Below are 57,671 nucleotides of genomic sequence, written 5' to 3' on the forward strand. Positions count from 1 at the left end.
TATTGGTAGGTGGTGTAGCATCATAGATTATTTGCAATTCATTTGAAGCTTTATTGAATGCACCACTACTATTCGCAACAACTTTTTCGGGAATTTTAATTTTCACAGCTCCATCTGCAATCGGTGATATTTGTGCCGTATATGTGGTACCGCTTCCTGATAGAGATATAGCATTTCCATTTGTAACAGCTATATCATCCACCGTAAAGCCTGTTACTGACTCACTGAATACCGTCGTTATAAGAATTGGATTGCTATTAGTTGGGCTAGTCTTATTTGATGAAATGGTCACGTTAGGGCGTGCTTTGACAATAAGGTTCATCGTATAGACACCGCTATCATTCATACCATCGCTTACCTTAAATGCAAACGTTGAAGCAGTACCATTGTCGGTAATGTATTTTAACTTACCTGCATCTAAGTCAACTTTACTAACTGTCATACCATTTGGAATGGCTTCGGCAGCATCGAACTGCCCATTCAGATTGCTATCAAGGAAAAGTTGGCCACTAGTTGGGATTGCAGAGATTTGAATCTGTTTTAACGTGTCGCCAGCATCTTCATCAGAAAAAGCAAAAGAAGTAGAATTAAATGTATACACTTGACCTTCATTAACATTTACCGTTCCATTACTGGATGTAGGTGGTTTATTTAATGTAAGTGTTGTGACCTGCTGCATCGAATAGGCACTCTTGGAGCCATCAGCATCTTTGACAATAACATTGAAATAATAGTTTGTATTAGCAGTAAGTCCTGTAACATTATAGGACGTAATATCTTTAGCATAACCGCTTCCTAAAGCTGTTCCATTGGATTCAATGGCACTAACCGTATCAATATTATTACTACTAGATTGATAGACGCGGTATTCTAAATCACCTTGAGCTGTTAAATCGTCAGATGCTTTCGCCCAGTCCAACTGTACTCCTGATGCAGTGATAGTTGAAGGCGTAATTGCGCTATTGGTAACGGTTGGCGGATTATTAGGAATATCGATTGTAAAGTGTGTAAATGTTACATCCCATATCCCCGCCTGTACAGTACCTATAAACTGTACACTCACAGTAATGACAAATGAGTGAATGCCCTCTAAATTTACTGGAATATCATAAATTGGTTCATGAAAGGCAACGGTCTTAAAGGTTACGGGACTTCCTTTTGGGTTTCCGTCTTGATCATATCCTTGAATCGTTAAACTTAGCGCATCGTTTGCGTTATGTTTATTAATCGTATTAATCTTTAATGATTTTAAATTAAAGACACCGCCCGCAAAGTTTTCGCCAGCGGAAATTCGAATTGATTTTGGTGGCGAATATTCATCTGCATCGATATAATAACCAGCAGGAAATTGTGTCCCATCACTATACTTTAATAAATCAAAACCATCATCACCAGTACGACTTACTACAAAGCCATTATTCGTATCAGCTAGCCATGTAGGTAGTGTTAAATCTTGTGTACACTTAGGAAAATTCGGTGTATCACAACTAGCCGCCTCTACTTGAACAGGTGACAAAAAACTAATCCCAGTCAATTGGCTAAAAGTAATCAACAGCAAACATAGCATCATTATAAAAATCTTTTTTCCCATTTTGGTTCTCCTTTTTAGTTGATTCACACCCTTCGCCAAAATCATTCCTAGTTTCTAGAAGGAAACTCTCCAAATAAACAAATAATGAAATTCAACCCTAAATACGGTTGCATATTATTATGTGGTTGACTTCCACCTGCTTGATCGATCGTCATCGCATTCATGGTTGTATTTCCTGAAACTGAATAAGCAGGGAGTGAGCCCCTACCTTGCTGTTCGGTCCAAATTGCTCCCGTTGGCTCATTACTTGTTGTTGGTACATTGTTACAAGCGGCCAGATGATGATGACTTGGCATTTCTGTTGTTAGTAATGTAACAGTAGCAGAACCTCCAGTTGTTCCGATATTTCTTGGCGTTAATCCTGCACCTGTTCCTTGATGAATCGCTGCCCTCCCACTTAAATTGGGTAAAGCAAAGGTTGTCTTTCCATCTCCTCCATAAGTATTACCTATGATGGCAAATAACGTACTATTCGAAGCTATGCTTAGTAACTGACCATTACAAAATGCCCAATTTTGTGGCGCAAAATTACCACCAAATATTCTAATTTCTCCCGTGTAGGCTTCTGACATGATTTCTTCACTTCCTTTTTCTTTAATTTCTTGGTGGATAAATGCCAACTAAAGCTATGCAATAATTCGCCACACTGTATGGCTGCATATTTTGATGCGGCTGTGAATTGCCAGATAATGATAAAGCTTGTGCATTCATATTCGTATTTGGTTGATTAACTGAATAGACATTATCAGTGGATGTGCCCCATACATTACCAGTAGGCGTTTTCAATGAAGTATTTTCCGAACTAGCCGTGACAGCATGGTTATGCGTCGGCATTTCATTCAAGGTTAACATATGTGTTTCTTGTCCAGCTTTTTGTCCTCTTGTCACACCATTACCTACATGAACTGGAACCCTGCCTCTTAAATCAGGTAAGGCAAATGTTCGAATGCCATCACCTCCATAAGTTGTGCCCAATAAGGAGTATAAGGCTTGATTTGAATTAATTTGTAATAATTGCCCATTACAGTATGCCCATCCATTTGGTACGCCTGCAAAGCTAAATAATTTGATTTCACCTACAAATGCTTCAATCATCTTTTCTTCCTCCTAATTAAATGATGGGTACATACCGTAAAGAGCGATGATATAACTAATGGTTAAAAAGGGCATTACATTGTCATGAGGCGCATTTCCGCCAACACTTGAAATGCTTGTTGCCTTCATTGTGCTATTTGGTAGTTGTGTCGAATATTGTATGTTTTTCGCCCAAACAGCATTTTCTGGACTAGGTGTTGTACCAGCAAGAGAAGAAGCTTTCACTAGGTGCGTATGAGCTGGAAGTTGGGATGTACTTAAAGTAACAGTCTCTGTTCCCCCCATTTGTCCCATTATATAATTAGTCCCAGTTATTGGGTTATGTCCTTGGTGAACAACGACTCTACTTTGATAATTTGGCAAAGCAAAATTCGTTTGTCCATCCCCTCCATAAGTCGTACCAATTAAAGAAAAGAGCATTTCATTTTCTGCAATAGGTAAGAGCTGGCCATTGCACAAGCTCCATCCTTGTGGAGCATAGTTACCTGCAAACATTCGAATTTCTCCGACATATGGTTCCATCTAAAACACCATCCTTTAAAATTTTTTAACTTCAAACATTACATTACTGTAAAATAGATTAATTTGGTTAAAATTTTAGAATATTTACATAAAATAATATAATATACCTATAATTAACATTTTAATTTCAACCATATCGATTAGCCTATTATGTAGTGATGATTTATCACTCCTTCATGGCAAAAATTAAAAATGTACGTATATAAACGACAATGCAAGCCTGCTAAGGTTGACAGCATGCCATTGCAAGATACTAATTTTCTCTCATATAAATACATTCAAATTAAAAATACTAAAAAAAGAAACTACCTAATACTGACAAATGTTAATAGTTAGAAAATTAACATTAAAAAATAGATGATCTATGACCTATACATAATGAAAATGCTATGAGAACAACTTCAGGTTGTATAACTTGTAATTTTTGTAAAACCTATTATCTTTGTATAACATTTGAAATGCCATACATACTACAGTGAGATTCATTTATCCTCATCCCACTTCTAAAGGAGGTTTTACAAGACGATGTACGATGCAGATAATATTGATGTCAAGCTAAAGCAGGGATTTCAATCATTATTCCCTGAATATGCTACCTTGTTAAATCAAGCTACTTCTCAAGAACAAATAATTAGTTTGCATAATTCTTTTATTGAAGAAAGAAAAAAAGCATTAGCAACAGCTATAAAGGCAACCAATATATCAGACAGTAGGAATCCTAAGTCCCCCATTGCGTTAACACAAGAAGAATATGAAAACCTAATTAATGCAACAGGTGATGATATTAAATACCGAATTCAAGCTTTGCTTGATGGTCTTCAACGATTAAAGGGCATGGAGAATGATCAAATAGAACATGTAGCCGCACAAATGATTGTCACAGGTATATTAGGCATTGGCGTAGAATCCACTACAGCAGCACTAGCGATTGCAGGCGGAGGGGAAATCATTGAAGCTTACATTGCTCTTGCAGCCCTTACATCTACTACCGTAGCAGTAGTTATTGCTGTCGTTTGTCTTGTGATTATTGCCATTATTATTCCACTTATTTATTTTATGGAGAAGCCCGCAAATGCACTTATACTATTAATTAATGAATTGGACAAACCACTTGTATTTGCTAACGATTTTAATGTGCATGGAAAACCCACATATCTCACAGAAACAATTAACAATGCGGTTATATTCCCAGATCGTAAGTTTGTAACAGCAGGATTTATTGGCAGTCAAAAACTAGACAGCGCTTTATATGGCACACAATATGGCTTTACAATGAAGTATGGACTTACAGACACTCAATTTACTTTTGGAGTAGAATGTCCTTTAAGCTCCTTGTATACTGACAATAACTGTTTTTGTGCCTTTGATAAAAATGCACAAGAAGCTGCTGAATTAACGGCTCAAAATAATAAACAGTTTTGGGAAACCGAAAAAGATGGTATTAAATTAAGCATTCGTTGTAATTCAAAAAGTGGCTCATTGGCCTACTACGTCGCTCGCGCCTATCACGTTTAACGATTTTCATCATGCGAATGGATGGACATAACGCACAGTTGTAAACACTTAAATGCCAATGTAACGAAATAAGCCGATGCGCTGCTATCTGATGTCCATCTGTCTAAAAAACTGATAGCAGCGCAATTATTGTGCTGTATTTAAATAAAAATACGCTACTCGTTATAAGTAGCGCAGAATATTAGAGCACATGCTCTTCGTCAAATGTAATTATTTAGTCGTATTAATCAATTCTTTCATTAATGCCTCATTCATTGGCCCTTCAATGATATTTACCATGTTTCCTTTTGTATCAATTATATAAGTCGTTGGCAGCGTAATAACTTGATATTTACTTCCTACAAACCCTTCTTCATCTAACATAATGTCAAAAGTTAAACCATGTTCCTTCACAAATTGAGCAACCACTTCTTTTCCCTTATCTTTATTTGTTACGTTCACTGCTAAAATTTCTACCCCTTGATTTTGATATTCTTCGTAAATCTTTTGCATATGTGGCACTTCTTCTTGACACGGTGGACACCACGTTGCCCAAAAATTTAAAAATACCTTTTTACCTACATAATCGGATAAGTGGACTGTTTCACCTTTTAACGTTTGCAACTCAAAATCGGGTGCTCTATACTCTACTTGATTTTGCGTATCCTCTGTTGCATGCGGAGCACTGGTTTCAGTTTGCGCTGTTTCTTCTGTTTTCATTGTTTCTTTTTCATCGATCGGCTTTTTCACATTAATAGCAACAATGATTATTAAAGTGATAATAATTATGATGGAAATCATATTTTTAACCACAAAAAGTAATACCTCCAATGTAAATAAGGATAATAGATGGCTACATATAATCACACAAAGCGAAAACTCCTATCGTGATTTGTCTCAACAACAAATACGATATTGGAGTTTTCGCTTTCTATTTAGTCTCAATGACAAACGTATATTACGGCGCTATTTTATCAACCTCATATTGATAATTCATGCCCTTATTATTCGTTTTCGTATATTCCATAATATTTTCTAATTTTTCAGCCACTACATGTTCTTTGCTCATACCTAAGTAGTTTGCTGCACTTGATAAATCAGAGAAGTGGAATAGTTTCCATCCCATAATGCCTTTAGCTGTTTCGCTACTATTAAATTTTACCGTTATCGCCTTTTCAACATCAATCCAGTTATTTGTGCGTGGTGCTGTTGCGCCATAATCTCGAACATATTTATTCGTAAATGCTAAACCATTTGAATGTTCTTGATGGTACATACATCCAATTCGACAAAAGTAATGCGGATATCCTTCTTGGTCAATTGCTTTGGCAGCGTACACTTTATTTGGATCAGTATTATGTAGATCCATACGGCAAACTTCACAATGAACCCCCGTTTGTGTTACTTCTGTAAATTCAGAAATGCCATCGATCGTAATTGTTTTTACTGCTTTATTGCCTAATTTATCTTCTGCATATACTGTATAAACGCCATTTTTCAGCGCAATAATTTTATCTTTTTGCTTTTCATTTTGCAAAGTGGCAATTTTTGAACCTTTATCTATAAAGTATTCGACGTCTTTATCTCCATAAGCCCATTTCTGATTTTGGATTTCATTATCATCTGTGGTAAGAACTTGTATTTTTTTACTAACCGCTGTTACATCGCTTTCAGGGATTGACAATGTAATGGTTGGTGCCGCTTTATCAATATTTGTGATTGTTATGGATTTCGTTCTTTTGTTCCCATTATTGTCTATAGCAAAAACCGTATACGTTCCATTTTCACTTACTGTAAATGCGTTCTCTGTGAATGTTGTATCGGTTTCTGAAAATTGATTTGCTGGCTTTGTACCCTTTGCCCACTGTTTCAAGATTACTTTCTCATTATCTGTAACAGCTACATTCACTGTCACATCTGTCGTCGTCGGTGTTGTTTTACTTACATTCAATACAAGGCTAGGTGCTTCTTTATTATATTTTTCCTCAGCACTCGCTTGAATCGTACTGAATTTAACTTTTTTCAAAGTACTATTATTTTTCTCTTTATAAGCCTTAATATAATTATCTGCCGCTACTTCTTTTGCGAAATAAATATTTTTTAATGCATTTAATTTAACGATTGTAACCGAATCTAACGGAACCCATCTTTTTGTACTATAATCCTTTACATTTTTCGTGCGTGTTACCCCTTCATTTAATTCATCATATAATGCTGAAAACACATCTTTATAATAAACGACTTCTCCATCTTTAATCACTTGCACATCAGTCATCGCTGCAAGGGCAGTTGAATGTTGATTACCAGTTAAAAACGCTATTACCATAACACATATAAGCAATCCGAGGCGTAAAATTTTTTTCATTTTTAATATGTTCCTTTCACAATTAAGCTCTTTTCTATAACCTATTGATATTTTTCAATGCTCTCTTTTTGTACGGTTTTAAACGAAACAATTTCTGTATCTGAATGTTTGGCAACATAGGCCTTTGCATCAGATGCTTTTGCAAAACAGATAAACCCATCGTCCATTGGGGATGCTAGCGTAGTTCTAACATACGTCGCCTTTTCAGCTTGCACCCACTTTAGTGTATTGAAATCACGAACATACTTTTTATAAGTTGCTTTATTTTTTACTTCATCATATAAAAGGCACCCAATGTCGTCGTAATAAACTACCTTCCCTTTCTTCTTTATAGCCTGTCCTGAAAAAACACCCATTTTGTCTTTTTTTTGGTACACAACCATATTACAAAATGCACAATTTGTATTATTAGGTACATCCTTTTCTAAACTAGACTTAGCTGCCTCCGCATTCAGGTCGTGCTTATTGTCTATAAAATTGATAGCGAGAATACTTAACAAAATCATTCCTAAAACGACTAGTTTTTTCATTGTTTCCAATCTCCTTTCAATTCACCATGATACGGTAAAAATATGAAATAAGTTGAAAATAACTGTGAAATAAATGAAAAATTTCATCGGAATGGGAGTTTTTAAGGGGATTTCCGTGCATTCAGTTTGCTTTGAAACTTGTTTTGAAGCTAAAAAATAGCCGTTTAGCTGAAAAAAATCAGTTAAACGACTATTCCTTGGGCATAGCTTATTTATTACAGTTTAGATAGTATATTACTATTCTTTTCGGTCAATCTTCCTTCTTCTATTTCAAAAAAACAATTTTACATTCTTTTAATAACTTGTTAAAGCAGTATATAATTCATGCATTGTTTTAATAATAAACTTCGGCTTATAAGAGATGCCTTTTAGTTGTTCTAATGTCGAAGCCCCCGTTAAGACAAAGCAAGTATCAAATCCTGCTAGGTTACCGAGTGAAATGTCTGTTTCAATTCGATCACCAATAATTAATAACTTCTCCCTTTTGACGTCTATCATGCGAACGATATGCTCTGCAAAATACGAAGACGGCTTGCCAACAATAAATTCAATTGTACTGTCAGATGCAACTTCAACTGCTTTGGCAATTGCCATTGTATCTACTTGGAATCCACTCGGCCCTGGACAAGCTTGATCTGGATTTGTAACGATAATTTGCGCGCCATTACGAACAGCAATCATGGCATTATTTAGCTTGTCAAACGTAATTTGGCGATCTAAGCCGATAATAACATGCGTAGCGTGAAGTGGTTCAGTTGTTGTTTGAAGCTGCTTATCTTGAAACTCCTTATTAATAGCAGCTTCACCGACAATATAAGAAATGCTTGTTGACAAATGTTCCAATACATATTGAGCTGTTAAATAAGCTGATGTAATCACTTGTTCGGCCGTTATATGAATGTTGAATTTCCGTAGTTTTTCAACTACATCTTGACGTGTTTGTGTTGGTGAGTTGGAAATAAAGCAGATATGCTTACGTAGTTGCTGTAATTGTGTAATAGTATTAATTACACCAGGAAGAATTTTATCGCCCACATAGATGGTGCCATCTAAATCGAAACAATACGCTTCATACGTTTGGATAGTCTTCAATGTATTAGCCTACTTTCGCACGATTTGCTAATTCGTTTAAAATTAAAGCTTTGCCATCTGCTAATAATTGTAAGTCTATAGCAGGTGCATATTCTAAAATTAATTGACAATCAATATTTTCTTGTGCAATCACGTTGAAAATAGAGGACCAGTCAATCGTTCCTTCACCAATCGGTAAATGATCATCACTGGTTGCTGTGTTGTCATGTAAGTGTAGCGCAAGTAAACGGTCCTTTACATTAAGGATTGTTGAAGTAATGTCCCAACCATTTAAATTGGCATGTCCAACATCAATTAAATATCCAGCTATTTCATCAACATCGTCTAAAAAGTGCTCAAACTCGTCTTTTGTAAATAAGGATGTGCCGTTATAACCTACATTTTCAATTGCTAGTGAGACATTTAATGGTTTTGCAATAGCGCATAGCTCATGAATATATTGCTTCGCGCGTTTTTTTCCTAATTCTTTATTAAATTGTGAGCAAAAGCAAAAACCTGGGTGAATTACAACGTGCTGCGCATTAATCATGCTAGCAAATTCGATTGCTTTACGATATTCGTGGAATGATGCTTCACGAATAGCTTTATTTTCACTCGTAATATTAATATCCCAAGCAGGTGGATGAATCGAGTAGCGCACCGGCAATGCCTTTAATTCTTTTGCCAATGTAGGGAATAATCCTTCCATGTCTCCCCATTTGTCGCCATCCATCATCAATTCAACAACTTCTGCACCAGCAGCGATTAATTTTTCTACATTCCCAATAATATCGTGTGTGAGTAGTGGTAAGTCTGAAAAACAAATTTGCTCTAACATTGTATATCCCCCTTAGTTTAAAGTGATTGATTTGTTTTTATATGCAATTGGGTAGCCAATAGAGTTCGTTGTAGCTTTATCAAATAAATGAATATGTTCCATTTTAAAGCGAACATATACTTGCTGATTAAGAGGCCAGTTTTTATGTGAGCTTAATGCTATCATTTCTTCATTATTAAATGTCAAATAGACAGCGTATTCTGCACCTAAATTTTCAATGGATTTCACTGTTGCATGTAGTACTTGTGGTTCTGTCGATAAATCAATATGTTCAGGCCGAATACCGAAAACTAATTGTGTTGATGCTGCTTCATACACTTTTTTTACCCACTCAGGGGATAGTGAGAAACTTTGCGTACCAAAGTGAATATTCCCATCTTGATACTTCATCGTTAAAATATTAGTCGGAGGTGCACCGATAAACTTAGCTGTAAAAATATTCGATGGATGATGATACACATTTTCAGGTGTATCAAGCATTTGTAAAACACCTTCATTTAAAAGCGCAATACGATGCCCAACAGTCATTGCTTCTATTTGGTCGTGCGTCACATAAACAATAGTTTGTTTATATTTCTCATGAATGTTTACTAGCTCTTTTCTAGCAGATACACGTAGCTGAGCATCTAAATTAGATAAAGGCTCATCTAATAAAAAGTAGTCAGCTCGCTTTACAATAGCACGTGCTAATGCAACACGCTGGCGTTGACCACCTGATAAATCTTTCGGCAAACGTTCTTCTAAGCCGTTAAGTTGAAGCATCTTTAACGCATCCTCTAAGCGTAATTCAATTTCTTTTTTCGGAATCTTCTTCATGCGAAGAGCATAAGTAATATTTTGTTTAACAGTCATATGTGGGTAAAGCGCATAATTTTGGAAAACCATTGCAACGTTACGCTTACCGCTAGGAATATTATTGACGACTTTGCCATCCATAATAAGTTTACCGGAGGAAATATCCTCAAGCCCTGCAATCAAACGTAATGTAGTAGATTTCCCACAACCCGAAGGACCTAATAGAATAAGACGTTCTCCTTTTTCAATTGTCAAGTTGAGCCCTTTTACAACTTCAGTTTGTCCATAGTTTTTTTTGACATCTTCAAATTGAATTTCTTTCATATTATCCACTCCTATTTAATGCCCGATGATATAAATGTCCCTATTATATATTTTTGGAATATTAAATATAATGCTAATGGAAGGATCATTGTTATTACAGAAACTGCCATTGCAACAGTAAAGTTCGTACCCCCTTCCGAGCTAATGTACATTTGAAGTGCTAATGGCAGTGTAAAATTCTCTGTACTTTTTAAAATTAATACTGGCCATACATATTCATTCCATGATGTTATAAAAAACCAAATGCCTGTTGATGTTACAGCAGGCTTTACAAGTGGCAGCACAATATCTTTCATAATGTGCCAATGACTCATATTATCTAGACGTGCAACTTCAATGAGAGAAATTGAAATTGAGCGTAATGCTTGAGTTAATAAGAAAATACCCATGGCATCTGCCAGTTGGGGTAAAATAACACCCCAAATCGAGTTTCCTAAGCCCATTTTTGAAATAACTAAATAGTTCGGAATCATTGTTACAGTAAATGGTAAAAAAATCGTACTAATTAAAATAAAATACAAGACATTTTTTCCTTTGAAAATAAAATAAACAAAGGCATACGCTGCAAGAAATGATGTAATAACTTTAAAAATTGTTACAACCGATGCAATGATAAATGTATTTAATGTAACTTTGAATGCTGGTAAACTTTCGAAGAATACTTTATAGTTCACCAATGTTGGACTTGTCGGAAAAATAGATAGTGGATTATTATACGCATCTTGTAATGTTTTAAATGAAGTTCCAACCGCAAAGATAATTGGAAAAATCAATAAAAATATAATGAAAATTAAAATAATATGCCAAGGTATAGTTACTTTTTTACTTATTTTCATAGTAAATACCTCTTTCTACATATTTAAATTCAACAATTAATAACACTACGAAAATAGCCATTGTTAATATTGATAGTGCAGCGGAGTGCCCAGTACGATATAAGACGAATGCTTCATGATATGCGTGATAAATCGCATTTGAACTAGCATAGTTTGGGCCACCTTGTGCAATGATTTTTATCGGTGTGAACGAAAACTGTAAACCTTGGACAATTGTAATGATGAAAACATAAATACCTGTAGCACTACTCATAGGTCCAACAATATGAAAGAATATTTTCCATAAGGGTACATTGTCTAGTCGAGCCGCCTCAATAATTTCTCGTGAAATACCATTAATTGAAGCATATAGTAAAATAAAGTTATAACCGAAAATTTTCCAAGAAGTAATTAAAGTTATAACAACAATGATCCACCCTTCAGATTTACTCCAAATTGGCATACTAAATCCAATCCACCCCATAACAATCGCAACGGGACCTGAAACAGGATTTAACAACCATGTGAATAAAATAGAACCAACAACTAATGAAATAAATGATGGTAAGAAAAAGGCACTTTTATAAAAACCCTTCATTTTGCCAACAACAAAATTTAATACATAAGCAAAAATGTATGAAATTGTAAAATTAAAGACTAATAAGATGAAGATATATAAAGCTGTGTTTAATAAAACTTTATAGGTGATTGGATCTTTTAAAACATCAATATAGTTTTGCAACCCAACGAAATCTTTTGTTAAACTAATCATATTCCAATCAAAAAAACTTAAATAAATCGTATAAAGAAACGGCCAAAACATAAACATTGCTATTATCGCTACAGATGGGAGTAATAAGCTATAAGCAAGTAAGCTTTGCTTATGCACAAAGCGCTTTTTTGAACTTGACGTCACTACTTGCATGTTGTCACCACTTTCACAATAAGGTCGGTAGGTAAAGGAATTTCAATCCACTGTCTTTTTTCTTTATTTCAACAATTCATTAATAGCATTTTCAGTCGATGTAAGTCCTTCTTCAACGCTTACTGAACCACTAAGAATTTGATCTCGCACGTCTAATAATAATTGCTCTGCTTGTAAACCTGCATCTCCAGGAAAGGAGGTCCAAGGTACAACTCCTGACATTTGATCGATTGCTGCTTTCATCATTTCATTTTCAGCTAAGAATGGCTTTAACCCATTTTCTGCATCCGCTACTCCCTCACGTGCTGGTACATAACCTGTACCTTTTGTCCACTTTGCTACTGATTCAACACTGTACAAGAATCTCATAAATTCCCAAGCTGCTTTTTGTTGTTGTTCCTCTTGTGCAGTAATCGTTAACATGGCACCACCAGCAGGTAACTTTACTTCTTTCCCTTCCCAAGTAGGCGATTTAATAGCTGCTACATCAAATTGGGTATTGTTTTGAATGTTAGAACGCTGTGCAATAGTTGTATAAAGCATCGCTACGTTACCATCAATAAAGCTTTGTATACCTTGGTCCCACCCGATATGTAAAGCTGTCTTATCCTCTACTACCATGTCTCTTAATAATGAATAAGCCTTAATTCCTTTTTCAGAAGCAAAACTTGCTTTTCCATCAGTCATAATTTTCGCGCCATTGCTTTCTAATAAAGCTTGCGTTGCCCAGTTATCAGCAGGTTCTTGCATATAGAAACCGTATTTACCTGTTTTATCTAAAATGACTTTTGCATATTCTTCCAATTGTTCCCACGTTGTAGGACCTGTTGTTGGTAAGCCTGCTTCGTTTAATAAGTCGCGATTAATATAAAGAACTGGTGTACTTAATGAGTATGGAATCCCTACTTGAGAACCTTCGCTATTTTTTGCTAAGTCCATAATATTTGATAAAAAATTATCTTCTAAAAATGTTTTATCTTCTTCAAAATGTGCATTAATAACCTCTTGGGGTGTTACGTAAGAAAAGTTGTTTGAGAAATAATCTAAGAATGCCCAACCAATTTGTACAATTGCTGGTGTAGAACCAGCAGCCACTTCAGCTTGTAAATTTTGCATTAACCCTTTATATAAATCGGGGTTATACTTTGCTACGACTTCCACTGTGTCGCTTTGAGCATTGAATTCTTCCACTAACTCTGCTACTGTTTGTCCGCCTTGTGTTTCAGCATTTACATGCCAATACTCAATTTTTGTTTTACCATCTTTTTTTGAACTGCTGGATTCTTCACTATTTCCACATGCTACCAGTATCAATATAGCAGAAAATAGTAATCCGATTTTTGACCATAACTTCATTTTCTCTCCTCCTCGAATGACAGGGTATAAAAAAGAGACCGCAAAAAGTCAATAAAAAATGACAATTTGCGGCCTCTCTGATATACGCCTATTACTATTTACTTTATGATTCTTACTATAATGGAAAATAATTAAGTTAATATGTCGAGAATATTAATTAATTATTTATCTTTTGTTAATCGGTTTTCTCCACAATTTCACATTCGATGTTGTGACAGCATTTGCGCCATGTGCTAATGCGGCTTCAGCATATTCAACCTTATCTAATAGACCTCCAGTAATAATAGGTTTATCTGTCACCTGAATTAACTTATGTATAAAATCTGGAGCTCGGCATGGCATAATTTCTATCATATCTGCTGCTGTATGATGAATTGATTGTTCAAGCTGATAGTACACCTCTGTATCTATTAGAAAAATACGTTGAATAACAAAAATTTTCTGTTGCTTCGCTCGCTTAATGACATTTGCTTTTGTTGTAACAATCGCAAATGGCTTAACGACTTTACTCACAAAATCAATGCCATATTGATCTAGCTGTAAACCCCCAATTTTTTCAACGTGTAAAATTACTGGTAATCCTGCATCATGAAAAAGTTGTACGTAATGTTTGACATTTAATATATCGCCCATCATTAAAATAACAGCACTAATATTGTCTTTATACTTTAATGCAGCTTCAATCGCTTTTGGCTCTTTAATAGCAGCAACAAGCTGTTTATCAGCAAGTCGATCTTGAAATATTTTATACATCAACTATCCCTCCTCTTAGTAAGCATTATAAAGGTAACAAGATGTCTATAAGCATTTCAATACGTTTCTTTACAAAATATTAAGAAAAATCATACCTCTATTATTCTCAAATTAAAGGATTAGAATTTTATAACCAAGCTAATTAATTCAGTTAAAAGGTTTTTTTATATCGTATAATTATTAAAATCCCGGACTATGTTATCTTTCAAATTGCTAATAAAAAACTGTAGGCAAACTTGAATTTTGTACAAGTTTGTCTACAGTCTTCTGTTTTATTATTACATTTTTTTAAGTTTTTCGTATTCAAGTTGTAGTTTTTCAATACGTTTACGGCCTTCTTCGCGATTTCTTGCTGTTTCTGCTTGAATTTGTTTTGTCTCTTGAATGCCTGCCATAATTGTTTGCCATGTTGTTTCAATCGTTTCAATTTTAATGCTTGGGCTACCTGCGGCACGGGCAATATTGACGCTGTTTTTACTAATGTTTTCAGCATTGCGAACAAGCATTTCATTTGTACGACGATCCAGCTCACTCATAGAATCTGAAATTAGCTTTTGACGCTTTAATGTTACAGCGTGAATTAGACCTTGTTTAAAAATTGGAATTGTTGTAACAAAGGCTGAGTTGATTTTACCGATTAAATGGTTATTACCTTGTTGCATTAAACGAATTTGCGGTGCCGATTGGAATGATACTTGCTGCGCCATTTCTAAGTCATAACGTCGTTGTTCCAATAATTCTACAGCACGTTGCATCGTTTCAAATTCCATAGCTGCTAGTTGGTCACCTGTTTGCGCTTTTTGCTCTAACATAGGTAAGGCTGAACGTACTTCTTCTGCCTTGACTTCAATAGCTGCAATAAATTTACTTAATGTTTGGAAATAGTTTAAATTTTGGTCATATAAATTTTCTAGGTCGATTGTATTTCGTTTCATTTCAACTTCATATTTTTGAATTTCACGGTAAATGACATCGACTTCTTTATTCATGCTGTCATATTTCGATAAAAATCTTTCTAATTGTTCTTTACCTTTACTAAACAGCTTTGTCAGGAAGCCGCCTTTTTTCTCTTCCGCAAAATCTTGCGGGTCAAATTTATCCATTACTTTATTTAAATTATTTAATAAGACACTGGATTCTTCAAGTTTGCTAGCTCTCATTGTTGCCAACATTTTATCTGAAAATGTAGAAATACCATTCGCTGTTTCTTTGCCTAGCTCTAACATGGCGATTTGGTCTTTCACATCAATTTTTTGCGCAAGTGCATGCACTTCAGGATCTTTCTTTAAAGCCAGTTGATTTTGTGCAATTTGTGATAACTCTTGTTCAGAAATAAGTGTCGGTGTTTGTACTGATTCAGCCTGCAACAACGGGTTAGGTTGTAGCAGTGGATTTTCGGTTGCGAATGGATCTTTTGATTTTAACAAGTCGTTGTTCATTTCAGACATAAGTAATACCCCCTGCGATTTATCTCTTTTATTACATACGATTACGAGATGAAAAAGTTTCATCTATCTCAAGCGTTTACGTGAAAGTTAAGTTAGATTGCGACACTTATCGCATCTTCAACAAAATGACTACTCTCCAAATTATAGCTTGTTTGAACTAAAAATTCGACTGATTCTTCATTTCACCTTACATCTTTTCTAAAAATTAGTATATTGATGTCGAAAATAGTCACATCCTAGTAACTATCAGACTGCTGACTACAATAAATATGGTGTATTTTTATGAATGTTCCCTCGTTTACTCTATGTGTAGAAGGAAATTATTGCAGTGAAAAGCATGACACTCCAGCAGGAACAGCACGAGTGGAAAATCCATTTTTGTGGCGTCCGCCGCAAAAATTAGTTGGAGCCGTGCTTGCAAAAAAGGGAGCGCATGGAACGGAAATCAACGTTTTTTATATTATTTAAAAAAGCAGCTACATGTAAATAGCTGCTTTCCATCATTATGTTGTTACTTTTAAAACAGTTTTAAACTTTTGAATTACGCCGCCTGTGCTATACGTTAAGACACTGCGTTTATAGAATGATAAGCTAAATAAATAAGCCACAATAATCGTCATCAATAAAATACCAAGGGACAGTAATGGTTCGATCATGCCAATATCCGTTGCACCAATACGCATTGGCATCACCATTCCAGAAGTGAACGGAATATAAGAGAATACTTTAATAATAATTGTATCTGGATTGCCAATACCTGAAAGCATCACATAGAAACCGATTAATGTAATCATCATTGCAGGCATCAATACTTGACCTGCTTCCTCTACTTTCGATACTAATGAGCCGAATAATGCACCGACTATTAAATATAAAATAATTGTTAATACTAAAAATAGCATCGCATATAACACATAGCCAACTGATAGCTCCTTCACAATGCTTGTCGCCATTTCCCAAATCACACCGTTTTTCGCGAATTTTGCATAGATAAGGAAAACTACTGCAATGATGCCCATTTGCGTCAAAGCTAGTAGCAAAACACCTGCAATTTTCGCTTTAAAATGTGTTGCTGGTTTCACACTTACTAATAGCATTTCCATCGCACGTGAGCCTTTTTCAGAAGCAATTTCAGTTGTAATCATTGATAGGAAAGTAGAAATAAAGAAGTAAATTAAAATACCGACAGCATAGGATACCCAAAGCCCTGATTGCTTTTCTTCCTCGCTTTTTCCGCCAGTAGATTCTGCATTTAAATTTTTATTTGAAATAACCGTTTTTGCTGCCATAATTTGTGCCGCTTGTTCTGAAGTTAGAGATAGCTTTTGCACAGCATAATGCTGACCTGCATATTGCAATAAAGATGATATCGTCGATTGATCATTTAGTTTTAACGGTTGAAATGTTGAAATTTCCGCATGCAATTGACCGTTCTGATCACTTACTTCAATAAGTGCGGCGAGCTTCCCGTCCTTGACTTGTTGTTCCAACTTTTTAATATTTGATTCATCCTGAATAAATGTCATATCGCTATTGGACACAAAAATGCCGCTTAAATCTGCGCTCGTATCATTAACAATTGCAATTTGCTGCGCCTCATCATCGCCTGTAAAAAGCTCCTTAATATCCGACCAAAAAATAGCAACGGACATCGCAATTACATATAGAAGGGTCATTGAGATAAATGATTTGGATTTTAATTTTGATTTGTATAATTGCTTCATTAACAAACTAAACTTCGACAACAGTACCACCTACCTTATCTTTAAAGATTTCGTCCAATGTTAAATAATCTAAACTAAATTTTTCAATATATTTGCCCGCTGACAACTGTTGGAAAATACTTTCTGCAAAACGTTCATCTTCAAGCAATAACACTGTTTGCTCTTTTTCTACACGCACATCTTTCACACCTTCGAGCTGAAGTAATTCCGTAGTAGACCAATTGCTACGCACAGACAGCTTTGTTTTCCCATATTGTTTCTTTAAATCTAATAGACTGCCAGAAAATAAAGATACGCCCCGCTTTAGTAAACATAAATGATCACAAAGTTCTTCCACATTATCCATTTGGTGACTTGAAAATAAAATAGTTGTACCTTGTTCTTTTAGTAGTAAAATAGCATCCTTTAGTAAATCTTTATTGACTGGGTCAAGACCACTAAAAGGCTCATCTAAAATTAAAAATTGGGGTTTATGAATAAAGCTTGCAATCAACTGTACTTTTTGCTGGTTGCCTTTTGATAGTGTTTCTGCTTTATCTTTACGCTTCTCTTCTAACTCAAAACGACTAATCCAAAAATCAATATCTTTTTTAAGCGCTGCTTTTTTCATGCCTCGCAGTTCTCCAAAGAAGTATAATTGGTCCTCTACTTTCATCGTAGGAAAAATCCCACGCTCCTCTGGTAAATAACCAAGTACATCTCGGTTAATCGAATTGACAGGCTTTCCATTCCATGATATCGTACCAGCAGTTGTTTCCTGTAAATCTAAAATCATACGAAAAGTCGTTGTTTTGCCCGCCCCATTTTGACCAATGAGCCCGAAAATTTCACCTTTCTCAATAGTGAAATTTAAATTATCAACCGCTGTAAAATCTTTATATTTTTTTGTGACATGCTGTAATTGTAATGTCATCTTTCATCCTCCCTACCCCTCAAATATATGTAAATCATGTTCCAAATGCTTTTTACGTCTTTGAATTTTTCGAATCGGTACATACATTAGCAGCGCCATCACCATATTCAAGATGCCAAGATTAATAGACATGAACGCTACTGGAGACGCTGTAAATCCCGTAATGATATTAAAAATGCCAATGATAATATTGAGCAACGCAATTGGGATAAACAATCTAGTGATTGATTTTAAATATTGTATTTTAGAAGGTGCGTCTGAGAATAATTCAAAGTCCCCATCGATCGCTTCTTTTCGATAATATGCCCAAACGCCGAATTTAGAAACGCATTCAATATTCATCGATTCCAAAAATTCATAATAATCTTTCTTTTTACCTTCAACTAATTCATTGCGGTAAATATACTTTCCTGGCTCGCCTTGTTCAAATACAAAGAAACTAATTATGTTCTTTTGTAAATGCCATCCTTGTGCAGCCAAATCATTTACCCATGCCTCTTCTTTTTCATAATCTAAAAAAAAGCGAAATTTAATTTTTTTCATGTCAACACCTCCTACATGCAAATGCGCTTTTAAGCTTTTCCATTCGTTATACGGATACCATTGTCAAAAAGTTCCCTTAATCTCAAAATTTCGTAATCAACCACTTTCTTTCCATTTTCTGTAATTATATATTCCTTCTTGCGTCCATCATCTTCTAGTGCCTCAATCCATTGTCGCTCCAACAATGTTTTGATAGCTCCGTATATAGTACCTGCGCCAAGACGAACACGGCCTTTACTCATTTCTTCAACTAATTGCATAATGCCATAGCCATGACGCGCCTCAAATAATGCCAACAAAATATAATAAACACCCTCAGTTAATGGAGGATATTCCTGTGTCATACTAAAACCTCCCTCAATATATCGTCTAACAATATATCGACTGACGATATAATTAAAATATATCAACGTCCGATATAGTTGTCAACAACGATAATAGAATAGTATGGCATAATAATTTAAATACCAACCTCTTTTACAATTTAGCGCTTTATTTTTATTGCCAATCTAAATCGTGCATGGTAGCATGTAAGTAACTACTTGCATAGGAGGACTTAGTTTATTGGCAACAAAAGAAACAGCACAACGCATAATAGATGCAGCCTTACAATTAATTAGCGAAAAAGGTTATACCGCAGCCACAACAAAGGCAATCGCCGACTTAGCACAGGTCAATGAAGTCACTATTTTTCGCCATTTTGGCAATAAGGAGGGGCTCTTAAAAACGATTGTAGACAAATTTTCTTACAACCCAATTTTGCAAAAAACAATGCGTGAAGAGGTTACATGGGATTTAGAAACGGATTTAACCCGCTTTTCAATGCAATATTTCGAGTATATGATGTCTATCAAGGACTTTGTGATGATTGGCTTTAAGGAATCGATGCAATTTCCTGAAATAAATGCTGAAATAGCAAATGTTCCTTTACTCTTTAAAAATGAACTAATACATTACTTTAAGGAAATGCATCATAAAGGAAAAATTCGTGAGGTCAACTTTGAAGCGGCTGCACTATCTCTTATAGCCCTTAATTTTGGTCACTTTATTTCACGCGCTCGATTAGGTACAATCGTTTCTACCCTTCCAACAGAAGAATTAATAAAGACAAGTGTTGCAATTTTTTCTAGGGGCTTAACTTCCTAGAAAAAATTTTTCCCGCTATGCAAGCAAGCACTTACTTATTAGGAGGCAATAAGAGGATATGACAAAAGGATTACAAGCATTATTTAAGATTCGTGAAACCTATATTGGCATTGTCGCTACAATTGCATTTCAATTAATATTCTTTTCTATTTGGATGACTGCATATGATGGCATAAATGATCGAACAGATAACTTAACAATCGGCTATATTAGCGAAGATGCTGCCTTTGGGCAAGAAGTGATAGATGGGCTTAAAAAGTCATTGCCCTTTGCGTCAAAAGATTTTACCTCCATCGATAGGGCGGAAAAGGATTTGGAAAACCGTTATATTCATATGATTATTCATATACCTGCAGAATTCACTGCTCAGCTCAAAGCAGGTAAAGAAGCAAACATTATTTATTTTATTAATCAAGCGAACGCAAGCCTTGCCAAAACAATGATGGAGGGTGTAGCAAAACAGACTACAAATGAAGTTAATCATCAGTTATATCCTGTACAGCAAGGCGAAATTGTCAAGGCGTTTTCCCAACAATTTTCACAACTTCCAATGGAACAAAATAGCGCCTTGCTTGTTCAGGACACTGTCACGACAACCATTATGGGTGTAAAAGATCGTATCGTTGAATCGACTATTATTAAAACAAATGATGCGAAAGGGTTTGCTGCGAATTTCGTCCCGTTAATGGTGATTATTTCTTCATTTGTTGGTGCGATGGTGATGATTATGCAACACCAACAAGCAGCCCAAATGGTTCAAGATAGCGTTTCGAAATGGTCTTTATTCTTTGCACGACAACTGCTCAATTTTGCTGTTTCATTTATTTTGCCCTTACTAACAATTGGTTTAATGCAGCTATTTGCGATTTCAAGTGATGAAAGTTTATTCACTATTTATTTTTTCCAAGCGTTTATGTTTTGGGCTTTCCTATGTTTAGCACAAGTTTTTGTTATTCTATTTGGTAATCTTGGCATGATCTTTAATATTTGTGCACTGTCATTACAACTTGTTACATCTGGTGTCCTCGTACCGAATGCGATGCTTTCAGATTTTTACCATCGCGTCGCTTCTCTTTTGCCAGCGACATACGGTGCTGACGGTTATTATACAATTATTTTTGGCGGTAACACTGAAAGCTTGATAAGTAATAGCAGTGCATTAGGTATGATTATCGTTGTTACACTAGCAATCGCAATCATAGCAGTTGCACTTAAAAAACCTAAAGTCCTACAGCTCAATAATTGAACAAAAGAGAAAAATGTTAGATTGATGGCTTTCAATCTAACATTTTTTTGCTAATTTATGATTATTTCAAGTATAGTGGCGTTTCCCATAGTTTAATAGCGATTTCCACTATTTTCTTCAAAACGCAAAATGGCAGCGAGTTGCTTGTTTAGTTCACTGGCACTTTCCGCAAAATCATGCCGATACCACTCAATTATTATGCCAATTATGGCATTTGCTTGATAAGCACTATAAAAATCCGTCTTTATTTCCCCAATTTTATTTTGCGCTAAATCTCTTTTTAGTAACGATTGTATTTCATCAAACAACATATAATAGTAGGTTAGCGGAACATTTTTAGAAAAAACAATGCGATAAAATAGTTTAAAACGCTCTATATGATGAAAAATCTGGATCGTATTTGGATCTAGCTCGTTTTTAATAATAGTCGATGCTGCACGATAAGGTTCCTCATAAGCATGATATAAATCCTCAACAATTTCCTGAAAATATTCTTCAAACAACTTTTCCTTTTGTTCGTAATGTAAATAAAATGTCCCCCTATTCACTTTTGCCACACGACATATTTCAGCAATCGATATATTTTCTAGCGGTTTGTCACTTAGCAACGTGAGCAATGCATTATGTAACGCCTGCTTTGTTTTGACTACTCGTAAATCGTTCACGGTCAATTTTTTCTACCCCTTACTAAACAATTTTTTTAAATGTGTTGCTTACTGAACAGTTCTACGAATTCTGCGTATTGAAATCGCTTACACGGACATTATAATATTTTAATGAACACATGTTCAATAATTAATCGTTAGAATAGGAGGTCTTTTGACATGAGATTAGAAAATAAAGTAGCAATTGTTACAGGTGCAGCATCAGGTATGGGGAAAGCAATCGCAGAAGGTTATGCTAAAGAAGGTGCGAAAGTCGTTGTTTCAGATTTAAATTTAGATGGTGCGCAAGCTGTTGTGGATGGTATTCAGGCGGCTGGTGGCACAGCTATCGCTATACAAACAAACGTTGCTCTAGCAGAAGACTTGCAACGCTTATTTGATGAGACCAAAAACAATTTTGGTAAACTAGATATTTTAGTTAACAACGCGGGTATTATGGATGGTATGGAGCCTGTCGGTGAAATTTCCGATGAGCGTTGGGATAAAGTATTTGCTGTCAATACAACAGCTGTTATGCGCTCTATGCGTATGGCAACAGAAATTTTCCTTGAGCAAGGGCATGGGGTCTTCGTAAATAATATTTCTGCTGGCGGACTTTATGGTGCTCGCGCAGGCGCTGCCTACACTGCCTCTAAACATGCCGTCGTAGGCTTAACAAAAAATACAGCTTTTATGTATGCCAATCAAAATATTCGTTGCAATGGGATTGCACCAGGTGCTGTTATGACTAACATTGGCTCAACAATGACCAATATGAGTGAAGTCGGGGCGGCTCGTCAGGCACTTGGCTTAGCCATTAATCCTCGGGCTGGTCAACCAGAAGAAATTGCCCAACTTGCTATATTCTTAGGTTCAGATGAAGCGAGCTTTGTAAATGGTCAGGTTATTGCCGTAGATGGTGGTTGGACTGCCTACTAAGGGAAATAAAATGCACGCAATGGCAATTGACCATTGCGTGCATTTTTTCAATTTTCCTATACTTTTTCAGTGGCAATGCGAACACCAATGCCTACTAACATTACACCTGTTATTTTATTAAACATTGCTTGTACAGTCTGCTTCATAAACCATTTGCGAATTACATTCATCACAAGAATGACAATGCCAAGCCAAACAATGGATAAGGCAATTAAAATGCCTGCTAACACTATTAATTGCGCGTTAATATTAAAATTTGGTTGAATAAATTGAGGCATTAATGTTACATATAATAACAATGTTTTTGGGTTTAATAAGTCCGTTGTAATGCCTTGTGTCATGCAACTAAGCGGCACATTTTTTTCTCCATTTTCTTTGATAGTAACCTCTTCTTGCAACATCATATTTTGTGCCCTTGCACGCCATGATTGAATGCCTAAATAAATTAAATAAGCTGCACCCGCATACTTGATGACTAAAAATACGACCATTGATTTTGATATAATCGTTGCAAGGCCAAGTACTGCTAAAGTTGTCCAAACTAGTAGTGCTAGAACAATCCCTACCATTGTAAAAAAGCCTGCTTTTTTGCCATGTACGATTGTATTTTTTAAAACTAGTAGTGAATCTACTCCAGGCACCATAACAATCATTAGCGCCACTGCTGTAAACATCCAAAGTTCGTGCATTTGCTCACCTTCTCCTTATCACAATCATAAGTAACATTATAAATTAAATTGAATAAATTTTCTGCATATATTATTTTCGTATATAAAAATAAGAAAAAGTGTTAGATTGACATTCAATCTAACACTTTTTTATTAAGTAAATCACTAAAATGACAAAACTAGTGAATGATTTTCGTTTGTTTAGAAGGCAAAATCAAGCCAATCACAACACCGATCATAGCCGGTAATATCCAACCTAAACCGATATCATATAGTGGTAAAACATCGGAAAATAGTTGCTCTACTGTGTCTAACAAGCTTAATTGTGCTCCAGGAATACTAATAACAAGCGCTTTGTAGCCATCGATTAGACTAACGAAAAACGTCAAAAACATAGCCGATGCGTATACAGCCTGCTTATTGTTAAATAACGAAGAGCTTAAAGCAAGTAAAATCAGAACAATTGCAAGTGGATATAAGAACATAAGCACTGGAATAGCAAATTGTATAATATTATTTAAACCAAAGTTCGCAATAGAGAAGGACACGACACACAATAATAGAACAAACATTTTATAGCTAACCTTTGGAAACACTTCATGGAAAAATTCACTACAAGAAGTAATTAAGCCAATACTCGTTTTTAAACAAGCTAGCACAATAATGACCGCTAATAAAATTGCACCAAATGAGCCAAAATAATGATCCGCAACCGCAGCGAAAATTAAACCACCGTTGTCAAATGTTCCAATAGATTCAATACTAGATGCGCCCATATACGTAATAAGTCCGTAAATTAACGTCATTAGTGCCATCGCAAAGATGCCTGATTTCCATGTTGCCTTAGCAATTTCTTTACGATCTGTAATCCCTGCATTTTTAATGGCATTGATAACTACAATACCAAACGCTAGCGATGCTAGTGCATCCATTGTATTATAACCTTCTTTAAAGCCAGTCATAAAGGAAGATTGAATATAGTCACCGATTGGCTGTTGGAAGTGCCCCATCGGCTTTACAATACTAATAATAATTAAAATAAATAATACCACTAAAAAGGCTGGTGTTAACACCTTACCGATATAATCCATAATCTTCGCTGGATTTAACGAGAAATAATAGACAATGGCAAAAAATATAAAGCTAAACAACGCAAGTAACATGGTTGTATGTTCCGCATTAATATACGGTTCAAAACCAACGACAAATGGCACTGTTGCCGTTCTTGGAATCGCAAAGAAAGGACCAATTGTTAAGTATAGCGCTAATGAAAAAATAACGCCGAATAAAGGATGAATACGACTCGCTAAATCACGCAGTCCATTACTGCCCGATAAACCAATCGCTAAAATACCTAAAAACGGTAACCCGATTGCCGTTACTAAAAAACCGACAAGGGCAAACCAAAAATTAGTCCCTGCTAGTTGTCCAAGTTGAATTGGAAAAATTAGATTTCCTGCTCCAAAATACAGTCCAAATAGCATCGTTCCAATGACTGCATATGTAGAAAAAGGTATTTTCTTTTGCATAATTGATGTACTCCTTAGATGTGTTTGACTATAGCAAATAATCAATTACGTTTTAGCGTAATTGCGTACTGATTTTTTTCGAGCATGCTCGAAATGCTCCATATAGAATGGAAGATATTCAATGAAGCTTCTCTTACTACAGCTAGAGTTCGACCCCCTACGCAATTCAGTGATTTTATCACATTCGTTCATCACTAATAAAAATAAAGCGTTTTGCTGAAATAAGTTAAATCGAATGAATTTTCACTACAATTTCATTATGGTAACAGGCATTTATTATAAAAACAATAGTTTTTTCTAAGTTAAATGCTAATAGTACAGTTCCTAGCTTATTAAGTAAAAATTAACAAATAAAAAGAGCTGTCAGACGACAGCTCTTAGTTTGCAACAGACCACTCTATATGGTTTAAAAAATTATACACGTCTTCATACACTTTATCACGTTCTTTATCTAACGTAATAATATGACCAGAATTTTCATACCAAATAATTTCTTTATCATCTGTTTTAACTGTATCTAAAATAAACGGAGCGCTTTGTTGATATAGCTCATCGTCTAGTAATCCTTGCAATACTAAAGTTGGTGCTTTAATTGCAGGTAAATCTTCACGTGTTTCTTCTGTTAAGCGTGTTACGCCATCTAAAGAATCTTTTGGTGAAATACGTAATTCGTGTAGTTCAGAAATAATTTGATCTTTGGACTTGTTTTCAAAGTGTTTGTAAAGTCTTGCATAATTGTATAAACGTGTAAATAATCCTTTTGAGCTATCACGTGTTATCGGCGCACACATGGCAACAACTCCTTTAACAGGAAATTGCTCTGCTACTTTTAATGAAAAAACTCCGCCAAGTGAAATACCAACTACTGCGATTTCTTCATATCCTTTATCTTTTAGGAAGTTGTAGCCTTCTACTACATCGTTCCACCAGTCTTCAGGTTTTGTTTCTAGTAGGGCTTCCGGTTCTACCCCGTGCCCACTATAGATAGGTGCATGAACGGTATAACCACGTTTGGATAAAAATTCCCCTAGCTTTTTCACATCTTTTGTGCTACCTGTAAATCCATGCAGTAATAGTACGGCTTTTTTGCCTCCCTCAATTGTTAGAGGTTGCGGCTTTGATAACTTCATTTTATAATATCCCCTTCACGGAAATTTGTATTTGTGTATTTTATGTGTCTATCTTAACACCCTTTATTCATAATGTACAATTTATAGTTTTTATCGTTTCGATACGTTTTATGCATGAATGGTGTAAGGTTGATGCCTTCTGTAATCACCCTTTAGAGGTACTTCTAAATGTAAAAAATTCATTTGTTTAATTTCCGATGAGCTGCCATTTAAAATTTTCCCAAGTTGCCTATACTTCCTATCCTTTTACCGTTATAATGCAGGTAACTAATATCCATACTATTATTAGAGGTGAGTGAAATTGGAATGGCAACAATTGGAATATTTTGCAACAGTAGCGAAGCTTGAACATATGACACGTGCAGCAGATGTTTTAGCGATTTCACAGCCTGCACTTAGTCGTTCGATTGCAAAGCTTGAGGAGGAATTAGGTGTTCCTTTATTTGACCGCCAAGGACGTTCAATCATGCTAAATCGCTACGGAGAATTGTTTTTATACCGTGTGCAACGTATGCGTAAAGAATATGAAAAAGCTGTTTTAGAATTACAGGAACTCAATAATCCTGAGCTTGGAGATGTGTCACTAGGCTTCTTACATACACTTGGCACAAGTATTGTTCCTGATTTGATCCGCGCCTTTCGTCAGCAACATCCGCATATCCGCTTTCATTTCACACAAAACTATTCGCACTCACAGCTTAAACAATTGCTGGCAGGTGAGCTGGATCTTTGTTTGCTTGCAGCGATTGATACAGAACCACCTGTTTGTTGGAAAGAACTATGGAGAGATGAGCTTTATATCATGGTACCCATCGATCATCATCTAGCCAATCGTAAAAGTATAACGATGAAGGAACTAGAACATGAAAACTTTGTCCTTATGAAAAAAGGCTATGCATTACGCCGTACTGCTGATCGACTGTTAAGTGCTGCGGGCATTAAGCCTAAAATTACGTATGAAGGTGATGAGGTCTCTACCGTTGCAGGCTTTGTTGGAGCCGGTCTAGGGGTATCCCTCCTACCTGATGATGAAGATCTTAATCCAAATAAGGTTGTAAAAATACATGTTGAAGATATGGTATGTGAACGCATAATTGGAATGGCTTGGATTGAAAATCGTTACCTCCCACCGTCCGCACGTCAATTCCAGCAATTTGTTCTTGATTATTATGAGAAGATGGGCCCTTCGAGAGAACGCGACTAAAGAGGCTGGCACTCAAAATAAAGGAACAAAAAGATGAGTGACCTCTGCTCAAAAAGTAAGATGCGAACAACAACATAACAAAAAAGTGTTAGATTGACTTCAAATCAATCTAACACTTTTTCTCTTTTACGATTACCTTATTGCCCGATATAGTTTATTTTATATGCATTTATATCCGATGTGTCACCGCTTATTTCAAACAATCCTTGTTGAGCCAAGTAGAGTAATCGATTTTCAATAAATGTTTCATTTATATAGTCGTCCGTTATATTTACCATTTGCCCGATAACATTCACTGGTGAAAGCCATTGCTCCTTGTTGCTAGCTTGTAAATATTTTGCACTGTTAATAATATTTATATCAAACTCACTCTCTTCTACATGAACAATACCATTTTGCCAAACTCGCAATATACTTTGATTTCGCTTGAGCTCGCCCCATTCTTTAGCTAGACGCTGACACTCCTCAATTGTAAAACGCTTCGCTTCTGGACGTAACTTCATTAACATATCCGATGATAACTCACCGGTATAACGAATGGCCATGTCTTGTTGTATGCGCTGTAAACCAGCCGTCGCATCTATACCAAATACCATGCTGCATTTATTGACAAACTCACTCATCACATAACGTAAAGCAATTTCTTCATGCGTATTTTGACTATACCAAATCCAAACATCCAGATCACATGGGATGCCAGCTATCGCTTTTGTCCACTTGTTGTGGATGTCTTCATATAATTCTTGTTCTTCTACATCCTTAAAAATATGTGTATCCAACCAATTTTTTCGCTCTTCCATACTTGTAAGTGGGCCAATGGAGAAATTATCATGAATACAAATCACTGACTCTTCCCGCTGTAAATGGTTTTGTCGAATCGCGTGTTTAATGGACCCTTGTGTAGACAAGCTAAAGGTAATATGTAAAATAGCCATACAATCTCCTCCTTTTATTGTTTACTAAGTGCGATTTTTATACCGATAAATGTAAATAGTACACCTTGTACGATATTCAGGCGTTTTGCAATAGTAGGTTTACCTATAATTATTTCCCTTACTTTCCCAGCAAAAACACTAACTAATGAAAATAGAATCAGTGCCTGCACTAAAAATACCATACCCAAAATAAGCATTTGTAACGCCACATGTCCAAGTAACGGATTTACAAACTGTGGCAATAGTGCTAAGAAAAATAAAGAAACTTTTGGATTTAAGATATTCATTAAAATTCCTTTTCGATATAGCAAAGCGAACGTATGAATATTTTGGTGCTCCAATGTAAATGCATCATTCTTCGCTCGAAATGATTGCCATGCTAAGTATAATAAATAGGCAGCCCCTGCAAATTTGACAATCGAAAACATAACGGTCGATTGATAGACAATGGCTGAGATACCTAAAACTGCAGCTCCGATATGTACCAGTAAGCCCGTACATAAACCTAGTGAAGTCGCAATTCCAGCCTTTTTATCTTGTGTAATGCTTTGTGCAAGGACAAATAAATTGTCTGGTCCTGGCATTATAGTTAAAATAATGGCTGCTCCTAAAAAAGCTAGTAACGACGAAAGTTCCAATTTTCCCCTTCTCCCCCGCTATTTGTTAGAAAAAACCATAATTACAATGGTTGTATTTACATTATACTACACGCCTCTTGTAACTTTATGACTATATATAAAAAATTTTATAAAAAATTATTATCCTTATTAATGCTCGTTCACGCAACATTTCTCTTCGTTTATGCATTATAATAGAATTCAACACTATGAATTCAATCCCTATTGTATTAAGAAAGAGGTGATTCGTCGATGGCAGTAAGTGATATTGTACAAGAATTTGAGGACGAGCAAGGAAATGTCTTTTATAAAATGAAAACACACGATATCGAGGTTCAAGCAATGCATTCTGCTGGCTTAGCACCCGTTATTACCTACTGGATTGGCGAAAAAGATATTACGGAAGATATTCGAAATCTACGTTTTAGCCCAAGGCCCCCATCTAGTTATATTCAAGATTATGATGAATTTCAATCAATGCTCTATGCAAAAGAGCAACGTGCTATTAACGAACTCTATGAAAAAATGAGTATTAAACCTAAAAACATGACAACAGGGAAACAAATTTTGTGGAGTTTCTTTGTGATGATATTGGCGATGCTCCCTTTACTCGTTGCCATTTGGTGGTTAAAATAATGGTCACTTCCCAGTATTCAACTAATTATTGGCGGTTGCAAACCTCTGCAATTTATCCTTATTTATACACAATTTTTCTATTCAGCTTGACAGACACAAAGAAGTAGTGCATTCTTTATTCAATTAGTAGTACGAAAGAGAACTTGTGGTTATACTCTATGCCATAATCTCTCCAAAATACATGATACCAATAAAACGAACGAAGATTAGTATGTAGAAACTAATTGGTAAGAGAGCGATGTCCATCGGCTGTAAGACATTGTACAAAAAAGACTACAGAACCTACTTCGTGAAACGTCCTAGCCAAACTAGGCGCAGTCTCAAGCGTTATGAGGAAAGTGGAATATCTCAAGATATTCAATGTAGGTGGTACCACGGAAAGCAACCTTTTCGTCCTAGTTTTTAGGACGAAAAGGTTTTTTTATCTTTATTCAGCAATTTGTGGCTTAGGCGGTAGGAATGCTCCCAAATGGTGAACTGGAGGAATTAGGATGGAAAGAAAAAGAATTGTTGTAAAAATCGGCAGTAGCTCTTTAACAAATGCAAAAGGCGAAATTGATAAAGTACGCTTAATGGATCACGTGCAAGCTATTGCGGAATTAAAAAAATGTGGACATGAAGTATTACTAGTTTCGTCTGGTGCTGTAGCAGCAGGCTTTAAACAACTCGGCTACCCTTCTCGCCCTGTGACAGTAAAAGGGAAACAAGCAGCAGCAGCAGTCGGCCAAAGTTTGCTTATCCAAACCTATCATGCACTATTTAGTATTTATGATATAATGCCTGCTCAGATTTTACTTACACGAACTGATTTTTCGAAAAAAGAACGTTATAAAAATGCCTATGCAACATTTGAGGAATTGCTTGAGCGCTCGATGCTCCCAATTATTAATGAAAACGATACGGTATCGGTCAGTGAATTAACATTTGGCGATAATGATATGCTATCCGCACTTGTCAGTGGGCTTGTCCACGCAGACCAGCTTATTATTCTAACAGACATTAATGGTTTATACGATGCCAATCCCAATAAAAATCCGCAAGCAAAACGCATTGATCGGTTAACTGAAGTCACAGATGAAATGCTAGGCTTCGCTGACGGTGCTGGCTCTAAAGTTGGCACAGGTGGTATGGAGTCCAAACTATTAGCAGCACGTGCAGCTTTAAATGCAGGCGTTAAAGTATTTATCGGGACGGGCTACGGGGCTCAAAAGCTAATCGATATTTTAGATGGGCAAGGCGATGGGACATATGTAGAGCATGAAGCACTCGCTGTCTTAACAAATAACAAACAGTGGATTGCACTAACGGAAATTTCTGGTAAAATTTTTATAGATAACGGTGCGGAACATGCATTATTAGAAAATGGAAAAAGCTTACTGCCTGCAGGTGTCTATCGTGTTGAAGGAGACTTCGAACAAGGTGATGTTGTCGAGGTATACAGCCATAATAAACTGATTGGGCGCGGCGAAGTATTATATTCATCACTTGAGCTAGCACACGCCATGGGAAAACGAACTGATGAATTAACCAATTACCCGATAGAGGTTATTCATCGGGATAAATGGTTAAAAATACAAACGAAATAGGAGGAATTCAAATGACAAGTGAAGTATACCAAAAAGGAAAACGAGCAAAAGCGGCAAGCTATGTTTTAAATATTAAAACAACATGCGAAAAAAATGATGCCTTAACAAAAATTGCGGAACAATTACTAATCGATCAAGATATACTAATTTCAGAAAATTTGAAGGATTTAGCAAATGGGAAAGAAAAAGGCATGGCTACTTCGACACTTGATCGTATTATGCTAAACAAGGAACGTATTACAGCAATGGCTGATGCCATTCATTTACTGGTGAAATTAAATGATCCAGTTGGAACTACGCTTGAGCATATTGAAAAGGATAACGGCTTACTCATTGAGAAGCGTATGGTGCCAATTGGGGTTATCGGCATGATCTATGAGGCTAGACCAAATGTTACGGTGGATGCAGCCACATTATCATTGAAAACGGGTAATGCTGTGCTATTACGTGGTAGTTCCTCAGCTAAATTTTCAAATATTGCCCTTGTTTCAAGTATCCACCGAGCACTTGAAAAAACGTCGATCCCAGTCGATGCAGTGCAATTAATCGAAGATACAAGTCGTGACACAGCAAAGGAATTATTCCATTTAAAAGAATACCTTGATGTACTGATTCCACGCGGTGGTAAAGCTCTCATTGATTTAGTTGTTCGAGAAGCTTCCGTGCCTGTGCTTGAAACAGGCGCAGGCAATTGCCATATTTATGTGGACCAAACTGCCGATTACATAAAAGCAGAAAACATTTGCCGAAATGCAAAAACACAACGTCCTTCTGTTTGTAATGCAGCAGAAAGCTTACTGATTCATCCGGAGTGGTTTAGTGAACACGGTATACAGTTGCTAAATGCACTACATGAAGCAGGCGTGACAATTGTAGGTGATGCGACAGTTTGCCAAGCGGTAGATTTTGCGCAGCCCGCTACAGAGGAAGACTTTGCAACGGAGTACTTAGATTTGAAGATTAGCGTCAAAATTGTTGAAAACGTTTATGAGGCTATCGAACACATTAATCAATACGGTACGAAACACTCAGAGGCCATTGTTACTGAAGATCAGCTTGTGGCAGATACATTTTTAAATAATGTAGACGCAGCGGCGGTTTATCATAACGCTTCTACTCGCTTTACAGATGGCTTTGAATTCGGCTATGGCGCTGAAATTGGGATTAGTACACAAAAATTACATGCCCGTGGACCAATGGGCTTACCCGCATTAACATCTACAAAGTATTTCATCCATGGAAATGGGCAAATCCGTGAGTAATCGTTTTCTAATGATACAAGAGCCGACAGTAGACAACGCTGTCGGTTTCTCCATTATTGTAATAGCTAAAAAATAGTAGCCATTTCATTACTACTAGAAAGCAGGTTTGTTATGAATGTCTCAGCAATCATAAAACTTACAGTGTCTATGGCCATTTTTGGCTCCATCGGCTTTTTCACAATCCATACTGGCTTACCCGCTACAGAGCTAGTCTTTATCCGCTGTGTTTGTGCAACGCTCTTTCTTGGCGCTTTATGGCTAATAACGGGCGGGCATAAAACGGAGGTGTGGAACAAAAAGGAACTATTGCGCACCCTTCTTTGTGGTGTCTTTATCGTCTTAAACTGGGTATTTTTATTTAAAGCTTTTGAGGAGATGTCGATTTCGATTGCCATTTCAATTTATAATTTAGCACCTATTTTTGTGCTTATTTTAGGGGCGTTATTGCTTAAAGAAAAAATGACTGTACAAGCCCTTGTCGCAACGATAACTTGTTTTATCGGCAGTATTTTTATTATTGGTTTACAAAACTTTATTTCATTATCTGAATTTATGCAGTCAGGCTTTGTGTGGGCATTGCTCTCAGCTTTATTTTATGCATTTACGATGTTAACAAGCCGAACGATAAAAAATTTAAGCGCCTATGCCTTAACATTTATACAAACGGCGGTAGGTATTGTGATGCTAGTACCGTTTGTAGATTTTTCATTATTTGAAGGATTGACAACAACGAATTGGCTTTATATTTTAGGGACAGGCTTTATTCATACCGGATTCGTTTATTATTTATTTTTTGATAGTATTCGTAGCCTATCTACTATACTAGTGTCTGTTTTAGTATTTGTAGATCCCGTTGTCGCTATCTTATTAGATATGCTACTGCTTGATTTCATGCCTAGCCCTATTCAAACGCTTGGTATCTTACTCATTTTTGGTGGGATTTTTTATACTATTTATATTCCAAAGCAAAAAGCTCATTTGCAGGAATGAAGCATTGATTGGACAAGGAGGTATTGTATGCGAAAACTGTATGCAATTGGTGAGCTCTTAATTGATTTTACGCCCGCTGGACAAAGTGGTTCGCTTTTATCGGTCGAACAGTTTACGAAAAATGCGGGTGGTGCACCGGCGAATGTAGCAGCAGTCTGTGCAAAATTAGGCCAACCCGCTGCCCTACTAACACAGGTTGGACAAGATGCATTTGGGGACTTTTTGATTGCTACCGTGAAACAAGCTGGTGTAGATACGCAATATATTGCACAAACAACTGAAGGTGAAACAAGCCTTGCCTTTGTGTCCTTGACTGCGGATGGTGAACGTGACTTTTTATTTTATCGAAAAAATGCGGCTGATTTATTGTACAGCCCAGCACAATTGCCGACAAATTTACTAACAGCTCATGCTATCCTCCACTTTTGCTCGGTGAACTTGGTGGATAGTCCAATGAAGCAAACACATCAGGCGATTATTGAGCAAGCGCATGCTACGGGGAGTCTTGTCTCTTTTGACCCGAACGTACGACTCCCCCTTTGGCATGACGCTGAAGCATGCCGGCAAACGATTTTAAACTTTATTCCGCGTGCGCATATCGTGAAGCTTTCCGATGATGAACTATCGTTTTTAACGCATATAGACGATGAGCAGCAAGCCGTGCAGTCATTATTTCAAGACAAGGTTCAAGTCATTTTCGTCACGCATGGTGCACAAGGAGCTAGTCTTTACACGAAGCAACAGCATGTAAAAGTTGCTGCTGAAGTTGTACAAGTGCTTGATACAACAGGTGCAGGTGATGCCTTTATCGGTGCCATTTTAAGTACGTTGTTACAGAAAAACATTACAGTAGAGTCGCTCGAAGCCTTTTGCGAAACATTTGCTACGCCCCTTCTTACCTTTGCCAATCGTTATGCCGCTACATCCACAACAAAACATGGTGCCATCACATCTTACCCAACATTACAGGAAGTCCCTATTTCTTTTTAAATTAAAGACTCCATTTTGACATACGCAAAATGGAGTTTGTTTTATAGGTAATACATTATCCATAGCCCCCTCCATATTTTTGTAATAATCATATAGAAGACTTGTAACTATTTTCATTATTTTGAACAATTTTCTTGAATTTTTACGTCTAAGAGTTAAAAGACATGTAAGGTGGTAGTTTAATGGAACAGCTAGTGAAGGAATATGGTGAATACCTTTTCCATCTGAGCTATTTATATGTAAAGGATCAGCAACTCGCAGAAGAGATTACGCAAGATGTTTTTTTGACCTTTGTCACAAAGGGTGACGCTTTTCGCAAGGACGCAACACTGAAAACCTATTTAACCCGAATTTTAATTAATCGGTGTCACGATGAATTGCGTAAAATAAAGCGCAGAAACGTGCTGCAATTTTTAACTCCTTTTTGGTCGAACGAAAAATCTGCTGAACAGGAAGTCATGCAACAACAACAATTTCTATCTTTAAAGGAAGAAGTAATGAGTTTACCAATTCACTATCGAGAAGCTATTATTTTGTTTTATTATGAAGAATTTAAGGCATCAGAAATTGCAGACTTGCTGAATATTTCTCAAAATACTGTGCGCACAAGATTACGTAGAGGAAAAGAATTACTAAAATCAAAATTATCAGCACAGCCGGAGGTGTTTATCCATGAATAATTTAAAGGAGCAACTAAAGCGAGAACTTCGTGCAGACGTTCCATTTACGGAGGACATGAAACAACGTATGCTTACACCTAAGCGACCTGTAAAAATACGCACTCCAAACCAGCATTGGCAAGTACCCTTAATAGCGCTGACATTTGTTTTGATTGTAGGCTTCGTTTTGAAGTTACAATTTACACCGCATGAGGCAACTGCGTCTAAAACCGTTTCGACATTACCTACAGACCCTGATGACCTTGTTTCACTACTGCAAAAAAATGAAACTGTACTACCGATTATCGAATCGAAAAACTTAAAAGTCATTAACCCAACTATCTCTTATGTTATGGGGAAACAGTGGGCATTATCAAATCTACCCATGGTGATTGATCCACAAGGAGAAATTGAAGTAGGTGATTACATTGCATACTATGATCGTTACGATATCGTAGTTTCTCCGGTATTTGGTATTGAAGGCGATCACGTACAAACATCGAATGGACAAGTATCGTTAAATGGCAAGTTCCTTGCTTTGCCGGGGGCAGTGGCTCCTGTACAATTTCCTCAACCTGAACAGCAGGAAATTTATAAATATTATTTTAACAGTCGCTTCCATATGGGCGATGCTAAAATGCAAACGATTGATGTAAACCTTGCACCATTGCACGAAAATGAGTATGCCGTTTATATGAATAAAAAAGGTGGGACAGTTGGAGTAGTAAAGAATGATACATTCATCGGAAAAATTGTAGGAGTAAAAAAACTTGAGCCAACCTTTACGTTAACCACCGAGGAACAATCACTTTATAATGCGTTTAAAGAAAATTATGATTTAAATATCCTTAAAGGTGTTAAACCACTAACTGTTGCAAAAATGTATGCATTTTCAGAAGCACAAGGCGATTATTTAACACATTATTCATTATTAGCGAAACATACACGTTCCGAAATTGAAAAGTATTTAGACAAACAAAATATAAAAGAATATTATTTCACAAGGGAAATTCAAATGCTTATAAGCGCTTATAATTATAATGGTATTGAGGAAGCAGAATTTGAACAACTTAGTCAATCGCAAGGAACCATTCAATTCTTTATCCCGTTTACAAATGTACCTTTCAAAATGAAAATGATTAAAAATGAACAAGGTGTATGGCATCCAACCACTGATTTTTAACAATTAGAATAGTCTTCTCAAAAAAATCATTTGAGAAGACCTCTTTTCATTCTAGTACATCGCGGGTATTGGATCTCGATTCGCGGGTATTCCTATGTTTTTCGCGGGTAAAAGCACTCATTCCGTGGGTATTTAACCTACTACACGTTAAGCCTTGTTAAATTGCTTTTTCATTAAAACATGTGGAATGCCTGCGTCCAAATATTCCTCTCCTGTGCGACGATAGCCAAACTTTTCATAAAAGCCCTCTGCATATACTTGTGCACTAAGTTTTGATTGCGTTAAACCTTTCTCCTGTGCCAACCCTTCAAGCTTGTCAATAATCACTTTTCCGAGCCCGCATTTACGAAATGGCTGTAAAATACAAATTCGTTCCAGTTTGCCATAGTCGTCTACTACACGTAATCGAGCTGTACCAACGGGTTGTTCATTGATATACACAAGAATATGTTCACAAGACGCAGCGAGTGTATCAAATTCATCGTATTCTTCGGATGCTGGAATTTGTTGCTCTTCTATAAATACAGCTTTGCGAATAGCTAAAGCCGTTTGCAAATCGCTGTCTGTTGTAATAATGGTTGCGTTCATTAATATAGTCCTCCTCTGTTATGAGCATATAATTACTATAGTATAGAACGTTTTATATTACATTGCCAATCACTAAAACTATTTGGAGCGGGGGTCCATATAATCCCTCACAGCATTACTCAACATATACAACCCTAGCACTAATAGAGTAATAGCTCCACCTGGTGCAAATGTATACCACGAAGCTTTTACTAAATACGCTTGCGAATCTTTTAACATACGCCCCCAACTAGGATTTGGTGGTTGAACGCCAAGCCCTAGATAACTTAGTGCTGCTTCAGCAAGCATGGCCGTCGCAAAAGTAACCGTTGCTGCCACAATAATTTGGGATGATATATTAGGTAAAATATGACGAAACATAATGTTATAAGGTTTGACACCAATTAATTTAGCGGCTAGTACGTATTCGGCATCCCGATGTTGGACAAAGCCACTGCGTGCAATTCGAGCAATAGCAGGTATGGCAATCACACCAAGGGCAATTGCGGTATTGACAACGCCAGGCCCGAAAACAGCTACTAGCATTAACGCTAAAATTATGCCTGGAAACGCCATTAGCGCATCCATTAAGCGCATAAATAGTTCATCGACCCAGCCACCTAGAAAACCTGCTAGTCCACCGATTAAAATACCAAATGATGTACCGATAATGACCGTTAATAAACCTACCGCAAAGGCTGTTTGTGTCCCCTTCATCATCCGACTAAAAATATCACGTCCAAATTCATCTGTACCAAATAGATACTTACTACTTGGGCTGTGTAATTTTTCGGGAATATTCATCATATTCACATCATATGGCGTATAAAAGAAGCTAGTAATCATAACAAGTAAAAACCCGACGATGACGAGTAGACCAATGAGTAAATTTATATTTTTCATATATCGTTTCACAATGTCCATTGCATCCACCTCTCATCGTAATCGGATTCTTGGATCTAACACAGAATATAAAATATCGACGATAAAATTAATAACAACAACGGCTACCGTAATATACATCACGATGCCTTGCACTAGTGGGAAATCGCGATTACTAATCGCTGTAATCAATAGCTGTCCAACACCTGGCAATGAAAATACCTGCTCTACTATAATCGTTCCTGCCACAACTTCTGCCATTATCAAACCAAAAACGGTCAAAATCGGAATCATAGCATTTTTTAACACATGCTTATACATCACATTTTGTTCCGACATCCCCTTACTGCGAATTGTCCGTACATAATCAAGTTGCATTTGTTCTAAAATGGCCGTACGCACGTAACGGAAGTTGACAGCAATTTGAGGTATAGCGATAGTTAACGCCGGCAGAATAAGCGTACTTAACGCCCCGGCGATACTTTGTGACCACGGAATATAGCCACTAATTTTAAAAAAACTAAACTGCATACCCACATATAAAATCAGCATCATCCCGAGCCAAAATGAAGGCACCGCCATCCCAATTTGTGTCAATGTCGATAAGGATACATCCCTCAGCTTATTTTGGCGTCTCGCAGCAAACATGCCAAGTGGCAAGGAAACCATTAATACAATGGTTAATGTCAGGACAGCTAGTGACATCGTGACAGGCAGTCTATCCAACAATAAATCTTTTACAGGCACGGAGAAACGAATGGAATGACCTAATTCTCCTGTCAATAGTCCCTTTATCCAATCAGTGTATTGTTCATAAAGGGGGCGGTCCAAACCAAGCTCAGACCGCAAGTTTTCAATTTGTGTTGCATCCGCTTCTGTTCCTAACATTGTTCGAACAGGATCCCCAGGTAAAATTTGAAAAACGCCAAACGTAATCATCGACACTAGAAGAATCGTTGTCATTAACAGGATGAATCGACGTATCATATACATCATTTGCAATCATCTCTTTCTAGTTTGAGAATTTTACCTCGGTCATATCATGGAACCAGAATGGATAGCTCTTTAGCCCTGTTACTTGCTTGTCAGAACCCCAGACGATTTGGTAATCCGCTACATAAACCGACACTGCCTGCTCCGCTAAAATTTCTTGTGCACGTTGGTAATAAGCCATTTGCTTTGCCGTGTCTGTTTCCTTTAAAACGTCAGCCATGATGTTGTCGTATTCCTCATTCTTAAATAAGAAGAAGTTTTCACTCTCATTGGTAGAAATATAGTCATTTAGAATTTCATAGGCAGAGGCACGACCTGTTAAATCAATCGTCGTCATAGTATAGTCGCGACCAAAGTACACACGATCAAGCCAAATCCCCCATTCCACCACTTCAATCTCTACATCTACACCAATTTCTTTGAGGTTAGCGGCAACAATTTGCGCTATATTGGAATAAATATCGTTATGAGAAGATACAGTAATTTTGGTTTTAAAGCCGTCTGGGTACCCTGCTTCAGCTAATAATGCCTTGGCCTTTGCCACATCAAGCTTGTACTTATCTTCTAACCCTTTCTTTTGATAGTCTCCCATTGCTGGACTCATGTTCGAGCCAAGTGGTACAGCATAACCAGCAAAGACAGAATCAATAATATCCGCTTTACTGATGGCATAGTTCATGGCCTGACGCACTTTGATATTATCAAACGGTGCTTTCGTTTCATTAAATGTGACAATTAAAGAAGAGTTATTGTTTTGATGCGATAAATGATGACTATTTTCCACCTCATTTACCCGTTGCCAAGGGACACTTGTTAAATCAACTTCATTTGCCATTAAGCTCATAATGGCTGCTTGATCATCGGATTGGAACGCAAAAGTTACTTTATTTAAGTAAGGCAAGCCTTCTTTCCAATAGCTTTCATTCTTTTTCAACACTAAATTTGAACCTGGAGCATATTTCACATAAGCAAAAGGACCAGTCCCGATTGGGTTTTCATTATGCTTGCCGTCATTACTTTTCGGTATAATGGCTGCTTGGCGAGCAGTCAAGGAATAGAGGAAATTGGAATTCGGTTCTTTTAACTTAATGACAAAAGTCGTTGTATCTGGGGCTTCGGTAGATGCTACATTATCAAAGTTATTCGACATTTTTTCACCACCATTTTTGCCCATTAAGCGATCAAACGAATATTGAATATCTTCTATTGTTAAATCCTCGCCATTATGAAATTTCACACCTGAACGAATTTTAAACGTATAAGTTAAACCATCCTGTGAAATTTCATAGCTTTCCGCAAGCCCTTCTTTTAAGGAGCCATCTGTTTCGGGTGCCATCAATCCTTCAAAAATATTAAGAATCATCTGATAGGAAATCGAGGCTGTTGCTTTATGAGGATCTAAAAAATCCGGGTCGTCATTAATGCGGACTACAATTTCTTGCGGTGTATCTGTTGTTACTGGCGCATTTGTCGGTACTTTATTTGTATCTTTTTTGTCATTATCATTTGAACATGCGCTAATCATCACCCCTAAAAGCAATAACAACATTAGGAAAACCCAATTTCTACTCTGCTTCAAAGTATTTCTCCCCCTTTATGCTGTTGTTGAATACTTATATAACTTTCTACGTCCTCTAATTGAGTAGCACCTTTAACACCAGCAATAATCGCTTCCTCCACGACCTTTGTTGCTAAGTGTCCAATATAGTCGACTGGATACGTTTGCTGTCCTGTACCTAAAACAAAAATCGTATCACCGTCTAGCATAGTATGGACAGGATAAATCGTACGTGCTAAGGCATTTTGTGCTAGTTGTGCGATTTTTTTCGCCTCTGCCTTTGTTAACTTTGCATTCATCGCAACAACGCCAATGGTCGTATTGGTACCAGCGAGTGCCTGAGATTGACCATGCTCTTCTAAATAGGAACAACTATCCAGCCATTGCCCTGTTGCTCGGTTACGCGCCCCAGCAATCGTTGTTCGAGTAGTAGGGTCCTTTACATCGCCTACTGCATTGACCGCTACCATAGCGCCTACGATAAGCCCATCCTTCCCTATAAGTGAACTACTGCCTAAACCACCTTTCATACAAAATTGTGGACCTGCTAATTTCCCAACTGTTGCACCATAGCCTGCGCCAATATTGCCATTTACAAAAGCACCAATCTTGGCATTTTTCGCTGCTTCATAACCCATCTGAGCTGATGGTCTTATATGTGCGTCACCAATAAATAAATCAAATAATACTGCACTAGGTACAATTGGTATTTTGGTAACACCCGCATCTACCCCTACACCTTGTTCCTCTAAGTAATGCATAACACCTGTTGCGGCATCCAAACCAAATGCACTGCCACCCGCTAGACAAATGCCATGCACTTGTTGAATTTCATTAATAGGATCCAATGCATCTGTTTCACGTGTGCCTGGTGCAGAGCCTCGCACATCGACTCCACAAACAGCACCATCTTCCACTAAAATAACGGAGCATCCCGTTATGCCTTCTCTATCTTCCGCATGCCCTACTTTCACGCCTGGTACATCGGTAATATTGCCAAACATTAACCCACCCCCCCCTTTGTAAAAATTGAATATTCTGATTATTTTTCGTATAAAAAGCACGCTACTTGCTGATGCTCATTTTTTTGTTGCAATGGAGGCCGCGCTAGCCGACATTGCTCCATGACAAACGGACAGCGTGTATGGAACACGCAACCAATCGGTGGATTCATCGGGCTTGGTAGCTCCCCCTGTAATGGGACTAATTGCTTCGGTTCATCAAAATTCACAACAGGAATCGCAGAAAGTAACGCTTGTGTATATGGATGAAGTGGATGTGCATACAATTCTTTTTTTGTGCCTACTTCCACAATCCTTCCTAAATACAGCACTGCAACACGATCGCTAATATGTTTGACAACACTTAAATCATGGGAAATAAATAAATATGTTAATTGAAATTCATCCTGTAAATCCATCATCAAGTTTAATACTTGTGATTGTATGGAAACATCTAAAGCAGAAACTGGCTCATCTGCTATGATAAACTCCGGATTGATGGCAAGTGCTCGGGCAATGCCTATTCGTTGTCTTTGCCCACCTGAAAATTCATGGGGAAATTTGTGCATAGCATCTTCCGGTAAACCAACCTTTTGTAATAGTTCTCTGACCCGTTTTTTTCGCTGCTCTTTCGTTAATGACAATTGTAAAGCCATTGGTTCCTCAATAATGGCGCCTATACGCATGCGTGGATTTAATGATGCAAAGGGATCTTGAAAAATCATTTGCATTTGGTTGCGATATTTTTGCAATTCGCGCCCCTTCAAATGATGAATGGCTTGGCCTTTATACAAAATTTCTCCAGCTGTCGATTCAACAAGCTTTAAAATCGCGCGCCCAAATGTTGACTTTCCAGACCCTGATTCCCCAACAATACCAAGTGTCTCCCCACGGAAGATGTCAATTGAAATATCATCAACAGCCTTAACGACTTTTTTTGCTTCTTTCATAGACTTACGTTTCACAGGAAAATAAGCTTTTAAATGATGAATTTCAAGTAATACTTCTTTGTCCGTCATTTACCAACGCCCCTTCCTCCGTGTATAAATGACACCTTACATGATGTTGATGCTGCAACAACGTAACTTCTGGTAAAACATGACGGCAATGCTCCATCACAAATGGACAACGTGGTGCAAAACGACAGCCTTCTGGTAATGCATAGGCAGGTGGTACAGTGCCTGGGATAGATGGTAACCTTTTTATATCAGTTTCTAAGGTAGGCATCGTTTTTAATAAGGCAATTGTATAGGGATGTTTCGGTTCGAGAAATAACGCACGAACAGGCGCTTGCTCCACAATTTGCCCAGCATACATCACCATGACGCGATCTGCGGTTTCAGCAACAACACTCATATCATGTGTTATAAACAAAATGGCTGATTGCTGTTCTTTTTTCAGCTTCATCATTAACGTTACAATTTGTGCTTGCACCGTAACATCCAATGCCGTTGTCGGCTCATCTGCAATCAATAGTTGGGGGTTATTGGACATGGCAATAGCAATCATCACACGTTGTCGCATGCCACCAGATAACTGATGCGGGTATTCAGTGAGAACCTTTTCTGCATTGGCGATACCCACTTCTTTTAATAGTTGTAGTGACTTTTCTTTCGCTTGTTTTGTAGATATTTTTTGATGCCTACGAATCGCTTCCATCATTTGATTGCCAATGGTAAAAACGGGGTCAAGTGATGTCATCGGTTCTTGAAAAATCATGCTCACTTCATTGCCTCGAATCTTACTCATTTCTTTATTATTCATATCGAGTAGATTTTTATCGTTTAATGTAATGGTACCAGCGGATATTTCTCCAGGAGGCATCGGAAGCAAGCGCATGATTGACAGCGATGTTATACTCTTGCCACTGCCTGATTCCCCTACAAGTGCTACCGTCTCACCTTTATAAATAACAAAGTTTACATCATCGACTACTTTTGCCTTTTTCCCATTTTTCAAATGAAATTGGACGTGTAATTGCTTTACTTCCAACAACACTTGCTTGTCTTGTGCTTGTTCCACATGCTCCCCCCTGTTCACGTACGCTCAGGTGTTGCATAGCGTATCGCAATATTTTTCATTTGGGTATAATTTCTTAGTGCCACAAAACCTTTTTCACGGCCGATTCCGCTCTTTTTATAACCACCAAACGGCATTTGAATCCCACCTGCTGCGCCGTAATTATTGACAAATACTTGTCCTGCCTTCACTCGACTAGCCACATAATGAGCCGTGTCTAAATCTTTAGACCAAACACCAGCTACTAATCCATAATCCGTACCATTGGCTAAGGTAATTGCTTCCTCCACTGTTGAAAATGTCAATATAGTTAACACCGGTCCGAAAATTTCCTCCTGCGCCAGTTCAGCGTCGGCATCTACGCCATCGAGAATCGTTGGTTGGATATAGTAACCTTTTTCATAGCCTTTTATTGTTAGCGTGTCGCCACCCGTGATCACATAACCATCCTCTTTTGCTTGTTGCAACAGTGCGGAAATCTTTACATATTGCCGTTCATTTAATAAAGGGCCCATATCAACATCAGCTTCCCCCGGGCCAATCTTCAAAGTTTGAAACCTGTCAACTAACCGCTTGATAAACAACGCTTTTGCATCTTCTTCAATTAGTAAGCGCGCACCAGCAGAGCATGTTTGCCCCGCATTTTGAATAATGGCACGGACTACGCCTTCTAATGCCTGTTCCATTGGCGCATCCGCAAACACAATATTCGGGGACTTTCCACCGAGTTCTAATGTGACAGGTACGATGTTTTGGGCTGCTGCTTTCATCACTTCTATACCCGTAGCAACAGAACCAGTAAATGTAATATGATTAATGTCAGGATGCCTCGTTAACAACGGGCCTACCTCACGACCTAATCCCGTAATATGTTGAAAAATCCCTTTTGGGAATTTTCGGGCAAACCATTGTGTCATCGCATGGGTTGTCAACGGGGTATCTTCTGCACTTTTGACTATGACTGCATTTCCTGTTGCAATTGCTGCGGCAACGCTTCTTGCCGTAATTTGTAAAGGATAATTCCACGGTACAATATGGACGGTAATCCCTACAGGTTCTAGCACGACAGCATTTAATATACCGTCTTCGATAGGGATCGTGTCTCCCATAAGCTTATCGGCAGCCCCACCGTAAAACTCAAAGTAACGTGCTGCTGCTTCAACATCGGCACGTGCTTGTGTTAAGGGCTTTCCAACATCCCGACATTCTAGCAAACTCCATTCTTCAGCATGCATGCGAATATACTGTGCCAGTTCGAGTAATAGCTGACCACGCTCAAAAGCTTTCACTTGGCGCCACTCTTCACTTTCAACCGCAATACGTGCAGCTTGTACCGCCTCATCTACCTGTGCCTTACTAGCATTTTTTAGTTGCGCGAGTACTTCACCAGTAGAAGGATTGACAACATCTATAAACGCCTGACCATCTCCTTGTACCCACTTTCCATTTATTAGCATCGGTATAATTTGCATCGTACTCCTCCTATAAGCCACGGCCTCCGTCTACATGTAACGTTGTCCCTGTTACCATGCCTGCTGCATCTGATAGTAGGTAACTTACGGCACCTGCAATATCAGATGGGTCGACTAAACGGCCAAGTGGCACTGATTGTATAAAAACATTGTGCTTTGCATGTTCAGCATCTGCATTATGTGCAGTAAACTGCGCTAGCATTTGCGTGTCTGCTGGTCCTGGATGAATGGTATTGACCCGAATTTGATGGGAGGCAAGCTCAATTGCCAGCCCACGTGTAAAGCTTTCCGCCGCTCCTTTAGAAGCAATATACACCTGCAAACCGGGACGAGGACGCACCGCAGAAATCGATGCAATGGTCACAATCGAACCTTTTTTCCGCTTCTTCATATACGGCACAATGGCCTTTGTTGTAATAAACAGACTTTTCACATTTACGTCCATTAGTCGATTCCAATCATCCATTGTTACTTGCTCAATCGGCGTCGCAGCCTGTGCAATGCCTAATGCATTGACCAACCCATCAATTCGTCCATACTTGGCGTAAACTTCATGGACAATGGCTTGTATGCTATCTTCTTGCAAAACATTGACTTCATATGTTTGCAAAGATTGTTGCGCTAGATGTGCCAGTGAAGTAACCGATAAATCAAGACCTATCACAATATGCCCTTTGCCCAGTTGGTCTTCTATAATCGCCTTCCCCATTCCTCCCCCAGCACCTGTCACAATGATTACTTGCTGTGTAACTGCCATCTTACACACCCCTTGCTGTTTGTTTAATATTTTCAAGCGCCAGACAAATGGCATCCCCCATTTGTGTAGTTGTTGCCTGTCCGCCAATATCCGCTGTTTGCACGGCTCCCTCGATTAACACTGCTTCAATTGCCGCAACGATTCGCTTTTCTAAATCAGGTCTTCCAATATGCCCAAGCAATAACGCAAGTGACCAAATTTGCGCAATCGGATTAGCAATCCCTTTCCCTGCAATATTGGGTGCAGAACCGTGCACTGGTTCAAACATTGATGGAAATGCTTTTTCAGGATTTAAATTTGCCGAAGGAGATAACCCTAGCCCTCCAACAAGTGCCGACCCTAAATCCGATAAAATATCGCCGAATAAATTCGATGCCACCACTACTTCAAAATCTTGCGGCCGCTCTACAAAATAAGCGACTAATGCATCGATATAGAGAGATTCCAACGTTAAAGTTGGCGAAGCTTGTGCCACAACATCTTTCGTCATCTCATCCCAAAATTTCATAGCATAGATAATGGCATTTGATTTCGTTGCACTGGTAATTTTCGACTTGCCATTTTGATGAGCATAATCACACGCGGCTTGTACAATTTTTTTAACACCGAGCCGTGTCATTATCGTATTTTGAATCGCCATTTCCTGTGGCTGGTTATGATAAATATGTCCACCACTATTCGAATATTCCCCTTCTGTATTTTCACGGAAAATAACCATATCGATATCTTTGCTATTCGCCAATGGTGAAGCAATGCCCTGTAGTGATTTGACTGGTCTAAAATTGACATATTGCTGGAATTGCTTACGAATCGGCATAATAAATTCCCATACCGTAACATCATCTGGTACACGCGCATCACCAATCGCACCGAATAATATCGCATCATAGTTTCTTAATGTAGTGAGCGCATCTTTTGGCATCATACAACCATGCTGTACATAATAATCCGAGCTCCACGGAAAAATGGTCGTTTCAATGTCTAAAGATGGTTCATCTTGGCGCAGTTGTGCAAGCACTTTTAATGCTTCTGCCATCACTTCCTTACCAATACCGTCTCCAGGAATAACTGCGATTTTGACCATTATGCATCACCTGCTAAAAACTTTAATGCTGCTAAACGATAAATAGCTGTCGTTTCTGCAAGCTCTTCAATATCGACATATTCATCAATTTGATGCGGTAGTTCACGGTCACCCGCCCCAACAGTGACGATTGGTATACCATGTACATGGAGGAAGGTTCCATCCGTAGCACCTGGCACTCCGTTATAAATTGGATCTTTTTGCGTCACCTCTGCTACCGCTTCGTAAATAGCTTGGACAACTGGCTGTTCTTTTGCAGTAGCGGTTGCTGGGCGATTATCCAGCACCGTAAGCTCCACTTGAAAGTCTGGATCATCTGCTTGGAGTCGTTGAATAATGGCATCGATTTTGCCTAATAATTCATCATGATCCTGGGCTGGAACGGTGCGAATATCTAGCGTCGTCATACAATGATCAGGGATTACATTAATTTGCGCATCCCCTTTTACTGGTGCACGTAAAATCGTTGGTGTAATGGATGGCCAGTTAAGCATTGGATCACGACCTAAACGCGCTTGCTCTTCTTTTTCTAACTTTTCAAGCTCCACAATCAAGCGTGCCATCCGCCAATTCGGATTAATGCCACTCCAAGAAATCGCGCCATGTGCCATTTTGCCGAAAATATCGACCTGTAAGCGAATAGCACCGCGTTGTGCAATGCAAACATTATTTTCTTGTGGCTCACAAATAATGGCACCATCTACGCCATCCGTCCAGCCATTGCGAATAAAATGTTTTATGCCTAACATGAGCCCTTCTTCATCACATGGGATACATAAAATAATTTTGCCCGTAAATTCCTCGCCATCTAGTAGCAATGACTGACAAGCTGTTATCATACAAGCGAGATTACCTTTTGTATCATTCGTCCCGCGTCCATACATACGTCCATCAATAATTTCCGCACCGAAAGGATCATATGTCCATGCTTCACGATTGCCTTCGGTTACAACATCTGTATGTCCTTCAAAAAGTAGCGTTTTCCCTGGCTTTCCCGAATCAATAATGCCAATAACATTCGGTCTACCAGGTACAACTTCTTCGACAAACGTTTCAATACCGCTAGCCCGCAAATATTGCGCCACGTAATTGGCTACTTCCTGTTCATTGCCATGCGGGTCATTTTCGCGATAGACACTTTCAATCCGCACGAGCTTTTGTGTTAAGGCAATAACCGTTTCCCGATCTCGTTGATACGTTGCCGTTGTCTTGATCGTTGGTTCAAGCATGTATAAAGCCCCCTTTATATTAGAAAATATTTACAATTTATATTTTCATATTGTATATTTACTAATATATTGGACAAAATGATAATCATTCATAGAATCACACGAACTTTTTTTACCGCTTTTTCCCAATAGAAAACACTCGCCCAAAACGCAATAAAAGTTACGTTTTGAGCGAATGCTTTTGTATTTTAATTTCTAGCTTTTACGCATACTTAATAAAATCCATCGTGTGCTTTTGATACTAGTGCGCAATATCTTCGGTAATTAAGGTGGATGCTATTAGCTCCAATAGTCGATTTCTTTCCTTTCAGATAGGTTTTTAATAAAGGTAGACATTCACTATCATGTTCTATAAAAACACCTTATCAATTTCCGCTCTGTCATAGTCTAAAATCCAGTCATTCTGCTTCTTGTAAATATCTTTTATTGTAGCGGGAGAAGTTGCCAACAAATCACAACCTCTGTCATCGTAGACGTGAAAAATGGTTTTCCTATTAATATTTATGAAGTAAACATCATAGTAAATCTGCGGTTTCAATCCCAAGTCTTGATTGCAAATGGCTTTTAACAGTGGAATATAGTTAAAATCAAACGTTTTACATTGTAAAGTAAATCGATGGGTTATTAATTTCCCATCTTCATCATCTTCAGGGAATATATACGGTAACGCTTCATGCTTTAATTTCAACAATAAAGATTGGTTCACATAACGTGGAAAATTTTTTAATTTACGTTTTAAGTTTCTATTATTTTTAACATCATGAATATCCATCACTACAAAAATCTCTTCATTTGGACTATGCAGTGCTTCAAATAAAGTAATCGCTCTTTTATAACACCCTAACACATAAGGGTTATTTGGATAATCATATTCTATTTTCCAATTAACCCCAAGTTCAAAACGGATCCCTATATGCCAATTATAAAATAAAGGTGGTTGAAGTAGTAAATTGGGGTAATTTTCGTGCATAAAGTCATGTAACTGCATTTTATCACCTCTCATTATTATCTCTTCAATATTTCGAATATCTGGGAAACACAAACTACTATGTTTCAAATAATTATAAATGTTAGTATATTAGCTCCTTCCCAAATAAACAGTGGTTTGTAATAACTTACACGCGCCCAAAACGCTTTAAAAGCAACGTTTCAGGCGCGTGTTTGTGTTCATATATTATACTAATAACAACTTCGAACATCTCTATTTACTTAACTTCCAGCTAATAAATAGTATTCATACTTATTAAAGTCCATTTTATGCTTGATTTTCTTTTGGAAAAACTTCGCATTGTCCTCTGTAATTTTGTAAGAGCCTGTAACCGGATGAATAGAAGAGAGTTGAAAAATAGTTTGCAACTCCTCTAACGTAATATCGGTCAATAATTCACTATCTTCGATTATTGCCTCTCCTGGAAAACTCCATGACACTTCTCGTATAACATTCTTTTCAGAAAGATAATAGGGAGACATCATTTGCTCTACAAAAAGACATTGCTCGCTCGCAAATTGAAGTGCTTCCTGTTGTATGCTGTTCGCTCCAATATACATATAGTAGTCATAACCGAACTGGACAAATAAATCCTCGGTAATCAATTGGCAATGAATAAACTCTCGCAACACCATTTTACAGACGATAGGAATTTGAGCAATGGTTACTAGCATATCTTCTGCCAACGAAATTGTATCAAACGCAGCATCATATAAAGGAGAACTTTTATCCACGTCAGACAGACCATATGTCTCAAGATGGATTAGTCGGACATTCTCAATTTGATAAACCTCAAGACATTTCATTACCGTATCTACATACGCATTCTCGACCTGTAAATAGTCGCCTAACGTTAATATTTCTCCATGAAAAGATTTCCCGATTTCTGAAGCACTTGTCCACTCATCTCGCAAATAATGTCGTTCTGCATTTCGATAAGCAGGATTGTACTTAGTAATACGCCATTGATAGTCGATTTCTCTATGCACAGATAGATGCACCTCCATTATTAAAATAAGTACAGAGTCTACGAGTCTTATTCCCTACCACCTATTGACTTCTATTCTCCAAAATATCTTGAATTGTATAGTCTGCCAGTACCGATTGAAACGTTTTTTCGGCTTTTGCAATAACCATAGAGATAAAACGTTCTGAACCGGTAGATGGCACCGACCAATAGGGTGTTTCATTGTCATTTCCTAACACTTTATAAATATCTTGCATCGTAATTTGCGCTGGTGTTTTATTGAGACAATAGCCCCCATAACGACCACTATGCGCCTGTACATAATCCTGTTCTGCAAGTTTGGCGAGCATTTTTCTAATGAATGTAGCATCTTCCCCTAGTGTCTCGGCAATGACATTACTTTTTAGTAGTTCGTTCGATTCCGCCATGAGGACAATTGCTCGCAATGTGACATGGAACCATTTTGGCCCAAGATCACCCGATTGGATAAGTAACTGCATTGTCATTCCCCCAATTTTCTAAATACTCTTTTTTTCGTTTGACTTCTCTTAATCATTGTACTATATTTTAATTGTGATATTTTAATCACAATTAAAATATCGTTTCAATATAAGGAGGGCATGCAAGTGGAAAATCGAGTACACCCTGAATTAAAAACGTTCTTATCAGCTATGGAAGATTTGCATTTAACAAGAGAGAATATTGCACAGTCGCGTGGTGCGATGAATGAAATGCTTAGCGGTGACGAAGTAAAAATGGAGAATGTTATGATATCAGAGCGCTTTATTGCTAGTCCTAACGGGGCCCCAGACGTTCGTATTCGAATTTATGAACCAGTTGAAAAATATGGCGCTGTACCTGCTATTTTATATATTCATGGTGGGGGATTTATCATTGGCTCAATCGAAATGTTTGATGCAAGTTGTCAAATGCTTGTTGCTCAATTAGATTGTGTTGTCGTTTCAGTTGGCTATCGCTTAGCACCTGAACATCCTTACCCTGCTGGTGTAGAAGATTGCTATACAGCCCTTGAATGGCTAGCGGCAAATGCTTCTGAACTAGGGATTGATTTAACACGGCTTGCAGTCCATGGTGCAAGTGCTGGAGGTGGATTAACTGCCGCGGTTTCCTTGTTGGCAAGGGATCGAAAAGGGCCGAAAATTGCTTTTCAAATGCCACTTTATCCAATGATTGATAATCGTTGTATTTTACCGTCAAATAATGAAATTACTGATGCTAGAGTATGGAATGGTCCGCAAAATCAGCGTGCATGGGAAATGTATTTAGGGCCTCATTATGCTAGTGAAGCGCCTATTTATGCAGCTCCTCTGCATGCAGACGATTATGCTAATCTTCCTCCTACGTATACATTTATCGGCGATTTAGATCCATTCCGTGATGAAACTATTGAATATGTTGCGAGGCTTACAAAAGCGGGTGTACCGACCGAATTTCATCTATATCCTGGATGCTTTCATGGCTTTGAACACATGGTCCCACAAGTAGAAATTAGTCAACGAGCAATTAAAAATTATATGTATGCCTTTAAGAAAGCATTTGAAAAAGCGGCTTCACCTACTACTTAAATTACTTTTCCACGCCTGATTAGCGATACTGGAGAATTTATCGATGATTTCGGATGCTTTAGTGTCTCTTGATTCTAGCAGCGAAAAATACAACAAGAGCATCGAAATTAGATGCTCTTGTAATGACTATTATGCAATTATTGTTGACGTGATTCGGTCATTTGCTTCCACACTGAGCCTTTTGCTTCTTCTCCTTGCTCAATACGGGCAATCGCCATTTTCACTTGAAGTTTTACTTCAAATTCTTTGTCATCTTCGACTGCCTTTAACGCTTGTAAAGATTGCTCTGTTCCTACTTCATACAGGTACATTGCTGCGCGCCAGCGGACAAGTTTATTTTTATCTTGTAATGCTTGTTGCATTGCCTCTTCAAACTCCACAAAGCCTAGGTCACTCATACAGTCTCCTGCCGTACGGCGCACCGCAGCACTTTTATCACGCAATGCTTTTTCCAAGTATGGTACTACTGCTACATCTTCAATCATGCCTAAGTAGACCGTTGCCAAACGACGGATGGACATTTGCTCATCTTGCAACGCTAAATCTAAAAGTGGTAAATCATCAAGCTCGGGATCTGCCATTTGATCAAGTAATTGGAAACGTTTTTCCCATTCAGGCTGTTGGAACTGTTCCACCGTTATTTTTAACTTAGCTGGTTTTTGATTGGTCTTTTCTGTATCATTCGCCGTTGCAACAATATCAGCTAAACGTTGTACAGAATAGGTCACATTGATTTCCTGTTTGACCGCTTCCGCAATTTCCTCAAGCTCACCATAACGAACGCCATAGTCAATCCATTTACGTTGGAAGATGTAGTTTTCATCGACATCTGTTGCAATAATGTTATTAAATGCATCGACAAAACGATCACCACAGCTCACACGGTATTCTCGCTGATTGTCAAATACTTTTACTTGTAACGGCACTTGCTTGTAGAACTGGACATGGACATAAACTTCACCGAAAAATTCATTGGCAATTTGGATGTCGCTAGCCTCCGCTACATCTTCCCCCAATACTTGTCGAATGCTCGATAAAATACTTTCCCAGCCGTACTTTGCATTACGTTCGACTGCAAAGAAGTCCGCTACATGATAGACGCCTTTAACCCCTTCTATGGCTAAAATAGCTGCCGCTTCTCCTGTCGCTTCGTCTTTGTTGTCCTTTGTAAAGTTAAAGCTTTTGCCAAACGGTAACTCCGTATCGACGATAATCTTCATTGAATTAGGACTTGGTGTCGGTTCAATTGTAAGTATTTTCATGTAATACACTCCTTATCCGTTTACGATTTCATCTAAGTACGACCATCTTTCAATGAGATGCTCATAATGTGCATTTAGTTCATCTAATTTCGCCGTTAACTCCTGCAATTTAGTAAAATCAGCGCCAGCGTTTGCAATCCCTGCCTCGGTTTCCATAATCGTTGTCTCTGTTTTTTCGATCTCATCTGCAATGGTTTCCCATTCTTTTTGTTCTTTAAACGACAGTTTTTTCTTGTCAGATTTTGGCTTATCAATCTTTTGTTTCTCCACTTTTGGTGCTTCTACCTTGACAGATGTTTCCTGCTCACGCTTTTGTAAATAATCGCTATAAATATCAAGCGACTCATCGACATGTCCTTGCCCGTCTAATATCCATAGCTTTTTAGCTATACGATCAAGGAAGAAGCGATCGTGGGAAATGGTGATGACGACGCCTGGGAAATGTTCGATAAAGTCTTCTAATACTCCTAGCGTTTCAATATCTAAATCATTTGTCGGCTCATCCAATAACAGGACATTTGGTTGTTCCATTAAAAGTCTTAATAAATGCAGGCGCTTCCGTTCTCCACCGGATAATTTACCGATTGGTGTACCGTGTGCATGCAGTGGGAATAAAAAGCGCTCCAACATTTGGGCAGCGGAATAGCGTACACCTTCTGCATCGGTAATGTCATTTGACGCTTCACGAATATATTCAATCATGCGCTCATTTTCATTCATTTTCGGTAACGTCTGTTTAAAATGGGCAAGTTTGACGGTAGAGCCAACATGAATCTCTCCCTTATCCGGTGAAAGTTCGCCAGCTAGCATATTAAGTAAAGTGGATTTACCAACGCCATTGGCACCGATAATACCAATACGATCGCCTTGTTGCAGTAAAAACGTAAAATGCTCAACGATTTTTTGTGCACCAAAAGCCTTTGATATATTTTCAGCCTCTAATACTTTGCGTCCAAGGCGTGTTGTCGCTAAGCCCAATTCCAGTGACACATCATCTGACTTGCGTTCTAAGTTGTCTTCCAATTGTTCGAAACGCTGAATACGAGCTTTTTGCTTTGTGGAGCGCGCCTTTGCACCGCGACGAATCCATTTTAACTCCGAACGATAACGATTGCGATCTTTTTGGGCTGAAGCCGCGGCCATTTCCTCACGAATCGCACGAGCCTCTAAAAAGTCTCCATAGTTGCCTGTATGTCGATATAGCGTTTGGTCGGCAATTTCATATATATGGGTTGATAATTCATCTAAGAAATAACGATCATGGGTAATGAAAATAACAGCACCTTTTAAGCGCAATACCATTTCCTGCAACCATTCTGTAGACTGTACATCTAAATGGTTGGTCGGCTCGTCCAATAAATAAAGGTCTGCTGGCTCAATTAACACTTTTGCTAAAGCGACACGTTTTTGTTGACCACCTGAAAGGGTTAACACTTCTTTATCAAACATTTCAATGCCAAGCTTTGTCAGCGCGGTTTTCGCAAGGGCATTGACATCCCAAGCTTGCTCCTCATCCATACGTTGCTGTAAGCTAAACAATGTTTTTTGTAAGCTTTCTGACGTTGGGTACATCGCAAGCGCAGCCACAGTTTCTTCATATTGTCGGTTCAGTTGTAAAACGGGCGAATTGCCTGCAAACACGGCTTGTAGTACCGTTTCACCACTATTAAATGTTGGTTCTTGGGGTAAATACGCTATACGATATTTATTCGGACGATCAATGGCAATTGCATCCGCTTCGATTTGACCAGCTAAAATGGACAGCAACGTAGATTTCCCTGTACCATTAATGCCGATGAGACCCGCACGCTCCCCTTCATAAATTGTAAATTCGATATTTTGAAAGAGCGTTTTATCGCCCACTGTCTTCGTTAAATTTTGTACGATTAAATGACTCATTATGCTTTTCCATCTCTTTCGTTCTGTAATTGCTGTAAAAAGCTGACCATAAATTGATGGCGTTCATTTGCCATTTGCTTGCCTTTATCAGTCGTCATTAAATCTTTCAATAATAAAAGCTTCTCATAAAAATGGGTTACAGAAGATGTATTTTTACTTCGATAATCTTCCTCGGTCATTGTTGTACGTGCTTCTTCTGTATCATCGTAGAGTTTACGACCTTTGGCACCACCATAAGCAAATGTCCGTGCAATGCCGATTGCGCCAATCGCATCCAAACGATCAGCATCACGCACAATTTTCGCTTCAAGTGAAGTGGCTTTCAGTTCATTGCCCCCATTAAACGACACTTGTGCGATGCAGTCACGAATATGTTGTTTTTTTGCATCACTAATCGGCAATTCATTAATAAGCTGTTCTTCTTGTTCTTTGCTATCTGTATACTTTTTATCACTCACATCATGCAAAAGCACCGCCATTTTCACAACCTCTGCATCTGCATCTGGTTCTGTATGTAAAATCGCTACCGCATTTTCATAAACGCGCTCAATATGTTGAAAATCATGACTCGCATCAAATTGCTCATAGATACCACGTACCTTGTTTTTTAAATCATTCATATCCATTCTCAGTCCTTCCTCTTTGCCTATTATACTGTATTGCTATCGGAAGTTGGTAACGATGTAGCCTTTTCTAGAGAAAAACAAATAAAAAATACATATCAATTGATTAATTATTCAGACTATTGTAAAATAAACATACAGAACAACCTCTATTGTTCTGTACACTTACAATTTGCGTAGCGTACAAAAAACTATGTGTTTTACTAGCTTAAATAACTTCAGCGGGCTTACAATTGAATACTGTTTGACAGAATGATGAAATGCGTATAGTGTAACCGATCATCTTCAATAAAAGTGAACATTTTCCCTTATTTTCAAGTTTGTCAACCCGCATAGTACATGTACAATACAAAAATTTGTGAACAACCAGTTAGTTTTGTTTGCACGACCACGAAGGCTTTTACCAAATGTAGCAAGGTATGATGGATTCTTCATTAAACGATGTTACCTTCTACTATTCGATACCTGAGTAGATTGGAACGTAACGCCTACCTTTAATGATTCATGTATCATCCACTATGTGATCATTTTGCGAAATGCCGCATCATTGGAGTCGTGCTAACAAGGATCGATAATTCATTTAGGAACATTTTTCCGAAGTTCATTTTAGGTAAAAAGGAAGTAATACGTTACGAAGGAAGTAGGAAAGAAATTGACTGCATGTAATACCCTCCCGCTGAAGGAACAATAAAAGCTGCCCATCTTATTGAGATGTTGGCAGCTTTTATATTGTGAATGTTTTACCCGCGAATTGAGGTATTTTATCCGCGTTTTTTTAAACTTTACCCGCGAAACAACTACTTTTACCCGCGGTTTTTAATTAAAACAACCCGACCGCATGTCCTTCACGATCGACATCCATACGTAGGGCAGCTGGCTGTTTAGGTAAACCAGGCATCGTCATAATATCACCTGTTAAGCAAACTAAAAATCCTGCACCAAGCTTTGGAATGACTTCACGAATCGTTACGGTAAAGCCTTCAGGACGTCCTAGTAAACTTGGTTGGTCAGATAACGAATATTGTGTTTTGGCCATACATATCGGCAACGTATCCCAGCCGAATTTTTCGATTTGTGCCATTTGTTTTTTCGCTTGGTCTGTAAATTGGACATCTTTCCCGCCGTAAACTTTCTGCACAATAGTACGTACTTTTTCTTCAATTGATTCGGTTACATCATATAAAGGAGAGAAATTATTTTCTTCATCTAACACAGATATTACTTGTTCTGCTAAGGCTAATCCACCTTTGCCGCCCTCTTCCCAGACATTCGTACGGGCAATGCGCACATGATTTTCTTGACACCAGTTTAGCACGGCTTCTAGTTCTGCTTCTGTGTCTGTAATAAAACGATTTAACGCGATAATTGGTTCAACACCAAATGTACGAATCGTCTCCACATGTTTCGCTAAATTTTCGATGCCTTGTAACAGGGCAGGCACGTTTTCTCCAACAAGTGCTGTTTTCGCTACTCCGCCATGCATTTTCAATGCGCGAATTGTTGCCACGATGACTACCGCACTTGGTTTAAAACCTGCTTTACGTGCTTTAATGTTCATGAACTTCTCAGCGCCTAAATCGGAACCGAAGCCCGCTTCTGTTACGACGATATCAGCTAGCTTACGTGCTGTTTGTGTTGCCATAATGGAGTTACAGCCATGTGCGATATTCGCAAATGGGCCGCCATGAATAATAGCAGGTGTCCCTTCTAATGTTTGCACTAAGTTTGGTTTGAACGCATCTTTTAATAGCAGCGTTAGTGCACCTTGTACTTGTAAATCACGCACAAATACTGGCTCACGATCAAATGTATAACCAATCACGATGCTTGCTAAACGCTCACGCAAATCATCTATGCTAGTTGCCAAACAAAATACCGCCATAATTTCAGAGGCAACTGTAATATCAAAGCCATCCTCACGTGGCATCCCTTGTACTGGTCCACCAAGACCGATCACCACTTTTCGAAGCGCACGGTCATTCATGTCCATCACACGTTTCCAAATGATACGACGAGGATCTATGTTTAAAGCATTCCCTTGATGGATATGATTATCAATAAATGCTGACAGCGCATTGTTCGCTGTTGTGATGGCGTGTAAGTCACCAGTAAAATGTAGGTTAATATCCTCCATCGGTACAACTTGTGCATAGCCACCACCCGTTGCGCCCCCTTTGACACCCATTACTGGGCCTAGGGAAGGCTCACGCAATGCAACAACAACATTTTTCTTTAATTGATGAAGGGCATCTGCTAACCCAACCGTAACTGTTGATTTTCCTTCACCAGCTGGCGTTGGACTAATGGCGGTCACTAAT

57 protein-coding genes (2 of these 57 running past the window's edge) are annotated in these 57,671 nt (G+C 37.9%); 14 read left to right on the forward strand and 43 right to left on the reverse strand.

Annotated features, from left to right (window positions below; all coding sequences use genetic code 11):
• The 4 genes in view from FC748_RS08430 to FC748_RS08445 are tightly spaced (at most 47 nt apart) and all read right to left on the reverse strand, a layout consistent with a single transcriptional unit that may run on beyond the window.
• A protein-coding gene (locus tag FC748_RS08430; RefSeq protein WP_108030554.1) for an S-layer homology domain-containing protein crosses the window boundary here: on the reverse strand, positions 1 to 1,591 show its 5' end (the start). Its footprint begins 3,347 nt before the window's first position; the window shows 1,591 of its 4,938 coding nt (coding positions 1–1,591); the start codon lies at positions 1,589 to 1,591; its stop codon lies beyond the left edge, outside the window.
• Positions 1,592 to 1,638: 47 nt separating this feature from the next.
• Complete coding sequence (locus FC748_RS08435) at positions 1,639 to 2,163, reverse strand: phage tail protein (RefSeq protein WP_024363529.1); 525 nt, start codon at positions 2,161 to 2,163, stop codon at positions 1,639 to 1,641.
• 22 nt (positions 2,164 to 2,185) lie between these two features.
• Positions 2,186 to 2,686 carry a phage tail protein gene (locus FC748_RS08440; protein WP_024363528.1) on the reverse strand — a complete coding sequence of 167 codons (501 nt, stop codon included), beginning with the start codon at positions 2,684 to 2,686 and terminating at the stop codon, positions 2,186 to 2,188.
• A gap of 12 nt (positions 2,687 to 2,698) precedes the next feature.
• The gene (locus FC748_RS08445) at positions 2,699 to 3,208 is read right to left on the reverse strand and encodes a phage tail protein (protein WP_024363527.1); all 510 of its coding nucleotides are present in this window, start codon (positions 3,206 to 3,208) and stop codon (positions 2,699 to 2,701) included.
• Between the two features lie 525 nt (positions 3,209 to 3,733).
• Here FC748_RS08445 and FC748_RS08450 point away from each other — a divergent pair.
• Entirely contained in the window at positions 3,734 to 4,723 is a 990-nt protein-coding gene (locus FC748_RS08450; RefSeq protein WP_108030553.1) for a hypothetical protein, read from the forward strand.
• Between the two features lie 210 nt (positions 4,724 to 4,933).
• On the opposite strand, the gene FC748_RS08455 is transcribed toward FC748_RS08450, so the two are convergent.
• The 11 genes from FC748_RS08455 to FC748_RS08505 all read right to left on the reverse strand — a co-directional run bounded on the left by FC748_RS08455 (position 4,934) and on the right by FC748_RS08505 (position 15,922).
• Positions 4,934 to 5,515 carry a redoxin domain-containing protein gene (locus FC748_RS08455; protein WP_167492658.1) on the reverse strand — a complete coding sequence of 194 codons (582 nt, stop codon included), beginning with the start codon at positions 5,513 to 5,515 and terminating at the stop codon, positions 4,934 to 4,936.
• Positions 5,516 to 5,660: 145 nt separating this feature from the next.
• Complete coding sequence (locus FC748_RS08460; protein WP_108030551.1) at positions 5,661 to 7,067, reverse strand: nitrous oxide reductase accessory protein NosL; 1,407 nt, start codon at positions 7,065 to 7,067, stop codon at positions 5,661 to 5,663.
• Positions 7,068 to 7,108: 41 nt separating this feature from the next.
• Positions 7,109 to 7,597 (reverse strand): nitrous oxide reductase accessory protein NosL, encoded by a 489-nt coding sequence (locus FC748_RS08465; protein WP_024363523.1) that lies wholly within the window; start codon positions 7,595 to 7,597, stop codon positions 7,109 to 7,111.
• Positions 7,598 to 7,891: 294 nt separating this feature from the next.
• Positions 7,892 to 8,689 carry an HAD-IIA family hydrolase gene (locus tag FC748_RS08470; protein WP_024363522.1) on the reverse strand — a complete coding sequence of 266 codons (798 nt, stop codon included), beginning with the start codon at positions 8,687 to 8,689 and terminating at the stop codon, positions 7,892 to 7,894.
• Between the two features lie 4 nt (positions 8,690 to 8,693).
• Entirely contained in the window at positions 8,694 to 9,506 is an 813-nt protein-coding gene (locus tag FC748_RS08475; protein ID WP_024363521.1) for a sugar phosphate isomerase/epimerase family protein, read from the reverse strand.
• 12 nt (positions 9,507 to 9,518) lie between these two features.
• On the reverse strand, positions 9,519 to 10,625 hold the full coding sequence (locus FC748_RS08480) for an ABC transporter ATP-binding protein (RefSeq protein ID WP_024363520.1): 1,107 nt from the start codon (positions 10,623 to 10,625) through the stop codon (positions 9,519 to 9,521).
• Positions 10,626 to 10,636: 11 nt separating this feature from the next.
• Positions 10,637 to 11,461, reverse strand: a complete 825-nt coding sequence (locus FC748_RS08485) for a carbohydrate ABC transporter permease (protein ID WP_024363519.1) — start codon at positions 11,459 to 11,461, stop codon at positions 10,637 to 10,639.
• Entirely contained in the window at positions 11,448 to 12,365 is a 918-nt protein-coding gene (locus tag FC748_RS08490) for a carbohydrate ABC transporter permease (RefSeq protein WP_024363518.1), read from the reverse strand. Before FC748_RS08490 ends, FC748_RS08485 begins: the two co-directional genes overlap by 14 nt.
• Positions 12,366 to 12,428: 63 nt before the next feature.
• Positions 12,429 to 13,721 (reverse strand): ABC transporter substrate-binding protein, encoded by a 1,293-nt coding sequence (locus FC748_RS08495; protein ID WP_108030550.1) that lies wholly within the window; start codon positions 13,719 to 13,721, stop codon positions 12,429 to 12,431.
• A 165-nt stretch (positions 13,722 to 13,886) separates the two neighbouring features.
• On the reverse strand, positions 13,887 to 14,474 hold the full coding sequence (locus FC748_RS08500) for a glycerol-3-phosphate responsive antiterminator (RefSeq protein WP_108030549.1): 588 nt from the start codon (positions 14,472 to 14,474) through the stop codon (positions 13,887 to 13,889).
• A 278-nt stretch (positions 14,475 to 14,752) separates the two neighbouring features.
• Positions 14,753 to 15,922, reverse strand: coding sequence for a toxic anion resistance protein (locus tag FC748_RS08505; RefSeq protein ID WP_024363515.1), 1,170 nt, complete (start codon positions 15,920 to 15,922; stop codon positions 14,753 to 14,755).
• 282 nt (positions 15,923 to 16,204) lie between these two features.
• Here FC748_RS08505 and FC748_RS08510 point away from each other — a divergent pair, with 282 nt between their 5' ends.
• Positions 16,205 to 16,390: a hypothetical protein gene (locus FC748_RS08510; RefSeq protein ID WP_108030548.1), complete on the forward strand. Its 186-nt coding sequence runs from the start codon at positions 16,205 to 16,207 to the stop codon at positions 16,388 to 16,390.
• Positions 16,391 to 16,425: 35 nt separating this feature from the next.
• Here the strand turns inward: FC748_RS08510 and FC748_RS08515 are convergent, their stop codons facing one another.
• From FC748_RS08515 to FC748_RS08530, 4 genes are read right to left on the reverse strand one after another with little or no spacing between them, the layout of a single operon-like run.
• Positions 16,426 to 17,676, reverse strand: a complete 1,251-nt coding sequence (locus tag FC748_RS08515) for an ABC transporter permease (RefSeq protein WP_244311198.1) — start codon at positions 17,674 to 17,676, stop codon at positions 16,426 to 16,428.
• Complete coding sequence (locus tag FC748_RS08520; RefSeq protein WP_024363512.1) at positions 17,654 to 18,559, reverse strand: ABC transporter ATP-binding protein; 906 nt, start codon at positions 18,557 to 18,559, stop codon at positions 17,654 to 17,656. The genes FC748_RS08515 and FC748_RS08520 overlap by 23 nt, the downstream gene beginning before the upstream one ends.
• A 12-nt stretch (positions 18,560 to 18,571) precedes the next feature.
• Entirely contained in the window at positions 18,572 to 19,102 is a 531-nt protein-coding gene (locus tag FC748_RS08525; RefSeq protein ID WP_024363511.1) for a DUF2812 domain-containing protein, read from the reverse strand.
• A 29-nt stretch (positions 19,103 to 19,131) separates the two neighbouring features.
• The gene (locus FC748_RS08530; RefSeq protein WP_024363510.1) at positions 19,132 to 19,446 is read right to left on the reverse strand and encodes a PadR family transcriptional regulator; all 315 of its coding nucleotides are present in this window, start codon (positions 19,444 to 19,446) and stop codon (positions 19,132 to 19,134) included.
• 220 nt (positions 19,447 to 19,666) lie between these two features.
• On the opposite strand from FC748_RS08530, the gene FC748_RS08535 reads away from it, so the two are divergent.
• Both FC748_RS08535 and FC748_RS08540 read left to right on the forward strand, forming a co-directional pair.
• Positions 19,667 to 20,248 (forward strand): TetR/AcrR family transcriptional regulator, encoded by a 582-nt coding sequence (locus FC748_RS08535; RefSeq protein WP_024363509.1) that lies wholly within the window; start codon positions 19,667 to 19,669, stop codon positions 20,246 to 20,248.
• A 58-nt stretch (positions 20,249 to 20,306) separates the two neighbouring features.
• The gene (locus tag FC748_RS08540; RefSeq protein WP_108030547.1) at positions 20,307 to 21,494 is read left to right on the forward strand and encodes a YhgE/Pip domain-containing protein; all 1,188 of its coding nucleotides are present in this window, start codon (positions 20,307 to 20,309) and stop codon (positions 21,492 to 21,494) included.
• A gap of 92 nt (positions 21,495 to 21,586) precedes the next feature.
• Here FC748_RS08540 and FC748_RS08545 read toward each other — a convergent pair whose 3' ends face one another.
• Positions 21,587 to 22,165 carry a TetR/AcrR family transcriptional regulator gene (locus tag FC748_RS08545; protein ID WP_108030546.1) on the reverse strand — a complete coding sequence of 193 codons (579 nt, stop codon included), beginning with the start codon at positions 22,163 to 22,165 and terminating at the stop codon, positions 21,587 to 21,589.
• 153 nt (positions 22,166 to 22,318) lie between these two features.
• Between FC748_RS08545 and FC748_RS08550 the strand changes: the two genes are divergently transcribed.
• Positions 22,319 to 23,077 carry an SDR family oxidoreductase gene (locus tag FC748_RS08550; RefSeq protein WP_108030545.1) on the forward strand — a complete coding sequence of 253 codons (759 nt, stop codon included), beginning with the start codon at positions 22,319 to 22,321 and terminating at the stop codon, positions 23,075 to 23,077.
• A 56-nt stretch (positions 23,078 to 23,133) separates the two neighbouring features.
• On the opposite strand, the gene FC748_RS08555 is transcribed toward FC748_RS08550, so the two are convergent.
• The 3 genes from FC748_RS08555 to FC748_RS08565 form a co-directional block, all read right to left on the reverse strand.
• Positions 23,134 to 23,766: a LysE family translocator gene (locus FC748_RS08555; protein ID WP_025219256.1), complete on the reverse strand. Its 633-nt coding sequence runs from the start codon at positions 23,764 to 23,766 to the stop codon at positions 23,134 to 23,136.
• A gap of 158 nt (positions 23,767 to 23,924) precedes the next feature.
• Entirely contained in the window at positions 23,925 to 25,274 is a 1,350-nt protein-coding gene (brnQ, locus tag FC748_RS08560; protein ID WP_025219255.1) for a branched-chain amino acid transport system II carrier protein, read from the reverse strand.
• A 377-nt stretch (positions 25,275 to 25,651) separates the two neighbouring features.
• The gene (locus FC748_RS08565; RefSeq protein ID WP_024363503.1) at positions 25,652 to 26,404 is read right to left on the reverse strand and encodes an alpha/beta hydrolase; all 753 of its coding nucleotides are present in this window, start codon (positions 26,402 to 26,404) and stop codon (positions 25,652 to 25,654) included.
• Positions 26,405 to 26,705: 301 nt separating this feature from the next.
• Here FC748_RS08565 and FC748_RS08570 point away from each other — a divergent pair, with 301 nt between their 5' ends.
• Positions 26,706 to 27,608 carry a LysR family transcriptional regulator gene (locus tag FC748_RS08570; protein WP_025219254.1) on the forward strand — a complete coding sequence of 301 codons (903 nt, stop codon included), beginning with the start codon at positions 26,706 to 26,708 and terminating at the stop codon, positions 27,606 to 27,608.
• Between the two features lie 137 nt (positions 27,609 to 27,745).
• Here FC748_RS08570 and FC748_RS08575 read toward each other — a convergent pair whose 3' ends face one another.
• Positions 27,746 to 28,543, reverse strand: coding sequence for a DUF1835 domain-containing protein (locus FC748_RS08575; RefSeq protein ID WP_108030544.1), 798 nt, complete (start codon positions 28,541 to 28,543; stop codon positions 27,746 to 27,748).
• Positions 28,544 to 28,557: 14 nt separating this feature from the next.
• Positions 28,558 to 29,181 carry a LysE family translocator gene (locus FC748_RS08580; protein ID WP_069511372.1) on the reverse strand — a complete coding sequence of 208 codons (624 nt, stop codon included), beginning with the start codon at positions 29,179 to 29,181 and terminating at the stop codon, positions 28,558 to 28,560.
• A 231-nt stretch (positions 29,182 to 29,412) separates the two neighbouring features.
• Between FC748_RS08580 and FC748_RS08585 the strand changes: the two genes are divergently transcribed.
• The 7 genes from FC748_RS08585 to FC748_RS08615 all read left to right on the forward strand — a co-directional run bounded on the left by FC748_RS08585 (position 29,413) and on the right by FC748_RS08615 (position 36,466).
• Positions 29,413 to 29,796, forward strand: coding sequence for a sodium:proton antiporter (locus tag FC748_RS08585; protein WP_108030543.1), 384 nt, complete (start codon positions 29,413 to 29,415; stop codon positions 29,794 to 29,796).
• 491 nt (positions 29,797 to 30,287) lie between these two features.
• A complete protein-coding gene (gene proB / locus FC748_RS08590; RefSeq protein WP_024363498.1) occupies positions 30,288 to 31,382 on the forward strand; it encodes a glutamate 5-kinase in 1,095 nt (364 codons plus the stop codon).
• A gap of 11 nt (positions 31,383 to 31,393) precedes the next feature.
• Positions 31,394 to 32,644, forward strand: coding sequence for a glutamate-5-semialdehyde dehydrogenase (locus FC748_RS08595; RefSeq protein ID WP_108030542.1), 1,251 nt, complete (start codon positions 31,394 to 31,396; stop codon positions 32,642 to 32,644).
• A 111-nt stretch (positions 32,645 to 32,755) separates the two neighbouring features.
• On the forward strand, positions 32,756 to 33,634 hold the full coding sequence (locus FC748_RS08600) for a DMT family transporter (RefSeq protein ID WP_024363496.1): 879 nt from the start codon (positions 32,756 to 32,758) through the stop codon (positions 33,632 to 33,634).
• A gap of 27 nt (positions 33,635 to 33,661) precedes the next feature.
• On the forward strand, positions 33,662 to 34,624 hold the full coding sequence (locus tag FC748_RS08605; RefSeq protein ID WP_108030541.1) for a carbohydrate kinase family protein: 963 nt from the start codon (positions 33,662 to 33,664) through the stop codon (positions 34,622 to 34,624).
• A 182-nt stretch (positions 34,625 to 34,806) separates the two neighbouring features.
• Complete coding sequence (locus tag FC748_RS08610; RefSeq protein WP_108030540.1) at positions 34,807 to 35,304, forward strand: sigma-70 family RNA polymerase sigma factor; 498 nt, start codon at positions 34,807 to 34,809, stop codon at positions 35,302 to 35,304.
• Positions 35,297 to 36,466 carry a S26 family signal peptidase gene (locus tag FC748_RS08615; protein WP_108030539.1) on the forward strand — a complete coding sequence of 390 codons (1,170 nt, stop codon included), beginning with the start codon at positions 35,297 to 35,299 and terminating at the stop codon, positions 36,464 to 36,466. Before FC748_RS08610 ends, FC748_RS08615 begins: the two co-directional genes overlap by 8 nt.
• Before the next feature lie 147 nt (positions 36,467 to 36,613).
• Here FC748_RS08615 and FC748_RS08620 read toward each other — a convergent pair whose 3' ends face one another.
• The 14 genes from FC748_RS08620 to FC748_RS08685 form a co-directional block, all read right to left on the reverse strand.
• The gene (locus tag FC748_RS08620) at positions 36,614 to 37,054 is read right to left on the reverse strand and encodes a GNAT family N-acetyltransferase (protein ID WP_108030538.1); all 441 of its coding nucleotides are present in this window, start codon (positions 37,052 to 37,054) and stop codon (positions 36,614 to 36,616) included.
• Positions 37,055 to 37,132: 78 nt separating this feature from the next.
• On the reverse strand, positions 37,133 to 37,957 hold the full coding sequence (locus tag FC748_RS08625; RefSeq protein ID WP_024363493.1) for an ABC transporter permease: 825 nt from the start codon (positions 37,955 to 37,957) through the stop codon (positions 37,133 to 37,135).
• Positions 37,958 to 37,969: 12 nt separating this feature from the next.
• Positions 37,970 to 38,911, reverse strand: coding sequence for an ABC transporter permease (locus FC748_RS08630; RefSeq protein WP_108030537.1), 942 nt, complete (start codon positions 38,909 to 38,911; stop codon positions 37,970 to 37,972).
• Positions 38,912 to 38,927: 16 nt separating this feature from the next.
• Positions 38,928 to 40,457, reverse strand: coding sequence for an ABC transporter substrate-binding protein (locus FC748_RS08635; RefSeq protein ID WP_108030595.1), 1,530 nt, complete (start codon positions 40,455 to 40,457; stop codon positions 38,928 to 38,930).
• Between the two features lie 26 nt (positions 40,458 to 40,483).
• The gene (locus FC748_RS08640; protein ID WP_108030536.1) at positions 40,484 to 41,470 is read right to left on the reverse strand and encodes a P1 family peptidase; all 987 of its coding nucleotides are present in this window, start codon (positions 41,468 to 41,470) and stop codon (positions 40,484 to 40,486) included.
• A 38-nt stretch (positions 41,471 to 41,508) separates the two neighbouring features.
• Positions 41,509 to 42,486 carry an ABC transporter ATP-binding protein gene (locus FC748_RS08645; RefSeq protein ID WP_108030535.1) on the reverse strand — a complete coding sequence of 326 codons (978 nt, stop codon included), beginning with the start codon at positions 42,484 to 42,486 and terminating at the stop codon, positions 41,509 to 41,511.
• The gene (locus FC748_RS08650) at positions 42,461 to 43,489 is read right to left on the reverse strand and encodes an ABC transporter ATP-binding protein (RefSeq protein ID WP_108030534.1); all 1,029 of its coding nucleotides are present in this window, start codon (positions 43,487 to 43,489) and stop codon (positions 42,461 to 42,463) included. Before FC748_RS08650 ends, FC748_RS08645 begins: the two co-directional genes overlap by 26 nt.
• A 14-nt stretch (positions 43,490 to 43,503) precedes the next feature.
• The gene (locus FC748_RS08655; RefSeq protein ID WP_025219241.1) at positions 43,504 to 44,958 is read right to left on the reverse strand and encodes an aldehyde dehydrogenase family protein; all 1,455 of its coding nucleotides are present in this window, start codon (positions 44,956 to 44,958) and stop codon (positions 43,504 to 43,506) included.
• 10 nt (positions 44,959 to 44,968) lie between these two features.
• Positions 44,969 to 45,715, reverse strand: a complete 747-nt coding sequence (locus tag FC748_RS08660) for an SDR family NAD(P)-dependent oxidoreductase (RefSeq protein ID WP_024363486.1) — start codon at positions 45,713 to 45,715, stop codon at positions 44,969 to 44,971.
• Position 45,716: 1 nt separating this feature from the next.
• Entirely contained in the window at positions 45,717 to 46,799 is a 1,083-nt protein-coding gene (locus FC748_RS08665) for an isocitrate/isopropylmalate dehydrogenase family protein (RefSeq protein ID WP_024363485.1), read from the reverse strand.
• A complete protein-coding gene (locus tag FC748_RS08670) occupies positions 46,799 to 48,028 on the reverse strand; it encodes a M20 family metallopeptidase (protein WP_108030533.1) in 1,230 nt (409 codons plus the stop codon). Before FC748_RS08670 ends, FC748_RS08665 begins: the two co-directional genes overlap by 1 nt.
• 349 nt (positions 48,029 to 48,377) lie before the next feature.
• A complete protein-coding gene (locus tag FC748_RS08675) occupies positions 48,378 to 49,016 on the reverse strand; it encodes a DUF3885 domain-containing protein (RefSeq protein WP_238600189.1) in 639 nt (212 codons plus the stop codon).
• Between the two features lie 221 nt (positions 49,017 to 49,237).
• Positions 49,238 to 50,005: a DUF7683 domain-containing protein gene (locus FC748_RS08680; RefSeq protein WP_108030532.1), complete on the reverse strand. Its 768-nt coding sequence runs from the start codon at positions 50,003 to 50,005 to the stop codon at positions 49,238 to 49,240.
• A gap of 61 nt (positions 50,006 to 50,066) precedes the next feature.
• Positions 50,067 to 50,483, reverse strand: a complete 417-nt coding sequence (locus FC748_RS08685) for an Rrf2 family transcriptional regulator (protein WP_167492660.1) — start codon at positions 50,481 to 50,483, stop codon at positions 50,067 to 50,069.
• A 126-nt stretch (positions 50,484 to 50,609) separates the two neighbouring features.
• On the opposite strand from FC748_RS08685, the gene FC748_RS08690 reads away from it, so the two are divergent.
• Complete coding sequence (locus FC748_RS08690; RefSeq protein ID WP_024363480.1) at positions 50,610 to 51,569, forward strand: alpha/beta hydrolase; 960 nt, start codon at positions 50,610 to 50,612, stop codon at positions 51,567 to 51,569.
• 137 nt (positions 51,570 to 51,706) lie between these two features.
• On the opposite strand, the gene FC748_RS08695 is transcribed toward FC748_RS08690, so the two are convergent.
• The 4 genes from FC748_RS08695 to FC748_RS08710 all read right to left on the reverse strand — a co-directional run.
• The gene (locus FC748_RS08695) at positions 51,707 to 52,831 is read right to left on the reverse strand and encodes a conserved virulence factor C family protein (RefSeq protein WP_108030530.1); all 1,125 of its coding nucleotides are present in this window, start codon (positions 52,829 to 52,831) and stop codon (positions 51,707 to 51,709) included.
• Positions 52,832 to 52,843: 12 nt separating this feature from the next.
• The gene (locus tag FC748_RS08700; protein ID WP_108030529.1) at positions 52,844 to 54,730 is read right to left on the reverse strand and encodes an ABC-F family ATP-binding cassette domain-containing protein; all 1,887 of its coding nucleotides are present in this window, start codon (positions 54,728 to 54,730) and stop codon (positions 52,844 to 52,846) included.
• Positions 54,730 to 55,350, reverse strand: a complete 621-nt coding sequence (locus FC748_RS08705; protein WP_024363477.1) for an HD domain-containing protein — start codon at positions 55,348 to 55,350, stop codon at positions 54,730 to 54,732. The genes FC748_RS08700 and FC748_RS08705 overlap by 1 nt, the downstream gene beginning before the upstream one ends.
• A gap of 823 nt (positions 55,351 to 56,173) precedes the next feature.
• On the reverse strand, positions 56,174 to 57,671 hold the 3' portion of the coding sequence (locus FC748_RS08710) for a formate--tetrahydrofolate ligase (RefSeq protein WP_108030528.1). Its footprint extends 182 nt past the window's final position; the window shows 1,498 of its 1,680 coding nt (coding positions 183–1,680); its start codon lies off the right edge, out of view; the stop codon is at positions 56,174 to 56,176.

The organism is Lysinibacillus sphaericus (assembly GCF_005217585.1).
In the GTDB taxonomy this organism is placed as follows: domain Bacteria; phylum Bacillota; class Bacilli; order Bacillales_A; family Planococcaceae; genus Lysinibacillus; species Lysinibacillus sphaericus.

Coding starts and splice junctions, on each gene's coding strand:
- FC748_RS08585 (WP_108030543.1), top strand. CDS start 29,413: ATGGCAGTAAGTGATATTGTACAAGAATTTGAGGACGAGCAAGGAAAT.
- FC748_RS08635 (WP_108030595.1), bottom strand. CDS start 40,457: ATGTTGTTATTGCTTTTAGGGGTGATGATTAGCGCATGTTCAAATGAT.
- FC748_RS08505 (WP_024363515.1), bottom strand. CDS start 15,922: ATGTCTGAAATGAACAACGACTTGTTAAAATCAAAAGATCCATTCGCA.
- FC748_RS08440 (WP_024363528.1), bottom strand. CDS start 2,686: ATGATTGAAGCATTTGTAGGTGAAATCAAATTATTTAGCTTTGCAGGC.
- FC748_RS08575 (WP_108030544.1), bottom strand. CDS start 28,543: ATGGCTATTTTACATATTACCTTTAGCTTGTCTACACAAGGGTCCATT.
- FC748_RS08610 (WP_108030540.1), top strand. CDS start 34,807: ATGGAACAGCTAGTGAAGGAATATGGTGAATACCTTTTCCATCTGAGC.
- FC748_RS08675 (WP_238600189.1), bottom strand. CDS start 49,016: ATGCAGTTACATGACTTTATGCACGAAAATTACCCCAATTTACTACTT.
- FC748_RS08640 (WP_108030536.1), bottom strand. CDS start 41,470: ATGTTTGGCAATATTACCGATGTACCAGGCGTGAAAGTAGGGCATGCG.
- FC748_RS08520 (WP_024363512.1), bottom strand. CDS start 18,559: ATGACATTACAATTACAGCATGTCACAAAAAAATATAAAGATTTTACA.
- brnQ (WP_025219255.1), bottom strand. CDS start 25,274: ATGCAAAAGAAAATACCTTTTTCTACATATGCAGTCATTGGAACGATG.
- FC748_RS08605 (WP_108030541.1), top strand. CDS start 33,662: ATGCGAAAACTGTATGCAATTGGTGAGCTCTTAATTGATTTTACGCCC.
- FC748_RS08625 (WP_024363493.1), bottom strand. CDS start 37,957: ATGGACATTGTGAAACGATATATGAAAAATATAAATTTACTCATTGGT.
- FC748_RS08645 (WP_108030535.1), bottom strand. CDS start 42,486: ATGACGGACAAAGAAGTATTACTTGAAATTCATCATTTAAAAGCTTAT.
- FC748_RS08620 (WP_108030538.1), bottom strand. CDS start 37,054: ATGAACGCAACCATTATTACAACAGACAGCGATTTGCAAACGGCTTTA.
- FC748_RS08530 (WP_024363510.1), bottom strand. CDS start 19,446: ATGACACAGGAATATCCTCCATTAACTGAGGGTGTTTATTATATTTTG.
- FC748_RS08670 (WP_108030533.1), bottom strand. CDS start 48,028: ATGCTTGAACCAACGATCAAGACAACGGCAACGTATCAACGAGATCGG.
- FC748_RS08465 (WP_024363523.1), bottom strand. CDS start 7,597: ATGAAAAAACTAGTCGTTTTAGGAATGATTTTGTTAAGTATTCTCGCT.
- proB (WP_024363498.1), top strand. CDS start 30,288: ATGGAAAGAAAAAGAATTGTTGTAAAAATCGGCAGTAGCTCTTTAACA.
- FC748_RS08500 (WP_108030549.1), bottom strand. CDS start 14,474: ATGTATAAAATATTTCAAGATCGACTTGCTGATAAACAGCTTGTTGCT.
- FC748_RS08525 (WP_024363511.1), bottom strand. CDS start 19,102: ATGAAAAAAATTAAATTTCGCTTTTTTTTAGATTATGAAAAAGAAGAG.
- FC748_RS08445 (WP_024363527.1), bottom strand. CDS start 3,208: ATGGAACCATATGTCGGAGAAATTCGAATGTTTGCAGGTAACTATGCT.
- FC748_RS08685 (WP_167492660.1), bottom strand. CDS start 50,483: ATGCAGTTACTTATCCAATCGGGTGATCTTGGGCCAAAATGGTTCCAT.
- FC748_RS08475 (WP_024363521.1), bottom strand. CDS start 9,506: ATGTTAGAGCAAATTTGTTTTTCAGACTTACCACTACTCACACACGAT.
- FC748_RS08660 (WP_024363486.1), bottom strand. CDS start 45,715: ATGGCAGTTACACAGCAAGTAATCATTGTGACAGGTGCTGGGGGAGGA.
- FC748_RS08540 (WP_108030547.1), top strand. CDS start 20,307: ATGACAAAAGGATTACAAGCATTATTTAAGATTCGTGAAACCTATATT.
- FC748_RS08550 (WP_108030545.1), top strand. CDS start 22,319: ATGAGATTAGAAAATAAAGTAGCAATTGTTACAGGTGCAGCATCAGGT.
- FC748_RS08555 (WP_025219256.1), bottom strand. CDS start 23,766: ATGCACGAACTTTGGATGTTTACAGCAGTGGCGCTAATGATTGTTATG.
- FC748_RS08655 (WP_025219241.1), bottom strand. CDS start 44,958: ATGCAAATTATACCGATGCTAATAAATGGAAAGTGGGTACAAGGAGAT.
- FC748_RS08480 (WP_024363520.1), bottom strand. CDS start 10,625: ATGAAAGAAATTCAATTTGAAGATGTCAAAAAAAACTATGGACAAACT.
- FC748_RS08565 (WP_024363503.1), bottom strand. CDS start 26,404: ATGAAGTTATCAAAGCCGCAACCTCTAACAATTGAGGGAGGCAAAAAA.
- FC748_RS08705 (WP_024363477.1), bottom strand. CDS start 55,350: ATGAATGATTTAAAAAACAAGGTACGTGGTATCTATGAGCAATTTGAT.
- FC748_RS08700 (WP_108030529.1), bottom strand. CDS start 54,730: ATGAGTCATTTAATCGTACAAAATTTAACGAAGACAGTGGGCGATAAA.
- FC748_RS08490 (WP_024363518.1), bottom strand. CDS start 12,365: ATGCAAGTAGTGACGTCAAGTTCAAAAAAGCGCTTTGTGCATAAGCAA.
- FC748_RS08595 (WP_108030542.1), top strand. CDS start 31,394: ATGACAAGTGAAGTATACCAAAAAGGAAAACGAGCAAAAGCGGCAAGC.
- FC748_RS08485 (WP_024363519.1), bottom strand. CDS start 11,461: ATGAAAATAAGTAAAAAAGTAACTATACCTTGGCATATTATTTTAATT.
- FC748_RS08510 (WP_108030548.1), top strand. CDS start 16,205: ATGAATGTTCCCTCGTTTACTCTATGTGTAGAAGGAAATTATTGCAGT.
- FC748_RS08615 (WP_108030539.1), top strand. CDS start 35,297: ATGAATAATTTAAAGGAGCAACTAAAGCGAGAACTTCGTGCAGACGTT.
- FC748_RS08600 (WP_024363496.1), top strand. CDS start 32,756: ATGAATGTCTCAGCAATCATAAAACTTACAGTGTCTATGGCCATTTTT.
- FC748_RS08435 (WP_024363529.1), bottom strand. CDS start 2,163: ATGTCAGAAGCCTACACGGGAGAAATTAGAATATTTGGTGGTAATTTT.
- FC748_RS08665 (WP_024363485.1), bottom strand. CDS start 46,799: ATGGTCAAAATCGCAGTTATTCCTGGAGACGGTATTGGTAAGGAAGTG.
- FC748_RS08450 (WP_108030553.1), top strand. CDS start 3,734: ATGTACGATGCAGATAATATTGATGTCAAGCTAAAGCAGGGATTTCAA.
- FC748_RS08495 (WP_108030550.1), bottom strand. CDS start 13,721: ATGAAGTTATGGTCAAAAATCGGATTACTATTTTCTGCTATATTGATA.
- FC748_RS08695 (WP_108030530.1), bottom strand. CDS start 52,831: ATGAAAATACTTACAATTGAACCGACACCAAGTCCTAATTCAATGAAG.
- FC748_RS08630 (WP_108030537.1), bottom strand. CDS start 38,911: ATGATGTATATGATACGTCGATTCATCCTGTTAATGACAACGATTCTT.
- FC748_RS08460 (WP_108030551.1), bottom strand. CDS start 7,067: ATGAAAAAAATTTTACGCCTCGGATTGCTTATATGTGTTATGGTAATA.